This is a genomic window from Chryseobacterium shigense (assembly GCF_900156575.1).
Taxonomy (GTDB): Bacteria; Bacteroidota; Bacteroidia; order Flavobacteriales; family Weeksellaceae; genus Chryseobacterium; species Chryseobacterium shigense.
On the sequence record NZ_FTNY01000001.1, the window covers coordinates 1,153,430 to 1,210,549 of the forward strand.

61 protein-coding genes and 1 riboswitch (2 of these 62 only partly in view) are annotated in these 57,120 nt (G+C 37.4%); of the genes, 25 read left to right on the forward strand and 36 right to left on the reverse strand.

All coding sequences use genetic code 11. The annotated features are described in order from the left end of the window. Positions 1-808: the 3' portion of a sulfite exporter TauE/SafE family protein gene (locus tag BW964_RS05130; protein ID WP_076505230.1), read on the forward strand. The gene continues 23 nt to the left of window position 1, outside the view; the window shows 808 of its 831 coding nt (coding positions 24-831); its start codon lies off the left edge, out of view; its stop codon occupies positions 806-808. After that, complete coding sequence (locus BW964_RS05135) at positions 808-1,191, forward strand: DUF1634 domain-containing protein (RefSeq protein ID WP_076505232.1); 384 nt, start codon at positions 808-810, stop codon at positions 1,189-1,191. The genes BW964_RS05130 and BW964_RS05135 overlap by 1 nt, the downstream gene beginning before the upstream one ends. 2 nt (positions 1,192-1,193) lie before the next feature. Here BW964_RS05135 and gloA2 read toward each other — a convergent pair whose 3' ends face one another. Then, positions 1,194-1,571: an SMU1112c/YaeR family gloxylase I-like metalloprotein gene (gloA2, locus tag BW964_RS05140; protein ID WP_076505234.1), complete on the reverse strand. Its 378-nt coding sequence runs from the start codon at positions 1,569-1,571 to the stop codon at positions 1,194-1,196. Between the two features lie 68 nt (positions 1,572-1,639). After that, positions 1,640-2,080, reverse strand: a complete 441-nt coding sequence (locus tag BW964_RS05145) for a nuclear transport factor 2 family protein (protein WP_076505236.1) — start codon at positions 2,078-2,080, stop codon at positions 1,640-1,642. A 113-nt stretch (positions 2,081-2,193) separates the two neighbouring features. On the opposite strand from BW964_RS05145, the gene BW964_RS05150 reads away from it, so the two are divergent. Beyond that, entirely contained in the window at positions 2,194-3,294 is a 1,101-nt protein-coding gene (locus tag BW964_RS05150; protein WP_228432145.1) for an endonuclease/exonuclease/phosphatase family protein, read from the forward strand. Positions 3,295-3,480: 186 nt separating this feature from the next. On the opposite strand, the gene BW964_RS05155 is transcribed toward BW964_RS05150, so the two are convergent. Then, a complete protein-coding gene (locus tag BW964_RS05155; protein ID WP_034728930.1) occupies positions 3,481-4,767 on the reverse strand; it encodes an adenylosuccinate synthase in 1,287 nt (428 codons plus the stop codon). Between the two features lie 235 nt (positions 4,768-5,002). Here BW964_RS05155 and BW964_RS05160 point away from each other — a divergent pair, with 235 nt between their 5' ends. From BW964_RS05160 to BW964_RS05170, 3 genes are all read left to right on the forward strand, one after another. Then, a complete protein-coding gene (locus BW964_RS05160) occupies positions 5,003-5,218 on the forward strand; it encodes a type II toxin-antitoxin system ParD family antitoxin (RefSeq protein WP_317044324.1) in 216 nt (71 codons plus the stop codon). A 118-nt stretch (positions 5,219-5,336) separates the two neighbouring features. Further along, the gene (locus tag BW964_RS05165; RefSeq protein WP_076505240.1) at positions 5,337-6,272 is read left to right on the forward strand and encodes an alpha/beta fold hydrolase; all 936 of its coding nucleotides are present in this window, start codon (positions 5,337-5,339) and stop codon (positions 6,270-6,272) included. A 140-nt stretch (positions 6,273-6,412) separates the two neighbouring features. After that, positions 6,413-7,003, forward strand: a complete 591-nt coding sequence (locus BW964_RS05170) for a hypothetical protein (protein WP_076505242.1) — start codon at positions 6,413-6,415, stop codon at positions 7,001-7,003. A gap of 341 nt (positions 7,004-7,344) precedes the next feature. Here BW964_RS05170 and abc-f read toward each other — a convergent pair whose 3' ends face one another. Beyond that, positions 7,345-8,934 carry a ribosomal protection-like ABC-F family protein gene (gene abc-f / locus BW964_RS05175; RefSeq protein ID WP_076505244.1) on the reverse strand — a complete coding sequence of 530 codons (1,590 nt, stop codon included), beginning with the start codon at positions 8,932-8,934 and terminating at the stop codon, positions 7,345-7,347. 385 nt (positions 8,935-9,319) lie between these two features. Between abc-f and BW964_RS05180 the strand changes: the two genes are divergently transcribed. The 6 genes from BW964_RS05180 to BW964_RS05205 all read left to right on the forward strand — a co-directional run bounded on the left by BW964_RS05180 (position 9,320) and on the right by BW964_RS05205 (position 14,391). Next, positions 9,320-9,874 carry a phosphoribosyltransferase gene (locus BW964_RS05180; RefSeq protein ID WP_076505246.1) on the forward strand — a complete coding sequence of 185 codons (555 nt, stop codon included), beginning with the start codon at positions 9,320-9,322 and terminating at the stop codon, positions 9,872-9,874. 152 nt (positions 9,875-10,026) lie between these two features. Further along, positions 10,027-10,605, forward strand: a complete 579-nt coding sequence (locus tag BW964_RS05185; protein ID WP_076505248.1) for an adenylate kinase — start codon at positions 10,027-10,029, stop codon at positions 10,603-10,605. Between the two features lie 67 nt (positions 10,606-10,672). Beyond that, entirely contained in the window at positions 10,673-11,656 is a 984-nt protein-coding gene (obgE, locus tag BW964_RS05190) for a GTPase ObgE (protein ID WP_076505250.1), read from the forward strand. 3 nt (positions 11,657-11,659) lie between these two features. Next, complete coding sequence (locus BW964_RS05195; RefSeq protein ID WP_076505252.1) at positions 11,660-12,451, forward strand: hypothetical protein; 792 nt, start codon at positions 11,660-11,662, stop codon at positions 12,449-12,451. Between the two features lie 63 nt (positions 12,452-12,514). Beyond that, positions 12,515-13,003: a DUF6438 domain-containing protein gene (locus BW964_RS05200; protein WP_076505254.1), complete on the forward strand. Its 489-nt coding sequence runs from the start codon at positions 12,515-12,517 to the stop codon at positions 13,001-13,003. Between the two features lie 89 nt (positions 13,004-13,092). Then, positions 13,093-14,391, forward strand: a complete 1,299-nt coding sequence (locus BW964_RS05205; protein WP_076505256.1) for a DEAD/DEAH box helicase — start codon at positions 13,093-13,095, stop codon at positions 14,389-14,391. Between the two features lie 140 nt (positions 14,392-14,531). On the opposite strand, the gene BW964_RS05210 is transcribed toward BW964_RS05205, so the two are convergent. From BW964_RS05210 to BW964_RS05240, 7 genes are all read right to left on the reverse strand, one after another. Continuing rightward, on the reverse strand, positions 14,532-15,308 hold the full coding sequence (locus BW964_RS05210; protein WP_076505258.1) for a TatD family hydrolase: 777 nt from the start codon (positions 15,306-15,308) through the stop codon (positions 14,532-14,534). 4 nt (positions 15,309-15,312) lie between these two features. Continuing rightward, positions 15,313-15,840, reverse strand: coding sequence for a DUF4269 domain-containing protein (locus tag BW964_RS05215; protein WP_076505260.1), 528 nt, complete (start codon positions 15,838-15,840; stop codon positions 15,313-15,315). Beyond that, the gene (locus BW964_RS05220; protein ID WP_076505262.1) at positions 15,837-16,793 is read right to left on the reverse strand and encodes a GSCFA domain-containing protein; all 957 of its coding nucleotides are present in this window, start codon (positions 16,791-16,793) and stop codon (positions 15,837-15,839) included. Before BW964_RS05220 ends, BW964_RS05215 begins: the two co-directional genes overlap by 4 nt. An 84-nt stretch (positions 16,794-16,877) precedes the next feature. Further along, entirely contained in the window at positions 16,878-17,849 is a 972-nt protein-coding gene (locus tag BW964_RS05225; RefSeq protein ID WP_076505264.1) for a polyprenyl synthetase family protein, read from the reverse strand. 103 nt (positions 17,850-17,952) lie between these two features. Continuing rightward, the gene (locus BW964_RS05230) at positions 17,953-19,095 is read right to left on the reverse strand and encodes an inorganic phosphate transporter (RefSeq protein WP_076505267.1); all 1,143 of its coding nucleotides are present in this window, start codon (positions 19,093-19,095) and stop codon (positions 17,953-17,955) included. 14 nt (positions 19,096-19,109) lie between these two features. Beyond that, positions 19,110-19,748 carry a DUF47 domain-containing protein gene (locus tag BW964_RS05235; protein ID WP_040998750.1) on the reverse strand — a complete coding sequence of 213 codons (639 nt, stop codon included), beginning with the start codon at positions 19,746-19,748 and terminating at the stop codon, positions 19,110-19,112. A 150-nt stretch (positions 19,749-19,898) separates the two neighbouring features. Further along, positions 19,899-21,623, reverse strand: a complete 1,725-nt coding sequence (locus BW964_RS05240; RefSeq protein WP_076505269.1) for a DEAD/DEAH box helicase — start codon at positions 21,621-21,623, stop codon at positions 19,899-19,901. Between the two features lie 626 nt (positions 21,624-22,249). Between BW964_RS05240 and BW964_RS05245 the strand changes: the two genes are divergently transcribed. Beyond that, positions 22,250-22,921, forward strand: coding sequence for a DUF2461 domain-containing protein (locus BW964_RS05245; RefSeq protein ID WP_076505271.1), 672 nt, complete (start codon positions 22,250-22,252; stop codon positions 22,919-22,921). Between the two features lie 129 nt (positions 22,922-23,050). Here BW964_RS05245 and BW964_RS05250 read toward each other — a convergent pair whose 3' ends face one another. From BW964_RS05250 to BW964_RS05305, 11 genes are all read right to left on the reverse strand, one after another. Then, the gene (locus BW964_RS05250) at positions 23,051-24,109 is read right to left on the reverse strand and encodes a diphosphomevalonate decarboxylase (protein WP_076505273.1); all 1,059 of its coding nucleotides are present in this window, start codon (positions 24,107-24,109) and stop codon (positions 23,051-23,053) included. A gap of 180 nt (positions 24,110-24,289) precedes the next feature. Next, positions 24,290-26,059, reverse strand: coding sequence for an AMP-dependent synthetase/ligase (locus BW964_RS05255; protein ID WP_076505275.1), 1,770 nt, complete (start codon positions 26,057-26,059; stop codon positions 24,290-24,292). Continuing rightward, the gene (locus BW964_RS05260) at positions 26,056-27,069 is read right to left on the reverse strand and encodes an NAD-dependent epimerase/dehydratase family protein (protein WP_076505277.1); all 1,014 of its coding nucleotides are present in this window, start codon (positions 27,067-27,069) and stop codon (positions 26,056-26,058) included. Before BW964_RS05260 ends, BW964_RS05255 begins: the two co-directional genes overlap by 4 nt. Before the next feature lie 478 nt (positions 27,070-27,547). Continuing rightward, entirely contained in the window at positions 27,548-28,552 is a 1,005-nt protein-coding gene (locus tag BW964_RS05270) for an MvdD family ATP-grasp ribosomal peptide maturase (RefSeq protein ID WP_076505280.1), read from the reverse strand. Further along, on the reverse strand, positions 28,545-29,501 hold the full coding sequence (locus BW964_RS05275; RefSeq protein ID WP_076505282.1) for an MvdC/MvdD family ATP grasp protein: 957 nt from the start codon (positions 29,499-29,501) through the stop codon (positions 28,545-28,547). Before BW964_RS05275 ends, BW964_RS05270 begins: the two co-directional genes overlap by 8 nt. Positions 29,502-29,592: 91 nt before the next feature. Continuing rightward, on the reverse strand, positions 29,593-29,820 hold the full coding sequence (locus BW964_RS05280) for a microviridin/marinostatin family tricyclic proteinase inhibitor (RefSeq protein WP_076505283.1): 228 nt from the start codon (positions 29,818-29,820) through the stop codon (positions 29,593-29,595). 44 nt (positions 29,821-29,864) lie between these two features. Beyond that, complete coding sequence (locus tag BW964_RS05285; RefSeq protein ID WP_076505284.1) at positions 29,865-30,104, reverse strand: microviridin/marinostatin family tricyclic proteinase inhibitor; 240 nt, start codon at positions 30,102-30,104, stop codon at positions 29,865-29,867. Between the two features lie 40 nt (positions 30,105-30,144). Beyond that, on the reverse strand, positions 30,145-30,390 hold the full coding sequence (locus tag BW964_RS05290) for a microviridin/marinostatin family tricyclic proteinase inhibitor (RefSeq protein ID WP_076505285.1): 246 nt from the start codon (positions 30,388-30,390) through the stop codon (positions 30,145-30,147). 116 nt (positions 30,391-30,506) lie between these two features. Further along, positions 30,507-31,286 (reverse strand): alpha/beta fold hydrolase, encoded by a 780-nt coding sequence (locus BW964_RS05295; protein ID WP_076505286.1) that lies wholly within the window; start codon positions 31,284-31,286, stop codon positions 30,507-30,509. A 121-nt stretch (positions 31,287-31,407) separates the two neighbouring features. Continuing rightward, on the reverse strand, positions 31,408-32,130 hold the full coding sequence (locus tag BW964_RS05300) for a pyridoxine 5'-phosphate synthase (protein WP_076505287.1): 723 nt from the start codon (positions 32,128-32,130) through the stop codon (positions 31,408-31,410). A gap of 139 nt (positions 32,131-32,269) precedes the next feature. Beyond that, positions 32,270-33,538: a mechanosensitive ion channel family protein gene (locus BW964_RS05305; RefSeq protein ID WP_076505289.1), complete on the reverse strand. Its 1,269-nt coding sequence runs from the start codon at positions 33,536-33,538 to the stop codon at positions 32,270-32,272. A gap of 122 nt (positions 33,539-33,660) precedes the next feature. On the opposite strand from BW964_RS05305, the gene BW964_RS05310 reads away from it, so the two are divergent. Together BW964_RS05310 and BW964_RS05315 are read left to right on the forward strand one after the other, a co-directional pair. Continuing rightward, entirely contained in the window at positions 33,661-34,152 is a 492-nt protein-coding gene (locus tag BW964_RS05310; RefSeq protein WP_076505291.1) for a DUF456 domain-containing protein, read from the forward strand. Positions 34,153-34,161: 9 nt separating this feature from the next. After that, on the forward strand, positions 34,162-34,671 hold the full coding sequence (locus tag BW964_RS05315) for a hypothetical protein (RefSeq protein ID WP_076505293.1): 510 nt from the start codon (positions 34,162-34,164) through the stop codon (positions 34,669-34,671). Here the strand turns inward: BW964_RS05315 and BW964_RS05320 are convergent. The 3 genes from BW964_RS05320 to BW964_RS05330 all read right to left on the reverse strand — a co-directional run bounded on the left by BW964_RS05320 (position 34,658) and on the right by BW964_RS05330 (position 37,009). Further along, entirely contained in the window at positions 34,658-35,299 is a 642-nt protein-coding gene (locus BW964_RS05320) for a uracil-DNA glycosylase (protein WP_076505295.1), read from the reverse strand. The two genes, BW964_RS05315 and BW964_RS05320, sit on opposite strands and share 14 nt — an antisense overlap. A gap of 152 nt (positions 35,300-35,451) precedes the next feature. Further along, entirely contained in the window at positions 35,452-36,453 is a 1,002-nt protein-coding gene (locus BW964_RS05325) for an acyltransferase family protein (RefSeq protein ID WP_076505297.1), read from the reverse strand. A 46-nt stretch (positions 36,454-36,499) separates the two neighbouring features. Next, complete coding sequence (locus BW964_RS05330; RefSeq protein ID WP_076505299.1) at positions 36,500-37,009, reverse strand: GNAT family N-acetyltransferase; 510 nt, start codon at positions 37,007-37,009, stop codon at positions 36,500-36,502. Positions 37,010-37,142: 133 nt separating this feature from the next. Here BW964_RS05330 and BW964_RS05335 point away from each other — a divergent pair, with 133 nt between their 5' ends. The 3 genes from BW964_RS05335 (at position 37,143) to BW964_RS05345 (ending at position 41,292) form a co-directional block, all read left to right on the forward strand. Beyond that, the gene (locus BW964_RS05335) at positions 37,143-39,290 is read left to right on the forward strand and encodes an endonuclease MutS2 (RefSeq protein ID WP_076505301.1); all 2,148 of its coding nucleotides are present in this window, start codon (positions 37,143-37,145) and stop codon (positions 39,288-39,290) included. Between the two features lie 389 nt (positions 39,291-39,679). After that, positions 39,680-40,345 carry an ATP-binding cassette domain-containing protein gene (locus BW964_RS05340; protein ID WP_076505488.1) on the forward strand — a complete coding sequence of 222 codons (666 nt, stop codon included), beginning with the start codon at positions 39,680-39,682 and terminating at the stop codon, positions 40,343-40,345. Positions 40,346-40,494: 149 nt separating this feature from the next. Continuing rightward, positions 40,495-41,292: a hypothetical protein gene (locus tag BW964_RS05345; RefSeq protein WP_076505303.1), complete on the forward strand. Its 798-nt coding sequence runs from the start codon at positions 40,495-40,497 to the stop codon at positions 41,290-41,292. Between the two features lie 52 nt (positions 41,293-41,344). Next, positions 41,345-41,523: riboswitch (cobalamin riboswitch) on the forward strand. Here BW964_RS05345 and BW964_RS22815 read toward each other — a convergent pair. Next, complete coding sequence (locus tag BW964_RS22815; RefSeq protein ID WP_262484536.1) at positions 41,493-41,615, reverse strand: hypothetical protein; 123 nt, start codon at positions 41,613-41,615, stop codon at positions 41,493-41,495. Its footprint overlaps the riboswitch before it by 31 nt. A gap of 23 nt (positions 41,616-41,638) precedes the next feature. Here BW964_RS22815 and BW964_RS05350 point away from each other — a divergent pair, with 23 nt between their 5' ends. Next, the gene (locus BW964_RS05350) at positions 41,639-42,022 is read left to right on the forward strand and encodes an acyl-CoA thioesterase (protein ID WP_073333042.1); all 384 of its coding nucleotides are present in this window, start codon (positions 41,639-41,641) and stop codon (positions 42,020-42,022) included. 86 nt (positions 42,023-42,108) lie between these two features. On the opposite strand, the gene BW964_RS05355 is transcribed toward BW964_RS05350, so the two are convergent. Beyond that, positions 42,109-42,699 carry an HD domain-containing protein gene (locus BW964_RS05355; protein WP_076505304.1) on the reverse strand — a complete coding sequence of 197 codons (591 nt, stop codon included), beginning with the start codon at positions 42,697-42,699 and terminating at the stop codon, positions 42,109-42,111. A 12-nt stretch (positions 42,700-42,711) separates the two neighbouring features. Further along, complete coding sequence (locus BW964_RS05360) at positions 42,712-43,437, reverse strand: XAC2610-related protein (RefSeq protein WP_123912025.1); 726 nt, start codon at positions 43,435-43,437, stop codon at positions 42,712-42,714. A 69-nt stretch (positions 43,438-43,506) separates the two neighbouring features. On the opposite strand from BW964_RS05360, the gene BW964_RS05365 reads away from it, so the two are divergent. From BW964_RS05365 to BW964_RS05390, 6 genes are all read left to right on the forward strand, one after another. After that, positions 43,507-44,841 carry a cytochrome P450 gene (locus BW964_RS05365; protein ID WP_076505308.1) on the forward strand — a complete coding sequence of 445 codons (1,335 nt, stop codon included), beginning with the start codon at positions 43,507-43,509 and terminating at the stop codon, positions 44,839-44,841. 215 nt (positions 44,842-45,056) lie between these two features. Next, a complete protein-coding gene (locus BW964_RS05370; protein ID WP_073333048.1) occupies positions 45,057-45,386 on the forward strand; it encodes a PadR family transcriptional regulator in 330 nt (109 codons plus the stop codon). Between the two features lie 11 nt (positions 45,387-45,397). Then, positions 45,398-47,116 (forward strand): PspC domain-containing protein, encoded by a 1,719-nt coding sequence (locus BW964_RS05375; RefSeq protein WP_076505310.1) that lies wholly within the window; start codon positions 45,398-45,400, stop codon positions 47,114-47,116. Between the two features lie 310 nt (positions 47,117-47,426). After that, positions 47,427-48,029: a 1-acyl-sn-glycerol-3-phosphate acyltransferase gene (locus tag BW964_RS05380; protein ID WP_076505312.1), complete on the forward strand. Its 603-nt coding sequence runs from the start codon at positions 47,427-47,429 to the stop codon at positions 48,027-48,029. Positions 48,030-48,108: 79 nt separating this feature from the next. Beyond that, a complete protein-coding gene (locus BW964_RS05385) occupies positions 48,109-48,540 on the forward strand; it encodes a PaaI family thioesterase (protein ID WP_076505314.1) in 432 nt (143 codons plus the stop codon). 397 nt (positions 48,541-48,937) lie between these two features. Next, the gene (locus BW964_RS05390) at positions 48,938-49,903 is read left to right on the forward strand and encodes a chorismate-binding protein (RefSeq protein WP_076505316.1); all 966 of its coding nucleotides are present in this window, start codon (positions 48,938-48,940) and stop codon (positions 49,901-49,903) included. A 419-nt stretch (positions 49,904-50,322) separates the two neighbouring features. Here BW964_RS05390 and BW964_RS05395 read toward each other — a convergent pair whose 3' ends face one another. The 8 genes from BW964_RS05395 to BW964_RS05430 all read right to left on the reverse strand — a co-directional run. Then, the gene (locus BW964_RS05395) at positions 50,323-50,517 is read right to left on the reverse strand and encodes a hypothetical protein (protein ID WP_034728849.1); all 195 of its coding nucleotides are present in this window, start codon (positions 50,515-50,517) and stop codon (positions 50,323-50,325) included. 5 nt (positions 50,518-50,522) lie between these two features. Beyond that, positions 50,523-51,125: a MarC family protein gene (locus BW964_RS05400; RefSeq protein ID WP_034728847.1), complete on the reverse strand. Its 603-nt coding sequence runs from the start codon at positions 51,123-51,125 to the stop codon at positions 50,523-50,525. Between the two features lie 44 nt (positions 51,126-51,169). After that, the gene (locus tag BW964_RS05405; protein ID WP_076505318.1) at positions 51,170-52,909 is read right to left on the reverse strand and encodes a BatD family protein; all 1,740 of its coding nucleotides are present in this window, start codon (positions 52,907-52,909) and stop codon (positions 51,170-51,172) included. Next, positions 52,909-53,658 (reverse strand): tetratricopeptide repeat protein, encoded by a 750-nt coding sequence (locus BW964_RS05410; protein WP_076505319.1) that lies wholly within the window; start codon positions 53,656-53,658, stop codon positions 52,909-52,911. The genes BW964_RS05405 and BW964_RS05410 overlap by 1 nt, the downstream gene beginning before the upstream one ends. A 102-nt stretch (positions 53,659-53,760) precedes the next feature. After that, positions 53,761-54,768, reverse strand: coding sequence for a vWA domain-containing protein (locus BW964_RS05415; RefSeq protein WP_076505321.1), 1,008 nt, complete (start codon positions 54,766-54,768; stop codon positions 53,761-53,763). After that, the gene (locus tag BW964_RS05420; RefSeq protein ID WP_076505322.1) at positions 54,768-55,760 is read right to left on the reverse strand and encodes a VWA domain-containing protein; all 993 of its coding nucleotides are present in this window, start codon (positions 55,758-55,760) and stop codon (positions 54,768-54,770) included. The genes BW964_RS05415 and BW964_RS05420 overlap by 1 nt, the downstream gene beginning before the upstream one ends. Next, positions 55,753-56,649: a BatD family protein gene (locus tag BW964_RS05425; protein ID WP_076505324.1), complete on the reverse strand. Its 897-nt coding sequence runs from the start codon at positions 56,647-56,649 to the stop codon at positions 55,753-55,755. The genes BW964_RS05420 and BW964_RS05425 overlap by 8 nt, the downstream gene beginning before the upstream one ends. A gap of 44 nt (positions 56,650-56,693) precedes the next feature. Then, on the reverse strand, positions 56,694-57,120 hold the end of the coding sequence (locus BW964_RS05430) for a DUF58 domain-containing protein (protein WP_076505490.1). Its footprint extends 437 nt past the window's final position; the window shows 427 of its 864 coding nt (coding positions 438-864); its start codon lies beyond the right edge, outside the window — the gene reads right to left on this strand; the stop codon is at positions 56,694-56,696.

Sequence of the window (57,120 nt, forward strand, 5' to 3'; positions counted from 1 at the left end):
CCTCGGCGCGGTTTCAGCCGGTCTTCTGGGTTCACTTACAGGTTTGGGAGGAGGAGTTATCATTATTCCTTTATTGACGCTGGGTTTCGGCGTTCCTATGCATTATGCGATCGGTGCTTCTTTAATTTCTGTGATCGGGACATCTTCCGGTGCTGCGGTAGCTTTCGTCAAAGAAGGTTTTACCAATATGCGGATCGGAATGTTTCTGGAGATCGGAACTACGGCAGGGGCCATTATGGGAGCTCTGCTTTCCGGAATGCTTAATCCTAATACGATTGGAATTATCTTTGCCAGTATTCTTCTGTTGACTGTTGTTTTAAATCTTAAAGGAAAACCTGATCATCAGGAACCGGTCATCAAAGGAAGTCTTGAAGAAAAACTGAAGCTGTACGGAACTTTTCCAGACAAAGGCGTTTTAAAAAGCTACTCAGCCAGAAATACCGTTCCGGGATTTTTAATGATGATGTTTGCGGGTGCCATGTCCGGACTTTTAGGTATCGGTTCGGGTGCGCTTAAAGTATTGGCGATGGACAATATGATGAAACTCCCTTTTAAAGTTTCTACGACCACAAGTAACTTTATGATTGGTGTAACGGCAGTAGCCAGTGCGCTGATCTATTTCCAGAGAGGGGAAATCATTCCTGTCATAGTTGCTCCGGTACTAATTGGTGTGGTAGTCGGAAGTTTCATTGGATCAAAAACACTGATGGTCTCTAAAACGAAGAAGCTAAAAGTATTCTTTGCGATTGTGATCACCATTTTATCGGTGTATATGATGTATAACGGTATCAATAAAAGCTTCAGATAATGAGAAAGAATTTTACAGATGTAGATCTGAACCGTTCGGTAGGAAATCTTTTGAGATTAGGCGTTATTTTGTCTGTGGCCACCTCATTGATTGGTTTTATCAAACTTTTCGTGGAAGGCTTTGAGATGCCTAAAAAATATTCATCCCTGAATATGGGTACCTCATCTGAAAAAGTATGGGGGATGTTCTGGACTTCTTTATGCAAAGGAGAAGGAATGGCGATTATCCAGCTGGGAATCCTGTTGTTGATCTTTACTCCTTTGGTAAGGATTATTTTTGCCTTGATCGGATATTTAAAAGAAAAAGACTACGTTTATGTAGTCATTTCTTCAATAGTTCTTGTGATTATGGCGATCAGCTTTTTTACAGGGTACGCTCACTAATTTTACATTTCATAAAACTCCAGCGGAAGCTGATCCGGATCCTGGGTAAAGAAAAACTCTTTTCCTGTGTATTCATCGATCCGAATATCTTCGCAGATCAGTCCTTTTGCGATGAGTTGATTTCTTTGATCTCCGACATTTTCCACCGAGAACGCCAGATGCCTTAAACCACATGATTCAGGTCGGGAAGGTCTTTGTGGAGGATCAGGAAATGAAAACAGCTCGATCACGTAATGCTCCCCGATCGCCAGATCCAGTTTGTAAGACTTCCTTTCTTCACGGTACACTTCCCTGATGATATTCAGGCCTATCACTTCAGTATAGAATTTTTTTGATACCTCATAATCCGAGCATATGATGGCAATGTGATGGATCTTCATTATTTGATTTTAATTTTTTAAATGTATAATTTCAGTACAACCTGCCAACTGAGCAGCAGATTTCTATTTTACTTTATTTCTCTGCAGTTTTCTTTTCTCCTGGTATCGATGATGTACTGAATCTTCCAGTCATTCTGCTGTTTGACCAACTGAAAGCTGTTGGCTCCGCAATGTGAAAAATTCCCTTTAAAATAGAAAGAATAAGGGGTAAACACGCTGGCCAGACCTCCATCTGAATGAATGGCGTCAATGATGATCTTTTCGTCCAGATCATTTTTTGAAAATTTAGAAACAGAAGCGATAAACTCCTGTACGTTTTCATTTTTTACTGTTCCGTCTTTAGCAATGCTCTGTACAATAGCGTTCTCCGCAAAAGCAGATTTCATCAATTCAGGATCAGCATTTTTCATCCCAAGAAACAGGGTACGGATCGGTTTTTCGATATCCTGGTTCTGCTGTCCGAAGCAGAAGGTACAGAGCAGTAAAGCCACTGCAGTAAGTTTATTCATATTGATTGTAATTAATCTCAAACAATAAAATTAAGTAAAATATGGTCAATAATTAAAATTAACAAAGTTTAAAAAGTGAATTGCGCTGCATTATTTAAAAATAGATTAATTTTATGCGTTTATTTAAAATTATGTGGGGAATTTATTTGTTTTTGATTGGATTACTGGTACTGTTAACGATACTACCCAAAATTCAAAACGCTCATTGGGTATTCAGGGTGCCTGAATTCGGCAAAATCCAGATTACTTATGTTGTGGTACTTACCTTTATTTGGGGTCTTTTTCTTGATCATTCGCAGAATCTATGGTATGCACAGGGGCTTTTACTGCTATTATTTATTCATCATGGTATTACACTGGTAAAATATACACCGCTTTATCCGGTGAAAAAATACAAAGAGCAACATCAGTCTTCTCAAAAACTGCATTTCATTTCTGCTAATGTCTATCAGTTTAACAAAGAATATAACCGGTTTATTCAGCTTATTGAAAAATATAAACCTGAAATATTTATGACGATGGAAAGCAATGGAGACTGGGAACAGGCATTGAAAGTCCTTGAAAAAGACTATCCTTTCCAGCATAAAGTAACGCTTGAAAATACGTATGGAATGCATTTTTATTCTCAGCTTGAAATTAAAAGTGCGAAAACCCATTATTTTGTAGCTGATGATATTCCAAGTATTGAAGTGCACTTAAAGACCAAAGACGGCTTTTCATTTGTATTCTTTGGAGTACATCCGCCGCCGCCAAGTCCTACCGAAGAAGAAACGTCGAAGGAAAGAGACGGAGACTTGTTAAGTGCGGCCAAACGTCTCAAAGACATCAAAGAACCTGTGATTGTCGTAGGAGATTTTAATAATGTGGCCTGGTCAAAATCGTCTGTATTATTCAGAAAAACGAGTCATCTGATCGATCCAAGAATCGGACATTCTTTTGTATCTACCTTTCATGCGAAATACCTCCTGTTAAGATTCCCGATCGATTTAATGTTCCACAGTGAAGATATTTTCATTAAAGAGCTTAAAACCCTGGAAAATTTCGGATCAGACCATCTTCCTGTGTACTGTGAGTTTTTCATTGACCATCATAATGACGAACAGGAAGAAAAGGTAGAAGAAGCCACTGTTGAAGAAAAAGCGGAAGCAGAAGAAATGATACAGGAAGGAAAAGAAGAGGACGGAGACCGTGATGCGGTGGTAACGGAAGGATAGAATTTTAATTGCAAATAGTCAAAACGCTATGATCGCAATTTTTTTAATTAAACCTGAAAATATTTTTATTCGCAAGGGCGTTTCACTCAGCAACAACAACCAGTCTTTACTTAATACAATAGTTGATAAAACATAAAAAGCCGTTTCATTATTTTTGAAACGGCTTTTTCTATTGTTGGGTTATTCTTAGAATAATTCTTTTCTGATAATGTTCTGGCTTCTTTCAGGGCCAACAGACACTAAGTATACATTGATTCCAAGGTATTTCTCGATGAACTCAATATATTTCTGAGCATTGTCAGGAAGTTCGTCGTAGCTTCTCACTTTGGTAAGATCTTCGTTCCAACCTGGCAGATCCTGGTAGATAGGCTCGTAGTTGTATAATTTCTCCGTTGAAGAAGTGAAATAATCGATGATTTTTCCGTCTTCCGTTTTATAATGAGTAACGATCTTTAAGTTTTCGATTCCTGTAAGAACGTCTAATTTAGTAATCACAAGGTTGTTGATCCCGTTGATCATACAAGCATGCTTCAAAGAAACAAGGTCTAACCAACCTGTTCTTCTTGGTCTTCCTGTCGTAGCACCGAATTCACCTCCGATCTGTCTGATCTTTTCTCCTAATTCATTGTCTAATTCAGAAGGGAAAGGTCCGTTTCCAACTCTTGTACAGTATGCCTTAGCTACACCGATAAGGTTTTGAAGGGATGTAGGCGGAACCCCAGCTCCTGTACAAACTCCTCCTGTAGATGGAGAAGATGACGTTACGTACGGATAAGTTCCGAAGTCGATGTCCAGCATCAATGCCTGAGCTCCTTCAAAAAGAACGTTTTTACCATCTCTGATGGCTTCGTTCAATTCAACTTCTGTATCAACGATTCTGTCCTGAAGCTGTTTTCCAAGCTCTAAAAATTCGTTGTAAATTTCTTCAACGTCTAACGTTGGTTTTCCGTAATATTTTTCGAAAAGAGAGTTCTTAATTTTTAAGTTTTTCTCAATTTTGTCTCTTAATATTTCAGGATTTAAAAGGTCGATCATTCTGATCCCTACTCTTGAAATTTTATCTTCATAGCAAGGTCCGATTCCTTTTTTAGTGGTTCCGATTTGAGTTCCTCCGTGTTCTTCTTCACGGTAAGTATCCAAAAGAATGTGGTAAGGCATGATGACATGCGCTCTTCTGCTGATAAAAATGTGGTCAGTTTTCAAGCCTTTGCTTTCAATCTGGCCAACCTCTTTAATGAAAGATTTTGGGTTTACCACTACTCCGTTCGCAATGATACACTTCCCTTTGCACTGTAGAACTCCTGAAGGGAGAAGGTGCAAAACAAATTTCTCTTCACCTACATAAACCGTGTGACCTGCGTTGTCTCCTCCCTGGAAACGAACTACATAATCCGATTTAGCTGATAAAACATCCGTGATTTTTCCTTTACCTTCATCTCCATACTGAAGACCTACAACTACGTAAGTTGACATATTTTACTTTTATTTTAGATTCATGCAAAATTACTTTTTAAAAATAGGGTGGGCAAATTATGGGTCTAATATTTTTTAAAACTAATTTCAAACCTTATTTAGATTTGAATAAAAAAATGGGAAGATTTGTAATCATGAATATAGAACGTTGGATCGAGACTGTTGCATTTAAAATGAGTAAAATTCAATTTTAATCAAATATGTATTATGGGTATCTTTAATTAAAATTAGCACAATGGCAAAAAACACATCCATATTATTGGGAGGTCATTTTGATGATTTCATCAGTGAACAAATAAAATCTGGAAAATACTCGTCAGCAAGTGTGATTATAAGAAATGCATTGCGGCTATTTGAATATAAAGAATCTAGAAAAACCGAATTGATCAACGAATTAAAAAAGGAGAAAAATCTGGATTTGTTGAAAATTTTGATCGTAAAGAATTTCTAACAAATCTTCATCAAAAACATTATTCCCAATAATGAATAAATCTCCACTGATCTCTAATGAATTTGATTAATTCTGTATCTTTGATTATTCTCTGAAATAACCAAAGCTACTCCACCCCATGAGATCATCACAAAAATCATCCTATCTCTCGCCATCTCCCTCAAGCGAAGTAAAGCTCTTCCACACTCTTTTCACTCCCAATGAAGTTCCAGTAAAAGCCACTTTACTGATCATCCACGGCATGCAGGAACACAGTGGAAGATATGCTGAAATAGCAACCTATTTTGCAGATCAGGGAATAGCCGTTCTTACTTATGACCATTTGGGACACGGAAGATCGGTGAAGGATAAAAAAGACATTGGGTTTTTCCAGCTGGATCAGCCGGACGAAAAGCTGGTTTCAGATGCTGATGCAATGGGTGATCATCTTATACAAAAATACCCGGACGTTCCTCACTTTGTTCTTGGACATTCTATGGGATCATTCGTTACACGGTGTCTTCTTCAAAGAGCTAGCGGCAAATTTAAGGGAGCCATCATTACAGGAACCGGAGGTCCTTTGACGGGTATCGGTCTTATTAATGGTTATCTCTGGTTAGCCAATAAAATAGCGCCTCATTATCTTACGTATCTCAATACTCTCTTCAATACTGTTAATAACAAAAGATTTAAGAAAGACAAAGATTTCAGCGACACCAGTTGGCTGAGTCTGAATCCGGCCAATAGAAAAGCTTTTACCGAAGATGAGCTCTGTGGAATTCCTTTTACTCATAATGCTTTTTATACGCTGTTTAGTATTTACAAAAAAGCCACGGCGAGAAACTGGGCCGTTTCTATTCCCAAATCTTTCCCTATTCTTTTTGTCAGCGGACAGAATGATCCGATCGGCGATTTCAGCAAAGGGGTTATCAAAACGGCAGACTATTTAAAACAGGATGGATTTAAAGATATCAATGTCAAAATTTATCCCGAGATGCGCCACGAAATATTAAATGAAGAAATCAGGGAAGAGGTTTTCAATCACCTATTTCAGTGGATCTCAAAACACTTATAAAACCAATGTCCTTATCGTCCGTGAAATCTGTGGGGGATCTTTTGATCGCTCGCAAATGAAGCAACCTTTCCTTTGATCCATAATCAAGCCTTTTTATTATATATTTGAGCATTGATCATTATAAAAAAACACTAAAAATTATGGCTAAAAATTTAAAATTTCTCGTTGCTCTTTTTTCCCTCGTAACATTTTCTCTGCATGCTCAGAATAAAACTATCGACTATTTAAGTATTCCCGGACCTATTAAACTGGATAACAAAACCTATAATCTGGTTTGGAGCTCTCATCCCAGTGAAAATTATTACAAGCAGGAATACTTAAGCCCCGGTGAAAAGATTGAAAAATACAATACATTAACGCTTATCGAGTTTGTAAAGGGAGATTTCGATCTTAAAGATGTAGTTGATCAGAAAGTAAGTGAAATTGAAAAAATGAAGCAATCGAATCCGGTTGTCAATTATGAAACATACGAAAATAATGGAGAATATATTGTAGACTTTCTCATGAGTGAAAACTCGAAAGATGGAAAAGAAATATTAATTGCAGAAAGAAATATATACCGTTATAAGCTGGTTACTGTCAATGAAAGCAAAGGGGTCTTACTTTTCGCCGTCAGTGAAAGAGGCTATAAAGAAAATATGGCTCAATTTTTCAACAATTTAAAAAATAACTCTACCCATTTAATAGAAGTTGTCGGAAATTATAAACTACCCGATGTTCAGTTAAAATAACACATAAAATCTTTGTGAACAACCGAGAAACCATCCTCCATTTGAACCTTATAGGTTTTAGAAACTATAAGGTTTATATCTGCATCCAATAAAAATACAATATACTATGTCATCTGCAAAATCTGCGGGAGATTCTTAACTAATTTATCCTTTATATAATCCTTCAAAATTCAAATTTCTATTGTGTGACTGTCATTGCGAACCGTAGGTAGGGCAATCTAATCGTTAAAATTAAGAGAGATTGCTTCGTCTCTACGCTCCTCGCAATGACAAAATATAACACAAACATCAGCGAAATCCGTGAAATCTGCGGGAGCATAAAAAATTCCAACAGAACATTTTTAACCCAAAACAATCTCCCTCCCTATTCCGATCTCTTCAAGGAAGGTCTCATCATGAGAAATCACCAGCAGGGTTCCCTGATAATTTCTGATAGATTCCGTGAGAATTTCTACGTTCTGCAAGTCTAAATTGTTTGTTGGTTCATCCAGAATGATCATATCCGGGGCTTTATTACTGATTGAAAGTCCGCATAAAAGCAGTCTCAAACGTTCTCCTCCACTTAATATCCCACATTTTTTTTCCCAGGTTTCCTTTCTGAATAAAAACCGGGATAGTAAAGTTTTCACTTCAGATTCCGGCATTGCACTGTCATTAAACTGTTGTACAAAATCGTAAACGGTCATGTCCTGACCAATCAAAGAATATTCCTGATCGACATAAATGGCATTACATTCTGATTTTGAAATGGTTCCTACAGAGGGCTTCAGATTTCCCAATAAAAGATTGATTAAAGTGGTCTTTCCGGAACCGTTGGAACCTTTAATCAAAATCCTGTCCCCACTTCTGATGTCAAGATTGAGGTCTTCTTTCCACAATAATTTTTCATTATATTTAAAATTAACTTCCTCTGCAGCAATCAGAAGCTTTCCGGAATGCAGATCAGAATCATTAAAAATTACTTTCATCTGATCGGAATTTTTCAATGATGAACGCAAATTCCTCAAGTCCCCTGATAGATCATTGATCTTTTCAGCATGAATATCTTTTAATCTGGATGTGTTTTTTTCGGCATTATTGCGGAGAGTATTCATCATAATTCTTGCAACACCCGACTTTTCCTGCTTTTGTTTTCCTCTCGCATCCAGTTTTTGCTTTCTTTCCAGCGTTTCGCGTTCTTTCTCCTTTGCTTTTTTCAGAGCCCGCTCTTTAGAATGGATGTCATTGTTTAATGCTTCCTGTTCTATTTCTTTTTGTTCAGCATACAAATCATAATTTCCACCATAAGTAGAAATCCCCTGATTGCTTAATTCAAATATCATGTCAACAAGGTTCAGTAAAATCCGGTCGTGACTGACCATAACGACAGTTGAATGGGTTTGCTTAATAAATTCATACAGAAGTTTTCTACCTTCCAGATCAAGATGGTTGGTAGGTTCGTCTAACAAAATAATATCGGGCTGATTGATCTGGATTCCAGCCAGAAAAACTTTAGTTTTTTGTCCACCGCTTAAACTTTCAAGTTTCTGATTTAAGTTTAAATTGTCCAGTTTCCAGTATTGCAGTGCACTCTGGCATCGTTCCTCAATATCCCAGTCGTCATTTAAAGTTTCAAAATATTCTTCATCTACGTCACCATTGATGATTTTTTGAAGAGCATTCAGTTTTTTATCGATCTTAAGACATTCTGATACAGTCCTGTGGTCAAAATTCCCAAACATCTGCGGAACATAATACAGATCACCTTTGACGGTTATATTTCCTTCAGATGGCTGAATTTCCCCGGCAGCAAGCTTCAGAAGTGTAGATTTCCCGACACCATTACTACCGGCTACTGCCGATTTTGTATGAGGTTGAATGGCTAAATGGGTGGAATTAAACAGGAGGTCTCCTCCCGGAAACCCGTAGGATATACTTTGTAGTAGAATCATAATTTCTTTCTTGGTAATAATTAAACATCAGTAACTCACGGGTTACTGTTGGGTACAATCGAAAAAGAAATTAAATCCTACATGCTTGTATCATTGGGTTTTGGAAATACAAAGATAGGAAATTTCCCCATAGTACATTTTCCTGATAAAAAACATACGTTTTTTTTCATTACTTCCGAAGCCATTGAAATCTACCGAACTAAATGGCCTTGTGCGCAAAGGTTTTAAATTGTAGATTTAATAGGATAATGGAGCAGAATCAGCGATTTTTATTGTATGTTATTTTCACTCCATCTTATTTAAATGAGTCATTATGAAATCCGCAATAAAAGTAGAAAAGATTTTGATCAAAAAAACGTAACTTTGTCGACTACTAAAATTTTTTATGGAAAGCATTAAAGTTCACGACAAAACTTTCGTTCCTTATCTGAAGGAAGCCGAGATTCAGCAAATTGTAAAAGAAACAGCTTTAAAGATTTATGAAGATTACAAGGATGAAGTTCCTGTTTTCATCGGGGTTCTGAACGGAGTGATCATGTTCTTCTCAGATCTTTTAAAATACTACCCGGGCGAATGCGAAATTGCTTTCATCCAGATGAGCTCTTATGCAGGAACTGAGTCTACAGGAATCGTTTACCAGAAAATGGAACTGACGAAAGATGTGAAAGACCGTCATATCATTCTTGTGGAAGACATCGTAGATACTGGAAATACCGTTGAAAGCCTATTCAAATATTTCACAGAAACCCAGCGTCCGAAATCTGTAAAACTGGCGTCATTCTTATTAAAGCCTGATGTGTACAAAAAAGATTTCAAACTGGATTATATCGGAAAAGAGATTCCAAATAAATTTGTCCTTGGTTACGGACTTGATTATGATGAGTTGGGAAGAAACCTTGCGAATCTGTATCAACTGGAAGAAGGACAGATCAACCATTAAACGCTGTTGGCTACTAGCTGATAGCTTTTAGCCTAAAAAAGTAAAATAAAGAAATTAATTTAATAACTTAAAAACGCTAGAGGCTAAAAGCAGATTAGACCAATGGTAAAAGCCAAAAGCTAGCTGCCCATCGCCAGAAGCCCTTTAAAATTATGATAAACATTGTTCTGTTCGGCCCTCCAGGAAGTGGAAAAGGAACACAAGCTCAAAACCTGATCGAAAAATTTAATTTAAAACAGATTTCAACAGGTGACCTTTTCAGATACAACATGAAAAACGACACCGAGCTTGGAAAACTGGCTAAGTCTTACATCGATAAGGGAGAATTGGTTCCGGATCAGGTAACGACGGATATGCTGATCGACGAGCTTAGAAAGCCAACCGATACCAACGGATTTATCTTTGATGGCTACCCGAGAACGACTGCTCAGACGGAAGCTTTGGAAACAATCGTAGATGAGGAGCTGAACGACAAAATTGATATCTGCCTATCCTTAGTGGTTGAAGATAAAACTTTAGTGGAAAGACTTCTGAAAAGAGGCGAAACCAGCGGAAGATCTGATGACAGCAATGTAGAGATCATTGAAAACAGAATTAAAGAATATTATACTAAAACAGCAGAAGTAGCTGAACTTTACAAACAACAGGGAAAATATGTTGAAGTAAACGGCGTAGGAGAAATTGATGAAATTTCCCAAAAACTTTTCGCTGAAGTCGAAAAAATTAAATAATCGGGAGATGGAGTACGGGATTGGAAAAATTCGAATCCCGTGATCCGCAACCCGCAACACAAACTATATGTCTAACTTTGTAGATTACGTAAAGATCCATTGTAAAAGCGGACACGGAGGTGCAGGTTCTGCCCACCTTCGCCGTGAAAAATATATTCCTAAAGGTGGTCCGGATGGAGGCGACGGAGGTCGCGGCGGACACGTCATCATGAGAGGAAATGCTCAGGAATGGACTTTACTTCCACTTCGATACACCCGTCACATAAAGGCGGAACGGGGTGAAAACGGGGCGAAAAGCCAGCTGACCGGTGCTGACGGTGCTGATATTTATATCGATGTTCCTATCGGGACAATCGCTAAAAATGAAGAAGGAGAAATTATCGGCGAAATTCTTGAAGACAAGCAGGAAATCACTTTGATGCTTGGAGGAAAAGGAGGAAAAGGAAATGAGCACTTCAAATCTTCTACCAATCAGACTCCAAGATATGCGCAACCAGGAATGGATGGCGAGGAAGGCTTCGTTGTTTTCGAGCTTAAAATTTTGGCTGATGTAGGTTTGGTTGGTTTTCCAAATGCCGGAAAATCTACCCTTCTTGCCTCTGTATCTGCTGCAAAACCTAAGATCGCCAATTATGCATTTACAACACTGACGCCCAACCTTGGGATTGTGGATTACAGAAATTACAAATCATTTGTAATGGCTGATATCCCGGGAATCATTGAAGGTGCTGCTGAAGGAAAAGGTCTGGGACACAGATTCTTAAGACATATTGAAAGAAACTCTATCCTTTTATTCTTAATCCCGGCTGATTCTGAAAGTCATTTTCAGGAGTTTAAAATTCTGGAAAATGAATTAACGGAATACAATCCTGAACTTCTGGATAAAGATTTCATCGTTTCTATTTCAAAAGCTGACCTTTTGGATGATGAACTGAAAAAAGAAATCTCTGCGGAATTTCCGGAAAACAAAAAGCCGTTATTTTTCTCCGGTGTGACTGGAGAAGGCCTAGTAGAACTGAAAGATGCAATCTGGAAAAAACTACACGGATAAAAGATGATACACTCATTAAAGAAAATAACAGCACCCGCTGTTATTTTTGTTTCATTTCTTCTGCCTGCCTCAGCTTATGCTCAGGACAGCGATTCATTCGTGGAAACATCTAAGTCAGATGAACCTGCGCCTCTAAATGATAAGGCGTTTTTTAAGTATGAATTTAATAAAAGGTTAAAGTATACGCTTACCTACGATAAGATTGCAGATCAGGGGGAAAGCAATGAGGTGAGTGAGGACATTCAGTATTTCGTAAGTGATGCTGATTTATCCGTTCTGTCTTTTAACAACAGCAGGAATGGTTTTATTTATAATTTAAATAAGGAGACCAATCCTGTACTTCCTGTTTTGATCAAGGATGAAAGTAAAGATATTAAACCTGGAAATTTCGATTATTTTAAAGGAGATATCCCGCTGGAATCTGAAATTGCAGATATTAAAAAAAGGAAAAAAATAAAAACAGAGCATATTTTAGAACTGGTTGAAAAGAGAGCAGAAAACGATCTCATTCATTATAAGTACAACCTTATTCTGAATCAAAAAGTAAAAAAGAATCTGGGAGTTATTGAACTTGACATTACCAACAGTAACCAGGATTTCAATAACAACATTCTGTATGATATGGAACCTTTGTTTTTTAAAAATAAAATAGTGTTCAATAAAGGGGAGATCAAAAGCTATTCTTACTACAGCACTTCTAAAAAAAGGACAAAGTATTATGAATCAAAAGATAATGAGTCTGTGCTTTTAAGACTATCATTTACTAAAGGCTGCTGTGTTTCATCTCTGGAGTAAACTACCATGCCGGAACCGCCGGTATTGGAATAATTATTGAAAGAAACAAGGAAACCACCCGCTATGAAGTATATACTAAGTTTTTGTGCATTGATATTTTTATTCTCGTGCACCACACAAAAAACCGACTCAAAATACACCAGAATCCAATATCAGGCAGGTGCCTGCTTTGGATCTTGTCCCATTTTCACCATAACGATCAATCCGGACAGAACTGCGATACTTGAAGCAGAGCATTTTAATTTCTCCAAAGAGTTTTCGAAAGGAGAGTTTTCAAATCCCCGGGAAGGAACTTTTAATGGAGTGATCAAAGAAGCAGACTACAACAAACTGATTTCACTTCTGAATGATCTTGACGTGAAAAGCCTGAAAGACCATTACGGGACAAAAAACATCACAGATCTCTCCACTTCCTATCTCAAAATCAATTTTACAGACGGATCTTCCAAAAATATAGAAGATTATGGTAAAAGAGGAAGTGAAAAACTGAGAAAAGTCTATATGTTCATTGAAGACCTGAGACATAACCAACAGTGGGCAAAAGTAAAATGATCCGCTTAAAAATATTTAGACTACCTTTGTACCATATAATTCCTTCACCTTGAGGGAATTTTATTTTAAATTAAAAAAAATTAGTTCATTTGAATTTTACAGACCTAAACTTAATAGAACCTATTGCAAAAGCAATTCAGGAACAGGGTTATACAAACCCTACGCCCATTCAGGAGAGATCGATCCCTGAAATCTTAAAAGGTAGCGACTTTTTAGGATGTGCACAGACAGGAACAGGAAAGACAGCGGCGTTTGCTATTCCTATTCTGCAGAATTTATCAAAAAGCAAGACCAAAAATAATCATATAAAAGCCCTGATCTTAACGCCGACAAGAGAACTTGCCATCCAGATCGAGGAAAATATTAACGCATACGGAAAATACCTTCCGCTAAAACAACTCGTTATTTTCGGAGGAGTAAAGCAGGGAAATCAGGAAGCTGCTCTGAGAAGAGGCATCGATATCCTGGTAGCAACGCCCGGGAGACTTCTTGATTTTATCGCACAAGGTATTATCAGCCTTAAGAACATTGAAATCTTTGTTCTTGATGAAGCAGACAGAATGCTGGATATGGGTTTTGTTCATGATGTAAAAAGAGTGATTAAACTTCTTCCGCAAAGAAGACAGACTTTATTCTTTTCAGCAACAATGCCTTCTGAGATCCAGAAACTGGCTGATTCTATCTTGAATAATCCTGTGAAGGTAGAAGTTACTCCGGTTTCTTCTACTGCTGAAACCATTAAGCAGTCGGTTTATTTTGTAGATAAAGAAAATAAGCTGGATCTTCTTTCTCATATTCTGGAGAATGATATTTCAGATTCTGTACTGGTATTTTCACGAACAAAACACGGGGCAGACAAAATAGCAAGAAAGTTGCAGAAAGATAATATCTCAGCAGAGGCAATTCACGGGAACAAATCTCAAAATGCGAGACAGAATGCCCTGAATAATTTTAAGAGCGGAAAAACAAGGATTCTGGTCGCTACAGACATCGCTGCAAGAGGTATCGATATCGATGAGCTGAAGTATGTGATCAATTTCGAACTTTCCGACGTTTCTGAAACCTATGTTCACAGAATCGGAAGAACGGGAAGAGCAGGAGCTGAAGGATCTTCAATTTCTTTTGTAGACAGTCTGGATCTTTTAAACTTAAGAAATACAGAAAAACTGATCGGTAAAAAAATTCCGGTGATTAAAGAGCATCCTTTCCATACAGATAATCTGGTAGCGCAAAAAAGAGACTCTAATAATAAGCCTTCTTCCGGAGGTGGAGACCGAAGACCTCCGAGATCTCCAAAGCCTCAGAATAACAACAATAAGCCAGCAGCCGGCAGTACCCCTACAGGGTTCAAGAAGCCTAAGAATAAGAATTTCACAAGAAAAAAATAATAACAAAGCCCTTTCGATTGAAAGGGCTTTTTTTATGTCATATCCTATTACTTAATCAACTTTATTATTGAATTGTACAAAGTAGCAGTGATCTGATTTCTATCTTCTTGAATTAAATATTACCTAGTATTTTTTAACTCTTATTTATTTTTACCTTCTCCAAACAGCTTAGATGCATTTTCGGTAGTGATTCTATCAATTTCCGAAAAGTCTTTTCCATAAATGTTCACCAGCTTTCCGGCGACAAGATCCAGATATGAACTTTCATTTCTTTTCCCTCTATGCGGAACCGGAGCCAGATATGGAGAATCGGTTTCCAGCACGATTTTATCCAAAGGAATTTCATTCAAAAACTGATCAATTTTGCCGTTTTTAAAAGTCACGACTCCTCCTATTCCCAATATAAAATTAAGGTCTATCGCATGCTTCGCTTGTTCAAGGTTTCCTGAAAAGCAATGGAAAATACCGCGCAGTTTGGGATGCTTTTTTCTTTCTAATACCTCGAATGTTTCATCAAAGCTTTCTCTTGTATGGATAACGATAGGAAGGTCCATTTCTATTGCCCATTCGATCTGCTGTTCAAAGGCTTTCACTTGGATATCCAGTGTCGTCTTATCCCAGTAAAGATCAATTCCGATCTCCCCTATCGCTGGAAAATGTCTCTCATCCAGATAGTTCTTAACGATTTTGAGTTCTTTTTCCCAGGATTCATATTTTACATAACACGGATGAAGTCCCATCATGGAAATGATCTGTCCGGGATATTCCGTTTCCAGTTGAAGCATTTTACCATGGGATTCCGAATCAATGGCAGGAAGATAAAACTTTGTGATTCCTTTATCTAGGGCCCTTTGAATAGCCTCTTTTCTATCTTCATCGAATTCTTCTGCGTATAAATGGGTATGTGTATCAATCATTTTCTTAAAATTTTAACAGATCTTCATAAGGGTTTTCCAATTCCATCAGCAGTCCAAAGGCCGGTTCAGTCTTAATTCCCTGTTTTTTTAATTCTATTATTTTATGTCTAAATTCTTCTCCTCTTTCCTGTAATATTCTATGCTCTGCCAACATGTGACGGTACGCATTCTGTTGAAGTGGTGGTTTATTCTGTCCGAAAATTTCTATCTGAAATTCTTCCAGCATAAAATTCAGAACAATGCTTTTTTCGTCATGAACAATAATGCTTTCAATCGTTACCTCAACATCTACAGGAATTAACTGACCAGACCTAATATCATCCAGAAACTTTTCTTCAAACCGAAGATCTACTTCGCAAATAATGTCAAGATCACTGCTTTCAATGTCGATCCCGATAGGAATCGTTCCTGCCAAAACAGGAGAATAGGTTTTTAATTTCTCAAAAATTTGATATTTTTCAAGAACTTCGTAAGCTCTTTTCTGTCTTTCATTTCCTGATTTCAGATAATTGAGGTTCGTAAAATCAATCATTTGAAAAAAATTTTGTGCCTCACTTTTCCTCTCTGAAGTTCAATTCTTTCGTTCAGTTTTTCTCTAAACTCTATATATTTCGGATCTTTTTCATCTTCCGTCCGATGTTCCAGCGCTTTATTGATCTTGAAATTCTCTTTGATGAAGCTTTTAGTCTCATCAGAAAAATAAGATTCCCCAAACTTATCAAAGATGTAATTGACAGCCTGTGAAGTGGGATGAATCATATCTTCTTTATAAAAACGATAGTCACGAAGATCATCCATCAGTATTTCATAAACAGGCAGATAGTGGCAGTTTTCAAGCTGCGAAATCGCTTCATGAACAGCAACAATTAGTTTAGACTTACTCAGTTGATTTTCGATCATCCCGTCTTTGGTATGGCGTACCGGAGAAACGGTAAACAGAATCTGGACGTCCTCCGGGCAAATATCTTTCAGGTTTAAAACCGTATTATACATTGAATCTGTAAGCTCTTGATGCGAAAGCAGCCTTTTTTCAAAAAATTTCTGTGGGATCTTGTGGCAGTTCGCAGCCAGCTTTTTCTTCGGAATAAATTCGTAAATAAACGAAGTTCCGTAGGTAATGATCACCCAGCCTGCATCCTGCAGAAAATTGTTTCCTTCTTCTATCCCTTTATTGATTTTATCCAGGGTCTGATGGATGTATCGGGTATCAAAGCTGCTGTGGTGATCCAAGGAGATGAATTCTTCATTAAAAGTGATCAGCTCCTCCTCTGTATAAAACTCTGAATCATGAAGCCTTTTAACGGCATTGCTGATCGAAAAAGGATTAAAGATAGTTCCAAACGGATTATTAACCGTCTGAAGCTGCCCCTGACCTAACAAATCTGTCATTTCCGAAGCAAAACACGACCCTATTGAAAATATTTTATCTTCAACATCAATCTTTTTTTCCGACTTCGGAATATCAACTTCGGTTCTGAATTTCATTGTTTATTAGGTAGAAGATAATGAGTAAAAGGTAGTCGTCAATCTATGAAATCTACAACCTCCTACCTCTTACCTGCCATCTTATTAGCTCTCTCTTCTCAACAGATAATTTGCCAGTTCAGCAAAAGGTTTTTTCTTGTCTTCAGGGATATTGATTTTTGCCAGATAACTCTGCCCGATCTCATTGTGTTTTTCGATCAGACGCAATGCTTTCTCATCTACTTTGGTTCTTCTGAAGATCTTTTCAACACCGTATACTTTATCAATATTATCCGTCTTTTTACCATACCAGTGATCCAGTTCTTTTCTTTCTTCTTCCGTTGCATGTTCTCTGGCTAAAAGATAAAGAATCGTTTTTTTATTTTCATAGATATCTCCGGCATGTTTTTTACCAAACTGAGCCTGGTCTCCGAATACATCCAGATAATCGTCCATAATCTGGAAAGCGATACCAATGTGCTTTCCGAAGTTGAAAATAGCTTTGGCATCTTTAAAATTAGCTTTGGCAATAAGTGCTCCTATTTCAAAAGAAGAGGCACTCAGAACTCCGGTTTTATAAGTAATCATTCTGATGTAGTCATCATATGTTACATCTTCCTGAGTCTCAAAATTGATGTCATACTGCTGCCCTTCACATAGAAGAAGTCCGGTATGGGTAAAGATTCTGATACAGGCTTTGAAGATTTCAGGTTCAAGGTCTTCAAAAAACTTATAAGCTTTCAGCATCAGCCCGTCTCCGGAGAGGATTCCAACGTTGATCCCATGCAGGGTATGAATGGTAGGTTTATTTCTTCTCAGAGGTGCCTCGTCCATAATATCATCATGGATCAGGGTAAAATTATGGAAAAATTCAATTGCCAATGCCGGCTTTATTGCCTGTCTCAAATCTCCTCCAAACAGGTCGCAGGCCATCAATACCATAATAGGACGAAGACGTTTTCCGCCGTGGGAAATGATGTAGTTCATCGGATCATAGAGTTCCGCAGGCTTATCTTTAAAGGTGTACTTCGTGATCGCTTCAGCAACGATCTGCTGGTATCTGTCTAAAAATTCCATAAAATCTTATAATTTGAACAAAAATACAATTTTTCGAGGCTTTATAAAACAAAAAACTTTGCCCTGACGGACAAAGTTTGTATTATATATTTCAACTTTTAAATTAAGTTAAAAACGTTACAGCAAGATAAGTAATCGCAGCAACAATTGCCGAAATAGGAATCGTTAGTACCCAAGCCCAAAGAAGGCTTACGGTAATTCCCCATCTCACGGCAGAAATTCTTTTCGTTAATCCTACCCCGATGATAGAACCGGTGATGGTATGCGTTGTAGATACCGGAATACTTAACTGATCTGTAATAAAAAGCGTAATTGCTCCTGCAGTTTCAGCACTTACTCCTTCCAATGGAGTCACTTTTGTAATTTTCGTACCCATTGTTTTGATAATCTTCCAACCTCCACTCATTGTTCCTAAACCAATCGCAAGGAAAGATACTAAAGGAACCCAAAGATAATGCTGGGCAAAATAATCAAAACGACCTGCAGAAGGGATATTCAGATAAACAGGGTCATGAAGCATCTCTACGTGATAGTAGATTAAAGCTGCCCCGATAATCCCCATTACTTTCTGAGCATCATTCAGACCGTGCCCTACACTGAAAAGTGCTGAGGAAACAAGCTGCAATCTCTTGAAAGACTGATCTGCTTTGTAAGGGTTTGATTTTTTATAAAGGTGAACAATAATTAATGTAATGATGATGGAGATCACCATCCCTATTATCGGTGCCATAAAAATGAACAAGAAAATAGGAATTACTTTATCAAACTTCACAACACTCTGAGTGGTCAGTTGAAGAAAAGCCTGTTTTAATGTAGCAAATAACCCTAAATCCGGTTGTGCAGCTACCACATCATGATAATCCAGCATAAAAGCATGCATAAGTGCTGCTCCTAAAAATCCTCCGATCAGTGTATGAGAAGATGAAGAAGGGATACCAAACCACCATGTCAAAAGGTTCCACGCGATTGCTGCTAAAAGCCCTGAAAATATCACTTCCAGAGTGATGAAATTTTCATTAACTGTTTTAGCGATGGTATTTCCAATTCTGAATTCACCAATAACATAAGCTGCTAAAAAGAATGCTGCAAAATTCCAAAGGGCGGCCCAAAGTACAGCTTGGAAAGGCGTTAAAACTTTTGTGGAAACAATCGTCGCAATGGAGTTGGCGGCATCATGAAAACCATTGATATAATCGAAAATTAAAGCCAAAGCAATAATAACCGTAAGTAAAATCGGAAATTCCATTTTTGTTATTTTGTTTAGGCGTATTTAATCATGATGTTCTCAATCGTGTTGGCAACATCTTCTGCTTTGTCAGTTACTATTTCAAGATAATTAAGAACGGATGAAACTTTGATGATGTTAATGGCATCATTGGTTTCAAATAAATCTACCATTGAGTTGGAAAGCAGGTCATCTGCGATATTCTCAATAGAGTTTACTTTGATACAAGCTTCTTTTACCTGATCCATATTCTTAAACCCTTTAAGGTTTTTCATCGCATTCTGGATCTCAAGACAAGCTTTGTGGATCAGAAGAGAGAAATCCGAATAAGCCTTCATTTCAGGAGATTTATACAGGAAGATATATTTTGTAGAAGCGTAGATGTAATCGGCGATATCATCAAGGCCTGTTGCCAGGGTGTGAATATCCTCACGATCAAAAGGTGTAATGAAGTTTTTTCCAAGTTCAACGAAGATCTCATGTGTAAGCTCATCATTTTTATGCTCATAGTCACTCATCCTTTTTAACATCGTATCATCGTTAAGATCGAAATCTTTGATCCCGTTGTTAAAGTCTTCAGACATTGCAACTAAGTTTTCAGTTACTTTTTCAAAAAGTACAAAGAAAATTTTATCCTTCGGTTGAAAAGCGTGGAAAATATTACCAATTCCCATTTTTATGTATTTATAATTTGAGTGCAAATTTCCTAAAAAAGGATTTGCCCTGAAACTATATAACATTAAGTTTTGTTAACATTCGATTAACGCCTGATAATCAAATAAAAAAACCGGCTAAAAGCCGGTTTTATATACTACTGAGATGCGTTAGTTAGCTACTTCAGCTCTCATTTCTTTTCCTTTAAATTTCATTGAAGGAATATTGCTCATTACATTCTCTGAGAAAGATTTTTCTACTTCAAAGAAAGAGAATTTTTCTAAGATTTCAATATCACCGATTTCAGCTCTTTTTTTGCTTTTTCCGGCGGTAGCTTTATTGATGATTTCTAAAACATCAAGCTTTTTCAATTGATCTTTTTTCCCAAGGTTGAAGAAGAATCTTACCATGTTCTCGTCCTTTCTTCTAGGTTTTCCGCTACGCTCTCTGCCATCTCGGCTGTCTCTGCTTGCTCTAGTATCACGGTCCCCACGGTCACGATCTCTTCCTCTATCGCGGTCTCTTCCTCTGTCTCTGTCTCTTCTTGAATAATCATCATCTCTGCTGTTGAACTTCTGATCAACAAGATCATGCTTATCTTTGTAGTACAAAGCAAGGTCTTTTAACTGGAACTGCAATAACTTGTGTACCAATTCCTCTTTTGTAAATGCACTTAGATCAGGAATTAAGCTATCATTGAATTCAAAGATATCTTCTTCGTGTTCCGTAAATAATTTTTCAAAAACACCTTCCACCTGAGCTTTGATAATATCTTCGCCTGTTGGAATGAATTTTTCTACAATATCAATTTTCGTTGTAGATTTAATTTGCTTTAATTTTCTGCTTTCTTCAGGCTTAATTAAAGAAATTGAAATCCCGTCTTTTCCAGCTCTACCGGTTCTTCCACTTCTGTGAACGAATACTTCCGGATCATCAGGTAAAGAATAATGGATAACGTGCGTCAGAGAGTTTACATCCAGACCTCTTGCTGCCACATCTGTCGCTACAAGGATATCAATGTTTTTCAGTCTGAATTTCTTCATGACGGTATCTCTTTGGGCCTGAGAAAGATCTCCGTGCAGTGCATCAGCGGCATACCCGTTCTGCATCAGGAAATCTGCAACCTCCTGAGTTTCCATTCTTGTTCTACAGAACAAAATAGAATACTGGTTCGGATTGGCATCAATTAATCTCTTAAGAGCTTCTTTTTTTTGACGGTATCCTACAACGTAATATTCGTGCTTAATGTTCTTTTTAACCTCGTTAATAGAACCCACAGAAATACGGTGCGGATTGGTAAGATAGTTTTTAGAAATTCTTTCCACCTCTTTATTCATCGTTGCCGAGAATAAGAAAGTTTGCTTTGTATCCGGTGTTTCTCTTAGAATCGTTTCCAACTCATCTTTGAAACCCATTGAAAGCATTTCATCAGCTTCGTCTAAAACCAGCCAATGAATAGCAGAAAAATCAAGTGCTTTTCTGTTGATAAGGTCGATTACTCTTCCGGGAGTCCCCACAATAATTTGCGGTTTGTCCTTCAAAGAACGAATCTGATCCATAATACTACTACCACCATAAACCGCTGTGGTTTTGATGTCTCTCATGTACTTGGAGTAATTTTTTATGTCTTTAGAAATCTGAAGACATAATTCCCGTGTCGGACAAAGGACCAAAAATTGGATTTTGCGACTCGTTTCGTCAATCATATCCAAAATCGGAAGCGAAAACGCTGCTGTTTTGCCTGTCCCTGTCTGCGCAAGTGCGATCAAATCGCGAATATCTGAAAGAATGAAAGGGATAGTCTGTTTTTGGATTTCTGTCGGGCTTTCGTAACCCAGTTCGCCAACTGCCTTAAGGATATCAGGACTTAAATTGGACTCCGTAAATAAATTCATTAAATATTTTAAAATTTTTGCAAAGATACAACAAATATTTGATTTGTTTTTGAATAAAGTTTTAAATATGTAAACTTTAATTCAGAATCCTTTAATATATTTTTAATTTTTAAAAAATTAAATCCAAAAAAACAGGTCTTATGTTAAAAACATGTTAAACATTGTTTTTTTTTATTAAATTGGATTGATTTTTTCTGTATTATTTATGAATTTTCAAAAATAACACCATGAAACGCAAATTTTATTTTAGATCTTCGTTTCATGATTATTGGAATATTTCCAGTATTCATGGCTGCATTTCAAGATTTGCCAACCTTTCAACAGTGTTCGATTTACGGCTCACTTGAAGTCTTTTCAAATTTACAATTATTTTTTTCAAACTGTACGATACCTGTCTGTTTTTTGATGGATTCCCTCTTTTTTCAGTCTCTGTTTTAAAATCTAACCTTAAAATTTACACCTCATTGGATCCAATTTGCATACTACATTTCCCCATTTTCACCTGTTGAAATTTCCCGGTTCATAAAGCATACAAAGAGTGTTTTCATCACTTAATTTTGGTCATCAGAAGTTTATTTTTTAACTTGGTTCAATAAAAACACCTCTTCCATTAAATTTCCAAAAGTATGAGTACCATTAAGCCAGAAACCTTTACATTTTTAAAAAATCTTACCCAGAATAACAACCGAGAATGGTTTACTGAAAACAAAAAACTTTATACAGAATCACAGGAAAACGTCATCACTTTTCTCGATGAACTGATCAAAGAGATAGCTGAATTTGATGAAGAAATGGGGAAAATTGATGGTAAGAAATCTTTATTCAGAATATACCGTGATACGAGATTTTCAAAAGACAAAATACCTTATAAAACCAATTTTGGAGCTTCTTTAGGAATGGGCAAAGGAAGTAAGAAAGGAGGTTATTACCTTCACATAGAGCCTGGAAAATCATTTCTGGCCGGCGGTGTTTACATGCCGGAATCTTCCGTTTTGAGAGAAGTAAGAAAAGAAATTTCGCTGTATGGTGAGGATTTCCTGAAGATCATTCATCAGAAAGAGTTTAAAAAACATTTCCCTGAACTGGATCAGGACGATAAGCTCAAGAAAGTTCCTCAGGGATTTGAAAAGGAAGATCCAATGGGAGACTATTTAAAGCTGAAAAGCTTCATCGTGGTCTATCCTCTGAAAGACGAAGAAGTTCTGGATAAAAATGCCGTAAAAAGCATGACAAAGGTCTACAGACTGATGAAACCTTTGAATGATTTCCTCAACACTCCCCTCACTTTGAATTTGTAACAATAGCAACAACCCTATCGGAATAAAAAAATTCTGCGTCATCTGCGAAATCAGTGAAAAAAAATCTCTCACCGATTTTGCAGATGACGCAGCTATGGATTGATAGCGAAAAACTATCTTATTTTTATTTTAAAACTGCATCACATCCTTCACTACTCCGTTATTCTGAGTGTATTGAAGTAATTCTTTTTCAATAAATATTTTGATCTTTTCTTCTGAAGCATCCTTTGGAAATAAGACATGAACATTTGCCCCTGCATCCAGTGTGAAAAATAAAGGAAGTCCTGTTTGTCTTCTGAATTCCCAGATTGTATTGATCACCTCCATGGTTCCGGTTTTCATCAGAATAAAGGCTGGATCACTCATCATCATCATGGCATGAAGGGTGAGCGCTTCATGTTCAACTAATTTAATAAAGTGCTCCATATGGCCGCCTTTGAGAATTTCCTTCATCGGAACAAAATTTTCTCTTGCTTCCTGAAATCTTCTTTCAGCGTAAGGATTGGTATTCATCAGGCCGTGTCCTACGGTGGAAGAAACACTTTTCTGACCTTCATGGATTAATAAAACCCAGTCGTTGAAGTTTTTGAACACCTCATGAATCTCAGAATCAGGATATTTTACGGCAAATAAGTCCGAACTTCCTTCTACCTCATCGGAAACTCCCCATACAACCAATCCGTTGTACAAACTTCTGCAAGCGCTGCCACTTCCCAATCTAGCTAAAAATGATGCTTTTCTTAAAGATTCTTCTTCCGAAACCTTTTCTGAAAATAATTCATCCAGTTTCATCAGACATTTGGCTATTGCTCCAAATCCCGAAGCGGAACTTGCAATCCCGGAACTGTGCGGAAAGGTATTTTCTGTTCTGATGATGTACTTTCCTTTCAATATCCATGGAAGATATTGCTCGATATTTTTAAAATATTTCTCTATTTTTTCTGCAAACTTCACCTCTTCATTTCCTGCAAGGAAGGTCTGTACAGAAAAAGATTCGTCAGCCAAAAACTCCATAGAAGTATTGGTCTTACAGTGATTCAGAGTATAACTGATACTCGGATTGGCAGGAATCTGGTTTTCATATTTACCCCAATATTTGATCAGGGCAATATTGGACGGACAGCTTTCTGAAACGGTCTCCGTATGAATGTTGAAATTTTGTTTTCCTAGAAATTCTTGTGTTGTCATAGTCTGATTTAAAATGGTAAAACGCTTTTATTTACCCACAATAGGCACAAAAGAATCTTAACACTTAAGTTATTGATAAAGTTAATAAAACTGTCGATTCGAGGCTACTTAGGTTTTCAAAAATCTTTGATTTTTTATTTGAAAAGCCGTGGGTATCTTTGTGGTTCAGATGGTTTTATTTTAATACATTTTTTCTATAATATCTGCATATTTTTTAAGAACCACATTTCTTTTAACCTTCAATGTAGGGGTTATTTCTCCGGTATTAATGTCAAATTCAGCTGGCATCAGGGTGAACTTTTTCACTTTCTCATAGTCTGCCAGATGTTCCTGTAATTCTTTAATTTTTTCTTTATACAAATTGATGATCTTATCATCTTTTACAATTTCCTCCCACTTGGTGAAAGGAATATTATTTTTCTTTATATAATCCTGTAAAAATTCAAAATTAGGGACAATAAGAGCCGATACAAACTGCCTGCCTTCTGCTACCAGCATGATCTGCTGGATGAAATTATTATTGGTCAGAAGGTTCTCTATTTGTTGTGGTGCTATGTATTTCCCGTTGGAGGTCTTCATCAGATCTTTAATCCTGTCTGTGATGATCAGGTTTCCTTTATCGTCAAATTTTCCGGCATCCCCGGTTTTGAACCATCCGTCTTCCGTGAAAACTTTCTGAGTTTCTTCAGGCTTATTGTAATAGCCTTTCATAATGCCATTTCCTCTGGCCTGGATCTCATCGCTTTCACCGATGCGGATTTCTACACCTGGTAAAGGTTTTCCGCTGGTTGCATGTTCAAAATGAGTCAGCGGGAAAAGGGTCAGGGTAGCTGTTGTTTCAGTCAGTCCATAGCCTACGGTCACATGAATGCCTACAGAGTCGAAGAACCTGGTGACTTCTGGTGACAATGATGCTCCCCCGCAAGGTAAGAACCAGAGTCTCCCGCCCATTTTCTCTTTAATTTTGCTGAAAACCAGCATATCGGCAACAGATTCTTTCAGTTTTAGCCCAAAAGGAATCGGCTTTTCGTTCCTTCTCAATTCTGCAGTTTGCCATCCTGTTGCCAGTGCCCAGTCGAAGATTTTTTTCTTCACAGATGAACCTTCTTCTGCTTTTTCTAAAACTCCGGCATATACTTTTTGGAAAAATCGGGGTACCGCACACATCATGGTAGGTTTTACTTCTTCCAGAGCTTTGGCAATATTTTTCGGGTCTTCCAGAAAATATACCCTGGCTCCTCCATAAAGGCAAAGCAAGCTCCAGCTTCTTTCGAAAACGTGGGTCAGAGGTAGGAATGCCAGTGAAAGTTCTTCTTCAAAGTTTGTAAACTTAAGAAACTCAAAGTGGGAATCGAATGCTTTAATAAAATTTCCATGGGTAAGCATCACCCCTTTCGGAGTTCCGGTAGTTCCGGAGGTATAGATCAACGTTGCGGTGTCATCATTTTCTTTGGCACTGATCTCCAGTTTTGAAGAAGACTTTGCAATAAAATCTTCAAGATAAAAACTGTTGAATTCTTTTTTGATCCAGATTGATTTTTTGGAAACAATGATCATTTCCAATGGGCTTTCTTCTTTATTCAAAAGTTCAAGAGATGCGTCATATTGTTCCTGACTTCCAACCAGAACAGCTTTTGCAGATGAATCACTGAAGATATATTCTGCCTGCTCCGCGTTGTTTGTAGAGTAAATAGGAACGGTGATAGCGCCAATGGCCATTGAAGCCAGATCAAAGATCATCCATTCAGAAGAGTTATCCGAATAAATGGCTACTTTATCATTTTCCTGAATTCCTGCATCTTTCAGTGCATTGGCTGTTTTAAAAACGATCTCGCTCAATTTCTTCCAGCTCAGTTCTTTCCAGGCCTCCTCTTTCTTTTTAAAACCTATCGCTGACTTCAACGGATGCTTTTCTACATTTTTTAGGATAATTGCTGCTGCAAGATTCATGAATTCAGCTTTTTGTCGTTAATATAATTGTTAAGATGAAAATCAACACTTTCCTTCACAGGAATAAACTGATAATCAAGCTCTTTTTTTATTTTTTGGTTGGAAATGGTGTTGAGTGATGATATTGATTCAATATTGGACTTTGTAATAATTCTTAACTTCGGAATCAGCCACCCGAAAAGGATATTGGCAAGTCTTCCCAAACCTAGCTGAGATTTTGTAAGAATTTTTGCTTCTTTAAGCCCCAGCTTCGACCTGATCTGCTGTCCAAGCTCTGCATATTTTTTATTTTCAGAAATAAGAATAAACCGTTCTCCGAAAACATTTTTTTCCATGAGTTCAATAGAAATTTTAGCAGCATCTCTTACATCTACATAGCTTGTCCCTCCGGAGAATGTAAAGCCATTTTTCTCAAAAGTTGGAAAAATATCTCCACTACTCTGCCCCCAATTTCCACTTCCGATGATCATTCCCGGGTTAACAATAACGGTGTTCAGTCCTTCGGCAGAAGCTCTCCAAACCTCCATTTCAGCAAGGTGCTTGGAAATGGCATAGGCAGAGTGTTCTTCTTTCGGGTTAAATTCAGAACTTTCATCAAGCTCACCTTTTTCATTAAAAAGATCCAGAACGGCGATCGTGCTGACGTGCAGAAATTTTTTCACTCCTGAACCTTCACAGGCAAACAGCAGGTTTTCCGTACCCTTTACGTTGGTATGGTACATCTCTTTTTCATCATGAGGATGGAAACTTACTTTTGCGGCACAGTGATAGACCTCATCTACACCTATTAATGCATTCTGTAAAGCATCCTGATCATCAAAATCCACATCTATCCATTCGATCTTATTAAAAAAATCATCAGGATGTTCTGTATAGACACTGTAAGAATGCCTCACATCGTTTAAATTGCTACCCGGTCTTTTGGCAGCACGTATGTTTTTCCCCTTTTTAAGAAGTTCCAAAACGATTACCCTTCCCAGAATTCCGGTCGCACCCGTTACAAAAATCATTAATTATTTACTTGGTTTCCTACTAAAATATAACAATATTTTCTATCCGGCAATTCTTCATTTTTCTGTAGAGATTTCATAAAAAACTGCTTATGCAAATTTGCGATTTTTAAAGCAGAATTCCACTTAATTTAACCAATATTATCATTATTTCAATCTTTCAATGTCATCCTTTTTAAGTTAATAGAATACCGAATGAATTGTTTCAACCAGAAAAGAGACTAAAGCTTCTCCCTTTAATTATTTAAGTTTAAAAACTTTAAAAAAAGAAGAGCAAATGCATTCATTGAAAATTAAAGATTTTCATGACGACAGAAATTTGCCGTATCAAAATTCCCCTTCTTTGGAGGGGTGGCGAAAATTCAGAGAATTTTTGACGGGGTGGTCCAATACTCAAGTCCATATTTTCACTCCCGGAAACAAAAAAGCCCTTCAGATAGACAAAAGGGCTTTCAGTATTTAAGTGGTCCTGCTATTGTTAAGCCATCACCATATTGTTTCTTCTCGGAGCTTTGTCGCAAAGAACGTCTGCGATACTCTTTGAAATAAGATTTTCTTCAGTCAGGTTATCCAGCCAGAAAAATTCTCCTGCTGCATTGATTTCAATGAAATAATATTCGTCTTCAGGGGAAACGATGATGTCTATCGCACCATAATCTACATTATACACATCTAAAAGTTCCAGAAGTTTTGCTTCGATATCTGCCGGCAGCTCTGTTCTTACCCATTTGGTCAAAAGGTTGACGCCGTCTTTTCTCCAGTCCACTTTAGCATCTTCAGACTGTTGGGAATCGATCTCAAAAGCATAAACGTCCTGTCCTACGATGGTCACACGAAGCTCTTTTTTCTTTTCAATCTTTTTCTGGAACTGCATCGGGCAATACACCAGGGAATCCAGTTCTTCAAGTTTATCCTCCCCTACTACATTGGTAAACACTACGCTTTCTACACCGTCTTCATAGATCGCAAAACCGGTCTGCATTTTCGCTACAACATTCTGATGTTTAAGGATGAATTTTCTCGCTTCTTCAGGGTTATTGGTCAGGCAGGTTTCAGGAATTTTAAGTCCTAACTTAACCGCTACTTTTAACTGTTCCTCCTTACTGTCCAGTCTTCTGTAAATTCCCGGTTTTCCAAGAGCATAAGCGTCTACAGATTCTATAAATCCAAAAAGTGTGTTGCGGATTTCTCCCATCGCGGCACCATAGAATTTTTTGTCCATTTCTTCTTTCACTCCGTTTCCGATATTGTAAGCTCTTCGGTACCAAATGGCAGCGATATCGTCCAAGCGGTACTGTGCATCTTTGGTTTCCAGGATGCTTATCCATTCGCCATCCTGAAAAATGGTCGACAGTTTATTTTGTATAGGATATAGGTCTACATCGAATCGGATGACCTCACATCCGTTTTTTTCTATATATTCCGTTACTTTCTCGATAGAAAAATTATCTGCAGTATGCGTAATAATTAGTATTTTATTCATGGATATTCATTCTTTTTATAAGGTTATCGGCAATTCTTTCTGCAATAGGAAAACCCAGTTCGTTCTGCAGCATTCCCCATTCTCCCTGAGGATTGACCTCCAGAAAATAATAGGCTCCATCTTTTCCTCTGATCATGTCAATGGCTCCGATATAAAGTCCCATTTCTTTCATCATGGAAGCAAGACCAGTTCTGACGTCTTCCGGAAGATCATAGCTTGACCAGGAATAATCTCCCTTTCCTACTCTCCAGTCTGCCTCCTCACTGTTGTTGATCTTTCCCGTAAAAAATTCTCCGGCTATATAAACAATCCTCAATTCATATTGTTTATCAATATAAGGCTGGAAGATCATGGGACAGTACGTGATGTCTGAAATATGCTCCAAAGTGTCCTCTTCAATGATCATTGTTGAGATAATATTTTCTCCGTTCATGGTCTTTGCAGTCAGGCTATGAAGTTTGGCAACTGCTTTTCCAGCACAGCATTCATGAAAAAAGGCAATGATTTTCTCTTCATCGTTTGAAAAAATGGTTTGCGGAACCGTCAGTTTGTTTTCTTTGGCTACTTTTAGCTGAAGCATTTTACTTCCATCAATCTTTCTTTCATTTTCAAAAGGGTTGATCCATGGAACATTTTCTAATACAGTAATCAGGTTATAGCGAAGGTTGGCATATCCGCTCAGGAATACTTTTCTGTACTCTTCATCCAGTTCGTCAGGAGTACTTATTGCCCAGGCTTTTCTGTGCCATACTCCTTTGATATCTTTGGAATGAACTGTATTTCCGAATTCGTCTGTCAGTTCAAATGAGTCTGGATTCACACTGATCTTCTGGAAGTGGTTCATACGGTCAGAATTCAGTCTGAAATAAGGAATATTTTTAGAAGTCAGATATTCAAAAAAAATATCAATATTGTAAAAATCCTTTGAATGGGTGATGCAGAGAATCATTGGCCGGTTTTTATTAAAAAAGGAAACTTAGTGGTAAGTTTCCTTTGATTGTGATTGTATTAATACGATTAATATTTATTTTTTTAATGTATTAGTCCAGTGGAACAGTTGGAGAATCATCATCTCCGTCAGATGGATATTTCATCGTAACCATAAGATCATCCTGAGGCGAAGTTACGTTATCTACTACAGGTTTTGTGATTACATCTCTTTCAGGAATCGTAATGACACCTCCTCCTTTTACAGTTTCAGGATCTTTAAGTTGCTTTTCCAAGAATGACGCAAAAAACGGCTTCTTTTTTGAATTGTTGTCTTTCATAATAATTGAGTTTGGGTTAAAGTATGATCTTAATTTTGTTCGATTTATACAACAGAATCATCGCCATCTGAAGGATACTTCATCGTCACCAAAAGATCTTTGTTTGGCGATGTTACATGATCAAAAATCTGTGCTGTAACATTATCTACCGAAGGGGCAGTAATGATGTCGTTGTCTGTGTTGGTAATGATTCCTGCTCCTCCCTGAACAGTTTCAGGATCTTTAATCTGCTTTTCTAAAAATGAAGCAAAAAAAGGTTTCTTTTTTGAATTTTCTTCTTTCATAGTTATTGAGTTGGGTTAATAATTTATATCGCACTATTGCTTACAAAATCTCTAATTCTCCTGACTCATCACTGTCAGATGGATACTTCAAAGTTACTACCTGATCTCTTACCGGAAGGGTTGCATTATCCACAAGTGGTGATGTGGTGACGATATCTCTTGCCGGAAGGGTAACGATATCTGTAATAGGGGTAGTGACAGCCCCGCCCTGAATGGTTTCCGGATCCTTAATTTGTTTCTCTAAAAATGAAGCAAAGAAAGGTTTTTTTGAGTTTTTCTTTTCCATAAGTTAATATATTTAGTTTTTAGATAAAACTAAAGTACAAAAAATATCAACACGTAGGGAAATACAAATTCATTTTAAGAAAATTTTAACTAAATCACTACAAATACGGAATTAAATTAACCCAAACTAAGAAAATCCTTAACAACATTAGCAAAATCTACCGGATTTTCGGCTTGCACCCAATGTCCTGCATTTTTTACGGTAACAATTTTCGCTTTTGGAAACTGCTGTTTAATCCCATATTCATCTTGTGGAAGGATGTAATTGGATTTTTCACCGGCAATAAATAAAGAATCCCCTTCAAAAACGCCAAATTTTACGGCATTGGAAACAAATTCATGATACTTTTCAGACAAAGTTTTAAGATTGAATCTCCAGTTCAGTTTTTTATCATCATCCCAGTATAAGTTCTTGGCTAAAAACTGAATGGTCGATTTCTCAGGAATATACTGACTCAAAACAGTTTCTACATCACCTCTTGAACTTACTGTATTGAAATCTACCGTTTCAAGGGCTTTAATAATTCCCTGGTGATGCGGAGGATAGGCCTTTGGTGAAATGTCTACCACAATCAGTTTTTCTACTCTTTCGGGATATTTCAAAGCGAACTGCATGACTGCTTTTCCACCTAAAGAATGCCCCAGAATATGAGCTTTTTGAATACCATAATGATCCATATAACGAACAATATCGTCCGCCAGATCATCATGGCTCATACTTTCCGAATGAAAGCTTCTCCCATGATTTCTAAGATCGATCAGATGCACGGGAAGATATTCACCTAAGTCTTTTCCAAAACCTCCCCAGTTGTCCAGCATTCCAAACAGTCCGTGAAAGACAAGAAGTGGCGTAGCCGTAAGGTTTTCGCCGAATATTTTTGAGTTTAAGATGTCCATTGTTTTTTAATTAGAAGTTAGAAATTAGAGTTGAAAACCAGCAAATGAAGATTCAAAGAGAGCTTACATCCTTATTGAATATGACTTTCTCTCTTCGGTCTCATGCTTTGCTTTTCTCTACTTATCCCCAAACCGCCAGTCTCTTCAGATAAGCCTGTACCGTATTTTCAAGTCCCATATACAGTGCTTCAGAAATTAAAGCGTGCCCTATGGATACTTCAAGAAGGTTTGGAATATTGTCGGCAAAATATTTTAAGTTTTCAAGGCTCAGATCGTGGCCTGCATTGATTCCTAATCCAAATTCTGTAGCAGCGACTGCTGTATCATAATAAGGTTTGATGGCCTGCTCTTTATTGTTCAAATAATTTTTCGCGTATGCTTCCGTATACAGTTCGATTCTGTCGGCTCCCGTTTTTGCTGCATGCTCTACCAATTCAGGTAAAGGATCCAGAAAAATAGAGGTACGGATTCCTGCATTTTTAAATTCAGCAATAATTTCCGTCAGAAAGTCGAAATGTTTTATCGTATCCCAGCCAGCGTTGGAGGTAATGGCATCATCTGCATCCGGAACCAGCGTAACCTGTTCCGGTTTTACTTCCAAAACCATATCAATAAAAGATCGGTGCGGATTTCCTTCAATATTGAATTCTGTAGTAACCAAAGGTTTCAGATCGTAAACATCTTTTCTGGTGATGTGCCTCTCATCAGGTCTGGGATGAATGGTAATTCCCTGTCCCCCAAATTCCTGAATTTTTATGGCTGCTTCGGTTACACTTGGCGTTTCGCCTCCTCTTGCATTTCTTATGGTCGCAATTTTATTAATGTTTACGCTTAATTTTGTCATTTTTATTAAGATGTTAGATAGCAGAAGTTGGGTTTTCACTCCATTTCCCTATCCTATTATTATTTGTTCAACGTATTTTTTTATTAAAAAACCAGATTCTATTAGTTTTAAATTCTTTATAATTTCTGCTTTCTATAGACTATACTTTAACGCTTATCTGCATTACCTGAAGGTCAAATTCTTTTGAAGCCACCAGCAAATGGTCAAAAATATCCGCTTGAATCTGCTCAAAATGCTCCCATTTGGAATCATTAGCAAAGCAATATACCTCAAGGGGAAGTCCTTGCGGCGTAATATCAAGCTGGCGGACCATTCTGGTTCCGTTTTCATCAATATCCGGATCGTTTTCTATATATTTCTGGGCATAATATCTGAAAACACCGATATTGGTAAGCTGCCTGCCATTGATGGTTTTATCGTTATGTTCCAGACTCAAGTTTTCCTGTCTGATCTCCCTTGTCTTTTCTTCCAGATAATCTGAAATAAGGTTGATATCTTTTAAACGTTCAACATCTTCTTCGTTTAAAAATTTAAAGGAATTGATATTGAAATAAACTGATTTCTTGATTCTTCTTGTATTGGATTCCGACATGACCTGGAGGTTTTTGATCTCCGTAGTAAGAAGGTCATAGGTAGGAATGGTTGAAACGGTTTTATCAAAATTGGTGATCTTGGTGGTCAGAAGGCTGATATCTGTAATATTTCCTTCAATGCTGTATTTGGGAATGCTTACCCAATCCCCTACTTTGAGGTTCTTTGAGGTCGCAACATGGATCCCCGTAACAAAACCTAAAATCGTATCCCTGAAAACGAGTACCAATACTGCAGTAATCGCCCCCAAACTCCCAACAATGGTGGTTCCCTTGATCCCAAATATGACACACAACCCTACGACAGAAAAAATGAATATTCCTAAGATCTTTACAGTTTCTGAAATAGCATTCAGCGCCATAATTTTATAAAAATCCTGTTTTATGGTGAAATAGCTCCTGAAACCTGTCAGTGAACGGTAAAGCATTCCGGCAAGAATCAATACCAATCCTAAATTGATGGATCTGTTGATAAAAATATTCGTTTTAGGGAGTGCTGTGGCGGGAAATATCGACGGATGGATGGCACCTACCACCAAGAGTGCTGAAAAATGAGCAACAGAATTGCTGATTTTAGACTGGTAAATGGATCGGATGATAGGATATTTTTCATCATTCCGAAAAAATCTGAATACAAAATTGATGACAAATTTAAAAATAAAATCTACCACTAAAAATACGGCACACAGCAAGGCCAGTTTGATAATAATATGAACAATCCAATCCATTCCGCCCGGTGTTACCTGACTGATATAGATGTACAACTGCTCACTTATTTCCTGTAAAAAGTTTTTAGTGTCTTGTATTTCGTCTTTCATTACAGCAAATTTATAAAATTAAGAATGATGATGTTACTATTCACAATCAATTTTCATCCCAAATGCGTAAAAGGTCTTTGGAAATCTTCTTTTTTCCTATCTTGCATTGATAATTTTAAAGAATGGATACAACCTTAATCAATATTCTCTGTCTTATTTTACTGTTCCTTGGCATGCTGGGAACTTTTCTTCCTGTCCTTCCGGGACTTTTACTGAGCATCTGCGGTCTTTTGATCTATAAATTCGGAACGGATGCTGATCTGCCCATGATTTATATCTGGGCTTTCGGAATTCTTACGGTTATTTCTATAGTGCTGAGTTACGTCATTCCGGCAAAAACCAATAGAAAATATGGTGGAACCCGCTGGGGAAGTATCGGATCGATTATCGGAACTATTGTAGGAATTTTCATTCCTATTCCTTTGGGCTTTCTGGTAGGAATGTTTGCCGGGGTATTTATCGGTGAGCTTCTTCATGACAGCAAGGATATGAACAAGGCTCTGCAATCTACTAAAGGGGCATTTATCGGCTTCATTTACGGAACCGGTTTTAGTCTTGTCGTAGGTGTGGCAATGTTTTTGGTAGTAGTTTTAGATATGCTTAATATTATTTAAAAAAAAGATATGTTCCACAAAGCCATCATATTCAGCCTGGGAATGCTGACACTAGCGGGATGCGATGCCCAAAAGAAGACGAAAACACCGGAACCAACTTCCGGAACAACCTCTCCTATGAATGAAACTAAAAACGCTGCACAACAAGGAGGCATTATCTATCTGAATCAGGGTGATAATAAATTCCTGAAAGAATATGAAATGAATGTCACCTTCAAAGGTATTTCTGAGGACAGCCGTTGTCCCGAGGGCGCCAACTGTATCTGGGCCGGGGTTGCCGTAGCACAGATTGAAGTGATGGGAACCTATTCCCGACCGATGATTTTAAGTCTCGCTACTACTGAAAATGCAGGAAGAAATTTCCATCAGTCGCAAGAATTTAATGGATATACGATCTCATTGGAAGAAGTCTCTCCGTTTCCAAAAGCGGATGGCGGCGCCAAAGCTTTGGAAGGAAAATATAAAGTCGGGATTACGATCAAAAAAACGGAAGGATCCGGAGATCCTACCAGGAAATAGGTTTCTTGCCTTTTGAAACAAGATATTCGTTGATTTTTGAAAACGGCTTGCTTCCATAAAAACCTCTGTAGACAGAAAAGGGTGACGGATGCGCCGATTTTAAAATAAAATGTTTAGCCGGATCGATGAGTTCGGCTTTTTTTTGGGCAAAAGCTCCCCAAAGGACGAAAACCACATTTTCTTTTTTATCTGAAATTTCTTTGATGATAAAATCTGTGAATTTTTCCCATCCCAGGTCTTTATGAGAATTCGGTGAATGAGCTCGGACGGTTAAAGTCGCATTCAATAATAAAACGCCTTGCTTGCCCCAGTCATCCAACTCTTTTGAAGTTCTTTCAATTCCCAGATCATCTTTCAGTTCAGTGAAAATATTTTTCAGAGAAGGAGGTGCTGTTACCTGTTCCGAAACAGAAAAGCACAAACCATTGGCCTGATAGTCATTATGATAAGGATCCTGCCCGATGATCACCACCTCAACCTCTTCGAAAGGGGTGATTTCCAAGGCTCTGAATATTTGATTTTTAGGAGGAAATACTTTGGTTGCAGCATATTCCTGTTTCACTTTTTCCCAAAGGGTTGTAAAATAGGTTGTGCTTTTTATTGGGGCTAAAATGTCTGTCCAGGTCATGAGCTTGATGTAATAATTTGAAAATAGGTGTTAATATAATGATCTAATTTATCTTCCAAAGGAAACTGTAGTACAAAAATATTCTTTAATTCCTGGATGACCAAATCTGATGATGTGATGATTACAGGGCTTAATGACTGAATGGAAATAAGCTATGTTTTAAATATTTTCACTTTTTTTTCAATCAAAAGGTAAGAAAAGTAGGACAGCACTATTGAAAACCCGATTAAAAGAAAATTATTAATATGATAGGAATCTACAATGACAATGTTCTGTTTCTTTACTATATAATGAATGATATACAGTGAGTAAGAAATATTACCAAGAAAATAGACCACTTTTGTTTCTAAAAACTTTTTGACAAGGCTTTCTTTTTCTGAATACAGATGTTTTATAATCATTGCAGATAGTAGAGGAATAAAGAATATCCCCCTTCCAGTGTAAAGCAAGGCTAAAAATAAAATAACAGCTCCATACACATAAAAATTACTTTTCTTCATCTTTATTTCCGGTAAAAATGCAATCCCGATTCCTATACAATAAGAAGAAACTGTTCGCACTAAAGAATTTACCCCAAAAACGATATCAAGGTATTGTGAAGATCTGTTTATGGTTAGTGGTGAATGATCAAAGTACATATCCGGCAGATGAGAAATGACACCTCTGAGAAATAATCCAGATACGATGAGCATCCAGCTGTTTATTTTATACCGAAGTACAGCCCAGAGTATAAATGGAAACATCACATAACATATCCATTCCGTACTTAAAGACCAATACACTTCATTGAATGAATAATTGGGATTGAAAAAACACTGTAGAAGTCCTGCATTAATTAAAAACCCGGGCCAGGAAGGATCTTTTGCAATAAAAAGGATGATAAAAACAATAGAGAAAAAATACACAGGATAGATTCTGTTGATTCTTTTTTTATAAAATGTCCTTACATTAAAAAAAGTCAGGTGCTGAAATTTTCCGGAATAGGATACCGCAAGAAGAAAAGCACTGAGTACAAAAAAAATATCTACAGCCACATACCCTTTGCCAATCACAGACTGAATCCAAAAACTTTTAAAATAAGTGAAATGGAAAAATGTCACCCAAAGTGCTACAATACCTCTAAGTCCGGTTAACGATTTTATTTCATTTCTCATGTTATAAAAAAACAATATTGCCTTTCCGGCGATCAATGGTTAAAAGTTAATTTCCTTTATATAAACTAAAAACAATATTGTCCGGAAAACCTTCATCTATTCTTCCTTGCTGCAAAACAAAATTGTGTTTCAGCAGCAACTTTTGGGAAGCCTCATTCATTGTATTGGTGAACGCTAAAATTTCCTGTAAATTTAATTCATTCAATCCAAAATTTAAAACAGCAGCTACAGCTTCCGACATAATTCCTTTTCTATGGTAATCCGGCAATAGCTCATAGCCCATTTCTGTAGTTTTCCTGTCTTCAGAAAATTTCCAGAGACAGATGGTTCCGATAAGATTGGATTGACCTTTATAAGAGATTCCGAAGAAAATAATTTCCTTACTTTGAGTCCTTCTTTTGATGCTTAAAATAAATTCCAGCGCGTCATAATTGGATTTTGGAGACACTCTTGTCACAAACTTGTTGATCTCCGGATTGCTGCGGATCTTCAGAATATCATCAACGTGACTTTCATTAATTTCATTTAAAACTAATCTTTCGGTTTCTAATTTCATTTTTCAAATGTACTAAAATCAGACGGTCAAAAATCATCTCATCTCCCGGTTAATAGATGCTGTCAACTATTCAAATTAGCTCATTTTCAAATTGTCCGTCACGAGATTCACATTTTCTCACTAAATTTGCAAGGTGTATATAAATAAAGAAGATTTAAACGAATTAGAGTTTCCGCAATTGCTCGCGGAGATCTCTCCATTTGCGTATTCTCCGAAAACGAGAGAAAAAATTCTTCAACTTCGTCCCATGGACATTGACGAGGCGGAACTTTCCCTGAAAAAAACGTCGGAATATCTTTCGAGTTTTGAGAGTTCAAATGCAATTCCGTTCGATGAGTATGAAGATATTGAAATTGAGCTGAAGGTAATGCTGATCGAGAATTACCGTTTGGAAAACAACGCTTTCATTAAAATAAAAACCTTAACTGAACAGATAGGAAAACTTCAGAAGTTTTTCGCCACCATGCCAGATACTTTCCCTACTTTAATAGGTGATGTTTCTGTGCTGGAGTTTAAAAAAGAGATCATTGACAAGGTCGATAAGGTCTTTAACCGTTTTGGGGAAGTAAAAAGTGATGCCTCTCCTATTTTAAAAGAACTGAGGGCTGAAATCCAGCTTGCTAAAAAAGCAATCCAGGAAAATTTCAACCGTGCGCTGTTCAATTACGGACAGAGCGACTTTCTGGATGATATCCGGGAAACTATTATTGAAGACCAGAGAGTTCTAGCAGTAAAATCAGGGTTTAAGAAACGAGTTGCAGGAAGGGTTTTAGGAATTTCAAAAACGGGTTCCATTACCTATATGCAGCCGGATAGTGTGGTAAAACATTACTTCAAGCTAAAGGAAAGTGAAGAGGAAGAGAAGAAAGAGATCGATAAGATCCTGAGAAAACTTACGGCTGAACTGGCAGAATTCCAGCCTCAGCTATGGAAATATCAGGTGTATATTTTTGATCTTGATCTGACGAGAGCAAAAGCGAAATTTGCTGAACTGGTGAATGGAATACTTCCGAAAATCAACCGTCACAGAACACTGAAGCTGAAAGATGCATTTCATCCCCTGTTATGGCTTAGAAATAAAGTAGAAAACAAGACGATTTTTCCACAGACGCTATCATTGACGGATCATAACAGAATTATCTGTATTTCGGGACCGAATGCGGGAGGAAAGTCCATCACTCTGAAAACGGTCGGACTGCTTCAGCTGATGATCCAAAGCGGAATTCTGGTCCCTGTGCATCCAAGATCTGAAATGTTCTTTTTTGAAAAGATCATGACGGATATCGGAGATAACCAGTCGATTGAGAACCATTTGTCCACTTATTCTTCAAGACTTAAGAAAATGTCAGGAATCATCCGTGAGGCAGATGCAAATACCTTACTTCTTATTGATGAATTCGGGACAGGATCTGATCCTGAGCTCGGTGGCGCACTGGCGGAAAGTTTCATGGAATATTTCTATGACAAAAAAAGTTTTGCGATCATTACAACTCACTATACGAATATCAAGCTTGTCATTGAAGAGCTTCCGAATGCTGAAAATGCAGCCATGCTTTTCGATGAAGAAACACTTGAACCCATGTATAAACTGGAGGTAGGACAGGCAGGAAGTTCGTTCACATTTGAAGTAGCGGAGAAAAACAGAATTCCGAGATTTATCATTCATGCTGCAAAAAAGAAAGTAGAGCACGATATTGTTAATCTTGATAAAACGATTGTAAAGCTTCAGCAGGAAAAATTTGAAGTTGAAAAACTGAAAACCGATCTGGCTGAAAGAAAGGAATCTGTGGAAGACAAACGTGACAATCTCCAGAAACTTAATGAGCAGCTGCAACAGAAACTGTTCAATTTCCAAAAATTATATGAGGAGGAACATCGTAAACTTCAGTTTGGGAATAAAATTGAAACGTTCATCGACAGCTATGTAAAAGGTAAATCGAGAAAAGATGTTGTGAAAGATTTTGTGAAAATTCTTGAACAGGAAAAATTCAGGAAAATTGGGGCAGATAAAGATGAAACCAAACGTCTTCAGGTGGTTAAACGAAAAATCACGCAGCAACTCAAAAAAGATGATGTGATTGAAAAAATCGCTGAAACCAATGAAAAACTGGAAGAGAAACGCAAAACCGACCGTGCCGTGTGGATGAAAGAGGGGCAGCGTGTCCGGATTCCCGGAAGTACCAGCGTAGGAACGATTGAAAAAATTTCCAAGAATAAAGTGATCGTGAACTATGGAACTTTTAAGACAACGATTAATGCGGATGAACTTGAAAGAATTTAATAATATAACTTTTAAACATAAAAATAGCGCTGAATGTTCAGCGCTATTTTATTTTAACGACTAAACATTGTCTGTTGAAGCATACAGATCAAATTTTCTTGTTATTTTTGGATCATGGATAAAAGCTTTCGTGTCCTTTGGATTTTTTATAGAAAATTACTAATCCCTGCTGTTTCATTTTCGCTATTATTATGCTTCTTTACTCAATGGAGTGTTGAAAATTTTGGATTATGCTTTTTCCTTATCTTTCCTTTGCTCCATTTTTTCATTTATGATATACGGCTTAAAAGCGAATATTTTTTTTACGCCAATTTTGGATTTTCAAAATGGTTTTTGTGGGGATTCACAGGATCATTAAGTTTAATGATCAAATTTATGACACGATTCTTATGAGCAAGCTTCACATCGACAGTATCACCAAATCTTTTGGCGGAAGAAAAATTCTGCAGGACATCTACCTGAGCTGTGAGACCGGTAAGATTGCAGGTATTCTGGGTCCTTCGGGTGGTGGTAAATCTACCTTGCTGGAAATTATTTTTGGAACAGTAAAAGGAGATACGCAGTTTATTAAGTTGGATGAAACTGTTCTTAAAAGCTTATACGACAGAAAAAATAAAATTGCGTATCTACCTCAGTGCTCTTCATTTCTTCCAAAAGAATGTAAAATAAGAAAGCTTATTCCTTTATTCTGTACCCGGGAAAATACGGAAAAACTTTACGGCTTAAAAATGATACAACCGTTTTTGGATGAAACCGTAAGAAACCTTTCTGGCGGTGAAAAAAAAATCATTGAAACCTTGATTATTACTTATTCAGATGTGAAATTTGTTTTGCTGGACGAACCTTTCAGTGGTGTTTCTCCGAAAGCTGTTGACGAATTGGAAAAGATCATTACAAGCCAGGCCCGGTATAAAGGTATCATCATCTCTGATCATCATTACAAGACTTTATTACATATGGCTGATGATCTTTATCTGCTTTCGGACACTTATTTAAGGAAAGTGGAAGGCGTTAAAGAACTACAGCAATTCAATTACCTTCCTAAAAATCAATAATTGCATGAATATCATCAGCAGTAGGCGATTAATGAAGAATTTCATGTGCATTTCGGAGGATATTGATCAATTTAAGCAAATAGAACAATATTTTAATGATCAAAAAAACATTTAATTTATATATTTGAGGGATCAAAAAATTTCATAGAATGATTTCCGTAAACAGAGCATTGTACTTATCCGCTTTCAGTCTTTTTTCCTTAGCATTTGTGAAAGGACAGAATAAAGTTCCTTTTGGTGTTGTAAAAGCTGAAGAAGGCTACGCCAATGTACGTGTCCACAAGGATGACTACAGAAAAATCGTAGACAAGATCAGGATGCGTAAAGGGGATGTATTTGTTTATGTAAAACCTGCCCCGGGAGAAACGGAATGGATATGGATCAAATATCCCGAAAAGCAGGATGAGGAAAAACCTTTTGTGAGATATGAAAATCTTGAAAAGGAAGGAATGGTGAATAAGGGCCGTATCGCTTTTATCGACCAGCTTCCACAGTTTACGCCGTCTAAATCCAAAAACGGAAAATCACTCATCTTTACGGACAACAGCAATCCTAAAATACCTGCTTCCCAGAGAACCAAAGTAGTGATTGATGTTTATCCTTCCAATGCCGGTTACAGAAAACAGGAAAAAGATACAGATGGAAAGATCCTTACGATTGATAAGGTAAAACCGTGGGGAATCAAGGATGCACTTCCGGAAGGCATGACTGAGATCAAATCGATCCGTGTGCAGCAGCCTGGACGAGGTTCTGTTTTTGTAAGAGAGGCCATTAAAAACATGTTCCAGCCTACTATGGATTTCAATAACGTAGGAGTAACTGCTCTGGACAATGATCACCTCTATCTTTATATGATCAACGGCTCGGGTGAAAACCGATACATCACGCTTTGGGCCATCAAGGAAGGAAGAGTGATGAGCCAGATTATTTACAATAGTCCGGAATAATTGCCGTTTTTCTCTCTAATATTCTTATTTTTGCCCTGAAAAAGTATAACGCTTATTCATCACAGAAACTGGTTCTGCTTAACGCAGATGAAAAGGGAACCGTGTGAAAATCACGGACTGTCGCGCAACTGTAAGTAACTGAAGTCTTTATCAAGGATCCACTGTGCAGCGCACGGGAAGGAGATAAATGATGTTACAAGTCAGGAGACCTGCCTATTTCTTAAACAAGAAACTTTCGCGATTTGAAGTTTATTGATCTGATGGACTGCTTCAGGAATTCCTATGATTCCTGTCATGGCTCTGTTATTTTGATAGTCTTTCATTTCGCATTAATTAATAATGAAATATGACGACAGAAGAAAGAATTGCAGCATCCGAAACAAGAATTTTTAAAGCGGTTTTCCCAAACACCACCAACCATTACGATACTCTTTTCGGAGGTACTGCTATGCAGCTGATGGATGAAGTAGCCTTTATCACGGCAACCCGTTTCGCAAGAAAACGAGTGGTAACCGTAAGCAGCGATAAAATCGATTTTAAAAAACCAATTCCTGCAGGAACGATTGTAGAACTGATCGGGAAAGTTTCCTATGTCGGGAAAACGAGTATGAAGGTGAATGTAGAGATCTATACAGAGCAAATGTACTCTTATGAAAGAGAAAGAGCGATCGTTGGAGATTTTACTTTTGTGGCGATTGACGAAGAAAAAAAGCCTATCAGAATACTATAATTGATAAGTTTTCGGGCGGCCAAAGGCCGCCCGAAACTAATATAAAAACAGTAAGTTAAAAACTACTGTATTCATTGACTGTACCATTATCTCACGACTTTGTCAGTATCCAAGCTTCTGCTCAGCAAGGTTTGAAAAGCCTCCCCCATTTCATCCGATGCTCTGGTAATGGCATTTTCAAGCATATTTCTGATCTGCTTTTCGGTAACGCCGGCTTCTGTCCAGCTTTTTCCTGAAGTGTGAGCGTTTAAAATAAACGGCATAATCCTGTCGATGGAGCACGCAAAAATAGCATCCGGAGTTTTTTCTTCTTCAAATTCAAGCCACAGCTCAAAAAAATCGGTGCGTAAAGGTTCATCAAGAATCCCGAAGATCTTCTGGGCTGAAATTTTCTCTCTCTCAAACTTCCCGACCATTGCTTTTTCATCAAAAAGGAAAGTATCTCCCGCTTCTATCTCCACCAGATCATGGATGGAAAGCATTCTTATGACTCTTAAAAGATCAATATCCGCCCTGTTTTTAGCATAAGGATAAAGAATCTGGGCCAGAATAATGATCTGCCAGGAATGCTCGGCTGTATTTTCTCTTCTGGAATCGTCCGCATTATAATTTCTTCTCTGTACATTTTTCAGGGCATCTACGGCCAGGATAAAATCGATCTCCTTCTGTATTTTCATTTTCTTTTTTTATTATTTAGATGATTTTTTAACCACCCATTTATTATTGATCTTCTCTCTTATTGTTATTTTTGGGGGTTCTTCACTTACATCTCCAATTTTTTCATATACTAAATCGATCCCTTTATTAGGAATCACCTGATATTCATAAGTATAATGAAGTGAAGCTCCTGATCTTGCATAAGTAATTAGTCGTTTACGTTCGTAATCTACTTCAAACATTCCCTGATAATTGCTTGCAATGTTGGTGAGTTCTTTACTTGGTACGAATTGGTTTTGAGTTGAATTAAAGACATAGACATCATAGGAAGCACTACTATAATTCCCTAAATTACCATTTCTGAGTGCAATATCTTCTGTCCCGTCAAAATTGAAATCTCCAAAGACAACGGGGCTTTCATAGACCATTTCCGGAGTAAGGGATATTACGTTTACTTTTGAAGGTTTAAAGCTTTCTTTAAATGATAAAACCAGGTTATCTGAAACCAGTGTTTGTATTTTTTCACCATTTTTATTGAACAAAACGACATTGGCTTTATGTCCGCACTGGTCGGTCAGGCATTCTTCAACATCAATGTCGGTATTGTATTTTTTAGATGCGCCTTCAATGGCAAAACGGTATTGTCCGAAGCATAGAGGTCCAAGCAGCAGCAGCGCTGATAAAGACTTATAAAATAGAGCTGTATTGATCATGGGTGATTGGGTATTATTGGGGTTGTTCAAACAAATTCTATGCAAAAATAAGGGTTTTGGCCGAAAGCTATTTCATATAACAGATTAGTTGTATTTTTATTAAAAATATATAACATGGCTCCAGAATTCAATTACCCAACGGAAATTAAAGGAACAAGAAAGCTGTATTCTGTACTGAAAGGGTTGAAAAATCCTTTAGACGTTATTAGCAGAAACCATGAAATTGCAGGAGATAACTATTGCATCAAATCAAGTTTGACTCATAAAAACTTTATTTTTTCTCAGGACAAAGAATTCACAGAATATATTTTAAAGCAAAATCATAAAAACTATGATAAATCCGAGATACAGTCCATCACTTTAGGAAAATATCTGGGAAATGGTTTGCTCACAAACAATGGAAAAGACTGGCTAAAGCAAAGAAGACTGATCCAACCGGGTTTCAGTAAAGCGAAAATCAGTAACCTTGTTTCCATTATGGAAGAAGAAATTGATAAGGCTTTTCAGTCATTTAAACCTGAACAAGATCTGGATCTGTATCATTTCTTTCACAAACTCGCTTTTAATATTGTGGCCAAAACTCTTTTCAGTTCTGATATTGATGAAAATCGGGTTCAGGAACTGGGTACAATTATTACGGAAGTTCAGGAAGTTTTCACGAAAGAAGTCCGTATGCCTTTCTATTCTCAAATTCTGAAATTTTTGGGCGTGCTCGACAAGACTCTTAAAAAGAGCGAAAGAGCAAAGGCTATTATTCAAGGAGTTTTAGATAAGCGAAGAAATTCAACGGAAGAGAAAAATGATTTGCTGGACATGCTTATCCAGACAAGATATGAAGACACACAACTTCCGATGTCTGATGAACAACTGGTGGATGAAATGCTGATCCTCTTCATTGCAGGCCATGAAACAACAGCCAATGCTTTAACTTTCATCTTTTTCGAAATCAGTCAGAACCCTGAAACGGAGGAAAAATTAAGAAAAGAAATCACAGACGAACATGAAATGGTATTTGCTTCTGAGAACTTAATGAAAAAATCTTTTACTTCAAATGTCATCAAAGAAGCGATGCGACTCCATTCTCCAGCCTGGGCTATAGATCGTCAGGCTTTGGAAAATGATAGTTTCAAAGAATATTCCTGGCCGAAAGACACCTTGATTATACTGTATATCAGCGGCCTTCACCGAAATCCGGAATACTGGAAAGATCCAAACTCTTTTATTCCGGAGCGTTTTGACGATGAAAATGCAAAGAATTTTGCTTACTACCCTTTTGGTTCAGGTCCCAGACTCTGTATTGGTGAACACTTTGCCATGATGGAAATGGCTCTTATCGTCCGTAAATTCTACAAACATTTCACTTTTATATCTTATCAGAAAGAATTAGAGAAAAAAGCTCTAGTTACGTTAAGGACTACAAGTTTAAAAGGAAAATTATCAACAATTTGACCATGTTTTTATTTAATGTGTATTTCCTGAAATTGATCCATAAAAATAATTAATCTGATTTTCAATCAGTTACATAATTAATTTATATTTTTTCACTACTTTGTATTGCATATTACCATTTTAATTACATATCTTTGTAATGTAAAATAAGAAGAGGCTCATCTAGCTAGGAGTATTCTTCTTACCATATAACTAATTAACAAAACCTATTAAAGATGAATACTGAAAATACCAAAGCGCAAATGCGCAAAGGGATTCTGGAATTCTGTATTTTAAGTCTCATCAACCACCGCGAAATGTATGTTTCCGACCTGATTGATGAACTTAAAAAAGGAAAACTGGATGTAGTGGAAGGCACCCTCTATCCTCTTCTTACAAGACTGAAAAATGGAGAATTTCTTTCCTACAGATGGGAAGAGTCTACAGGAGGACCACCAAGAAAATATTATCAGATCACAGAAAAAGGAAAACTTTTCCTGACTGAACTACAAAATACCTGGGCAGAGCTGACAGCGTCAGTCAATCAAATCACTCAAAAAATATAAAAAACAAAGCTATGAACAAGACACTCTCAATAGGACTCGCAGGTTTTTCTTTCACGATAGAAGAACACGCATATATAAAGCTCAGCGATTACCTGAATGCACTGAGAAGCTCATTGGATGCTTCAGAGGAGGAGGAGGTAATGCATGATATAGAAATAAGAATGGTTGAAATCTTCAGAGATTCTTTAGGAAAACGTGAAGTAATCAACGATACAGACGTAGAAAAAGTAATTGCACAGATTGGATCTCCTGAAAAGATCGAAGAGCAGGAAGAAGCTTACTTTTCTGAGAAAAATACAAGAAAAACAGCTCAGTCAGGCGCAGAATATACAGATAAGAAACAGCTGTTCCGTGATCCTGAAAGACAAAAAGTAGCAGGAGTATGTGCAGGACTTGCCCACTATGTAGGAATGGATATTACGGCAATGAGAGCCATCTGGTTGGGGATATTTATTCTGGGTATTTTCACCGCAGCTATTTCTTCTTCACTGATCGGTCTTCTTTATGTCATTCTCTGGATTGTACTTCCAAGAGCGGAAACCGCTGCTGATTTTCTGAAAATGAAGGGAAAGCCTATGAACTTCGACAATCTTAAAAATGAGTCTAATAAATTGGTTCAGTTTGCCAACGAATCTACTCAGAGAGTCGGAGAAATGTACAACGAATCCAAGCCTTACATTGACAATGCGGGCAGCGGAGTTTGGAACATCATCAAATATTTTGTAGGATCTATCTTTGTATTAATGGCAGTAGGAAGCATCATCGGTATATTTGTCATCTTCGGATTATTCGGTATGGATGCAGATTTTCCAGGGGCTAATGAAATGAGATTCTACATGGATGATAACGGTCTGGATAAAGTTCTGGTAGCCATTATGATCATCGGATGTCTGATTCCTACGATTCTGTTCAGTTTGTTGAGTATCCGTATATTCTCCCCAAAAACAAAGCTTAGAAATATCGGATGGGTGATCGGTGCATTATTTCTTATATTGATTGGCCTGGGAACCTATTTCGGAGTGAGCATGGCGAAGAAAAACCTGATCTATAAAGGCAGCAAGGAAGACACAGAAAATATTGCGATCAACACTACATCAGATACGCTTTATGTAGATTTGAAACAAGTCAATATTCCTCAGAATTTCACAGCCTATGATGACGATATTTATTCTGACAAGAAAACGGTTTATAAAGAAGATTATATCTCTGTAGAGGTAACAAGAAAGCCGGAAGTGAAAACACCTTATCTGATCATTAAAAAAGAAGGAAACGGCTATAACGTTCCGGTTCAGATCAACGTACCTGTAGAAATCGTAGGTAATAAGGTAATGCTTCCCAACTACATCAAGTATCCTTACGAACACCGATTCAGACATTACAGAGTGGATTATGAGCTGGTAGTTCCTCAGAATGCAGTGGTGATTCCATTGAAAAAAGACAGAATGGACTTTGACGGAGACCTGAACGGAGACGGAATCAATGATGACGATCAGGATCAGGACGAAAACGGAAAGATCAGAATTGAAAAAAATAAGATCTCAGTCAATGGTTCTACCATAGAATACAACTCTGATGATAAAGACAGCATTATCATCAACGGGAAAAAAGTTCCGAATTCCCAGGCAGACAAAGTAATGGATTCTATGAAGTCTACGATCAAAAAAATGAATAAAAACGTAGACATCAAAATCAAGGACGGAAAAGACGAAATTTCCATACAAACTAAATAATTAACTTCAGAGAGTGCAGGAGGTGTGAATGGAAGGCAATCGTTTGAAATTCACACTCTTCTTCTCTCAGAAAACAAAAAAAATATGATTATTTAGTTCGCTATGTTAAAAAAATGTTATACATTCGTATAGTTAAAAAAATTAACCAAATCAATAAAAAAATACCTTAACCATGGTACAAGTTGCATTAGAAATTGTAATGAAAATCGTAGATTTAATCAGCGGTTTGTTTTAAGAGCGATAATATTTCAATATATTTGTAAAGTATAACCTGTTTGGTTATACTTTTTTGTTTTTAATCTAAAGATATATGAGAAAACTGATAGGTAAATTAATGTTAAAGCTGTTGGGCTGGAAAGTTGTTTTACAGGGCGATGCAAAAAGCTTAGACCGATGTATCCTTGTGGTAGCACCCCACACCCACAACATGGAATATCTATTGGGAAATCTTGCCTACTGGTCTCTGGGGAAACCACTTAAAATCATCATCAAAGATGCCCACACCAAAGCGTGGTACGGAAGTGTTGTAAGAGGATTGGGCGGAATCGGGATCGACAGAACACAGAAAAATGATCTGGTAAGTTTTGTAGCCAAACAGTTTGCAAAAGAAGATTTCAGTCTCGTAATCACCCCCGAAGGAACAAGAAGCTGGGTTCCGAAATGGAGAAAAGGATTTTATCATATGGCATTAGCCGCAAAAGTGCCTATTGTTCTTGCTGCCGGTGATTTTAAAAGAAATATCGTTTATCTTGGCTACACCATTCCGTATGAGAGAATTGCTTCTGCTTCTTTTTCAGAGATTATGGAGGAAATCCAGGAGTATTATATTAAAAATGACATCGGACCTAAAATTCCTGCCAACTGGAACCCGAATATTATGGGAACAGGCAGTGAGGAAGAAGTTAGAAGTTAGAAGTTAGAAGTTAGTGAAAATACTATGATTCAATGACTTACTATTTATCATTCATCAATTATCATTTATCAATTATAAAATGAAAGGTCAGACTAAAGAAGAACTCCTTACGTTTTTAAACAACTGGGGAAACGATGTCACATTAGCTAAAACACTTGAAATACAATTCATCGACATCGATGTTGACAATGAAACGTTAACTGCGACTATGCCTGTTCAGCCAAAGGTACACCAGCCTTTTGGAATTCTGCATGGAGGAGCAAGCTGTGTACTGGCCGAAACGCTGGGATCAAGCCTATCCAATATTTTTATAGACGGCAGTAAATATTACGGTGTAGGAACAAATATCAATTCCAACCACCTTAAAAGTAAAAAAGACGGAATTGTAACCGCTACAGCCCGTTTTATCAGAAAAGGAAAGACCATGCATGTTTCAGAAATTGAAATCAGGGATGAAAAAGGTACGCTCATCAATCATACTACGATGACGAACAACATTCTTCTGAGATAGTTTTAAAACATCAGCCCAAAATAAAAAGACTCAAAAAAAATTGAGTCTTTTTTTATATACTTGCTGCAACCTTTTTCTTTTTTATCATCTTATAAGAAAACAGCAACCATGAAAACCCTTTTTTTACCATAGTTACTTTTATTATTGGCCCTCTCATGCCGTGATAATGATCCTGAACTTCTTGAAAAGCAATCAGCATCTTATGATGTTTACCCTGGTGGCATAAACTTTTATCTCCGGAGTATCAGGAATACAAATTGAGCAATATTTCGCTAAAAAACACTGCTTTTAATTTTGACATTTTTAAGACTAATAATACCTTTGCCGAAAGGAAAATCAACCTGGGAATTTCCTATACTATTTCCGGGTGGTGATTTTCTAAATCTATCCAAAGCTCATGATTTATTTCAAACTTCCTTTCGACGATACAGTCTATTCAACAGATCAAAAACAAAATGGAGAATCCATCAGTTTTCACTCTTTTGATCTGTTAAGGCAGATCGGTTTTGAAGGAAACATCATTGAAGCTTCGGAACCATTTGAACAAAAAGAAATGACCAGTGAAATACTTTTGAAAGATGAAAGTCATTTCAAGGCAGAGACCAAAGAGGAATATACCAATACTCTTCATGACGTCATTGAGGTCATCAAAAACCATGACCTTCCTAAACTGGTGTACTCAAGAAGAAAGATCTTCAGGGATTTTAGCGGTATTGATTATAAAGAAAGCTTTAAAAAGCTTTGTATTGCGTATCCCAACGCATTCAGATACATCTTTAATGATGGAGAGAATGCCTGGATGGGGGCTTTTTCGGAGACCCTCGGGAAATTCAATAAAAAGACCCATGAATTTGAAACCATGAGCCTTGCCGGAACACTTCCTGTATCTGAGGAATGGACAGAAAAGGAAATTGAAGAACAAAAACCCGTGACCTCTTACATCAAAGACCTGCTTGAAAATTATTCTGAGGACCTACAGATGTCGGAAACCTACGATCATATATCAGGAAACATCAAACACCTCAGAACAGACTTCAAAGCCCGTATACAGCCTGAGGATCTCGACAATCTCATCCATGACCTCCATCCTACTCCGGCAGTCTGCGGAATTCCAAAGGACTTCTGCAAAAAGAGCATTCAGCAATTTGAGAAATTCCCCCGGGAATTCTATGCCGGCTTTATTAAAGTGGAAACAGATGAATGGGTGATGTACTTTGTGAATCTAAGATGTGCCCGACTTTATAAAGATTCAGTACACGTTTTTGTAGGCGGCGGAATAACGGCGCAAAGCGATGCGGAAAAAGAATGGCGTGAAACAGAGCTGAAATCGGAGGCTGTTTTAAAGAATCTTGTGGTTTCTTAGGGTGAAATGCAGCACCCACCTAGGGCTTCTCCTTATATTTTCGAATTTACCCTTAGTTTCACACGTGATACACTGATGGAGGCACGGAGGCACTCAAAGGGATCAGCTGCAAAACTTGAGGAAGAGATGATTTTTTGTTTACGCAAAGTGCTATGAAAAGTGCTTTTGAGCTGGAGCAGGCAAAGAGTTCAACTTCGTCTCTGATAAAGCTTCCGGATAGAGCCTGCTTAATTGAATCAATGAAATTGATTCCGCCTTTGCTTCCCTTTATTATAGTGTAATCAATTTCTTTCCGTTAAAAAAAACGTATCCGCTCACGAAGTTTTGAAATTGATACACTCGAAGCCACCAGTAGTAAAAACAAAAAACCTCCTTCTGACGAAAGAGGTTTTACTATATAGAATAATGTGATTCTGAAATTACTTCTTCACTCCAATTCTGCTCCAGGTATCCAGGACAAAAAGCAAAATCAAACCGAGAACTGCTGAAGCGATTGAAAATACAAACTTCAGGTTATCTTCTGATAAAAGATCCGTCTGCCAGTCTAATGCATAAAGATTGATGGCAATGAAAACGATAAACACAACTAGAAATACTTTATAAAACTTCTGCATGATTCTTAAAAATTAATATAGTTCTGCACCAATTGGGCAAAGTTAGCGGTGAATAATTTTATTGAAATAGCTAAAAGGATGATTCCGAAAACCTTCTGAAGAATAGACAAGGTAGCCTCTCCCATTCTGTTTTCCAGCCATTTTGCTGATTTCAGCACCAAATATACGAAAATTGTATTGAGAACGATTCCTAAAATAATATTAATGTCATGAAATTCAGCTCTGAGGGACAGTGTAGTGGTCAGCGTACCGGCTCCTGCTACCAGCGGAAATGCAATAGGAACAATGGATGCGGCCTTTGCTTCGGTAGTTTTGTTGATTTCGATTCCAAGAATCATTTCAAGTGCTATGATAAAAATCACAAAAGCTCCGGCAATGGCAAATGAATTCACATCTACTCCAATAAGCTTAAGGATTTTATTTCCTACGAATAGAAAAACGATCATGATCACTCCGGCAGTTATCGATGCCTTTCCGGCCTCAATCTGTCCAAATTTCTGCTGAAGGCTCACCACAATGGGAACAGAACCGATAATATCGATCACGGCAAAAAGAACCATAAAGCAGGTAACGATCTCTTTAATAGAGAAATCATTAAATATTTCCATCTCTTTGTAATTAATAATTTCGCAAAAATATGAAAAAAAAGTGATTATTTGCTAATTCGTGAATACAAATTAACAACTGCTTTTAAAAGTTCCTCCATTCCTTCCGCTGATTTCAATGGTGAGTATTTCTCCATTTGAATCCGTTGTGATAAATTTCTGTATTCCTCAGCAACAGAAGATCCTTTATCACTTTCCAGAAGTGTTCTGAAATCATCTGAAGCGCTTTGCAAATACTGTTTTCTTACTTCCAGATCCATTTCCTCCAAAGTATCAAAGAACTTTTCGTAATCTCCGTTATCTTTAAGATTTTCAAGATAGCTGAAATAATCGTTGATGTCTGTTTTTAATGTTTCACGAATTTCTTTTTCTGTTTCAGCCACAGACCCAAGCGGTTTCGGAGATGTTGTTTCTCTAACTAACGCTCGTTTTTTTTGCCAAGTTTTAAATAACAGATAGATAACAAACAACCCTACAAGAATAGCAATATTGGTTAAAAGAATATTCCAGTGAAACTTACTTTTTTCCTTTACCTTAAATGTTGTGGTCTTCAGAACAGGCGTGTTGACCGTTTCTAAAAGGGTATTCGTATATTCGTTTACTTTTTCAACCGTAGTACGGGATTCCAGAATTTGATCATGTGAAAAGGCATTAACGGCAAGGGTTTTCTGTCCCAGGTCTACATATTCACGACTAGCCGGATCAAAAAAGGCAAACTGCTCGGTTTGGATTGAAATAGGCCCTGCTTTTTTAGGGATCACTACATAGTTTGCAAAAATTTCACCTTTCATTCCTGTAGTTCCCGGAGCCACTTTAGAAGTGATTTTTGGACTAAAAACTTCATAATCCGGAGATGAAATAATCTTTGGCAGATACATATCCGGAAGGTTTCCTTCTCCTGATACTTTCACTATTACATGAATGGGTTTTTCAACCTCTATTTTATCTTTTGATGCATTATAGACATTCACACTGAAATTCCCGACTGCATTTTTAAAATACTCAGGGGATCCCTCAGGAAGTTTTTTTACATTCAGTTTTACTCTGTTGGATACAATTTTATTTTTGTTGGAATACGAACTTACCGATGCGGACACAGACGGAACATCAACATATCCTGCTTCATTAGGAAAGACCATGAATACAGCTACAATCTGGGAAGCCATATTTCCTGCTCCTGAAGGATCAATCTCCGATTTCGTGAAGCTTATAGGATGAACGTTAATATTATCCTGATGGGGAAGACGGACATCTTTTACCTTTCTGAAGTTGTCCATGTTTTTAGAATAAACCCTTAATACAGCAACCGTAGGCTGATCCTGATAGACCTCGCGATCTTCTATCTCCATGTTCAGATACATCTCGCTGGAAATATTCGTGGCAAGAGATCTCTTTTCAATGATATCTTTTATATTGACGTCAAAAGGCTCTGTCTTGTAGATTTTATTATTAACTGTTACCAGTACGGAACCTATTTTGATTTTCCCTTTTTTCTTGGGTTCAAGAGCAATTCTGGATACTTTCTGAGTAACAAGGGTATTGGTTGCCGGATCAATCAGTGTATTGGTTACCGATCCGCTTCCGATAATAGTAAATTTTGAAAGATCGGGAAGCTGAAAACGGGTCTGCGGCTCTAGATCCACCCCATTCAGTTCAAGAACAATCGTAAGATTTACTATATCCTTTCCATTGTACTCTGCTTTATCAGATTCCATAAACAGGTTAACCTGTCCGTAAGAAATTACGGAGGCAAGAATGAATAATATGTAAATTAATTTCTGCTGCATCACCAATCTTTTTCGTTGCTCTGGGGCACCGAATAAGAATTCTTGTTTAAGATTTTTCTGGCGGTTTCTTTTTCTTTTTCGCTTACTTTATCTAAGATGGCATTTTCAAGGTTCTTAGGCATTTTTCCTTCATCATTCTGGTCCTGCTTTGGAGTATCTCCTTTTTCACTCTTCCCTTCTTCCTGCTGCCCACTGCCCTGATCATTCTTCTGATCTTTTTTGTCGCCTTTCTGATCATCATTTTTATTCTGATCATCACCGCCACCGCCTTTTCCTGAGTTTTTCTGCTCGTTTTTTTGCTGCTGCTCTTTTTCCTTTTCTTTCAGCTTGGCAATTTCATAATTCTTTCGGGTCGCTTCATTGTAAGGATTCTGCTTCAGAGCCTGCTTATAATAATCAGCCGCTTTTTCAGGCTGGTTCATCTGCATATAGGTATTTCCAAGGTTATGAAGAGCGGCTGTTTTATCAGGCAAGGTCTGAGAAAGCTTTTGTGCTTTGTCAAACTCTGCTTTAGCCTCTTCATATTTCTTGCTTTTATACAATGCGTTTCCAAGGTTATAATGCGCTGTAAAATCTTTATCATTGGTTTTTACAGCCTCCATATATTTAGAGGACGCTCCGTCATAGTCTTTACCATTGAATTTCTGATTACCTTCATACACTAAAGTTCTATAGTTTTCCTGCCCAAAAACTACGCTTGAGAATGAGAAAGCAATAAGAAACGATAAAAAAATGATTTTAGTATTCATTAACTGCAAAATTATTCGTTTATATGTTAATAAACAGACTTCTATTTGTTAAAGTTCGGTTAAAGTATTTATTTAAAATCTTGATAGACAAAGTATCCGACATTATACATTGAAATCTTTTTTCGGGTTCAATATATAAATTAAAAAAAAGAAGAAAATAGAGACGATCAAAAAATACTGATAATAATGATTGGCATTCTGGGACCTTACCAACGTCTGTGCAGACGAAGATTTTTTGCTCATGGCATCAATGATCTTATCAGGTGCTTCATTAACATTATTTCCTTCGACATAATCTCCCCCTGTGGACTCTGCCATCTTTTTAAGAGCTTCCGTTTGTCTCTTGGAGATTACTGTTCCGCCATCCATATCTGTTTTGTAGCCCATCAGCTGTCCGAAAACATATTCAGGTACCGGTGCCCCTTCATCTGTTCCTATTCCTACCGATGTTATGGAAATCCCTTCTTTATTGGCTAGTCTGATGGCTGCATTGTCATTTCCTTCATTGTCTTCCCCATCACTCAGCAGAATCACCTTTCTTGAGCCTTTACTTACATTTTTAAATTTATCCGCCGCCGCCTGCATTCCTTTCAGAAAATCTGTACCCTGGATCTTCATGGAATTGGTTTCTATAGCACTGATGTAGGTTTCCGCAGTACCGTAATCTGTGGTAAGCGGCATAATAGAAACTGCTTCTCCGGCAAAGATCACGATTCCTATTTTATCATTCTTCATCTTCTGCATGGTATTCATCATCAGATTCTTCGCTTCTGCAAGACGGCTCGGATCAATATCCTCCGCATTCATAGAATTGGAGACATCGAGCATAAAGATAACATTATTAAGCCTTTGATTGGTTTTCACCTCTTCCGAACCATTCAGCAGATCAATAATAGAAAATATCAGAAACAGCGTTCCCAAAAGATATAAAGCAGGAAAGAACCTGGTAAATCCTGATCTTTTTTCAAATAAACTCTCATGAAAACGGCTCTCAGCAAAAATCTCCCTTTTCTTCTTTTTCCATTTCAAAAAACGGATCATAAAGGAAGCCAGCAGCGGCAAAAGCAGCAGCAAAAGTAAATACCAGTAATTTCCTAAAGACCAATTCATCAGCTTAAAAATTTATATAACACCCATCGCAGCAACGCATCAAAGAACAGCATTCCTAATGCGATCCAAAGGAAGATTTTAAAATATTCGTCATAATTGTACAGCTTGGAAACTTTCACATCTGATTTTTCCAATTGGTTGATATCATCATAAACCTCCTCCAGACTGCTGTTGGAAGTCGCTCTGAAATACCTGCCGCCCGTCGTTTGTGCTACTTCTTTCAATGTATTTTCATCGATGGTCACTTCTGTTTCCGTGAAAATCAGATCTCCGAAAATATCCTGAGACGTAGGCATCAGCGCAAAGCCGTTTGTTCCGATACCAATCGCGTATACTTTTATATTATTATTCTTAGCCAGTTCTGCAGCCAGCTGTGGAGGTATTGCATTCTGAATATTGCTGACCCCGTCTGTCATCAGGATCACCACTTTGCTTTTAGCTTTGCTTTTGATCAGATGATTGACCGCTACAGAAAGTCCTTCTCCTATGGCTGTTCCCGGTTCAAGACCCGAAGAATTTAGATTTTTAATTTCGTCAATAACGACCTGATGATCTGAAGTCACCGGCACTTTGGTAAATGCTTCTGCTGCATAAGCCACCACGCCTATCCTGTCATTCGGACGTTTCTGTACAAACTTCACCGCAATATCCTTTAATGCCGTAATACGATCCGGATTCAGGTCTTTCGCAAGCATACTCAGGGAAACATCTATAGAAAGCATAATATCTACGCCTTTGGTATCATCTCTGTCCTGAGAAATCGTAAATGTTCTCGGTCTGGCCATCGCAATGATAAGCGCAGAAAGAATGATATATTTTGAGAGTTTAAGCAAAACAAGCACCGCACGGATTCCTCCGCTTTCTTCCATATTCTGGACCGTCGGAACTTTGATTCCCTTCTTTTTCTTTCTGCCGGCATCTTTAATCAATAAAGGAATGAACAGCAAAAAGAGCAGCAGAAACCACGGACTGTAAAATTCAAAATTAAGCATCCTTTCTTAAGTTTTCAAATTCTAAATCTTTTGATGATCTCTTCACAAAATCGCGGATATCTGCAAAATCTTTTTCCATAGTTGCCTGATCAGGGAAGGTTTTGGCAAACTTCACCAGATCTCCTCTTAAAAATACATCTTCCACTATTTTTTCGTTTTCCTGGGAAATCGTGTTATTCTTTTTCATGACGTCAATAAGATCGTCGGTAAGAAGAACATCCGCAGGAAGACGATATTGTGTGGTAATAAAGGTTCTTGATATTTCTATTAACTCCACATAGAAAGAACGGAAATTTCCGCCTTCAATGTATTTTTTCTTTTTCAGGGAATCCAGTTCTTTTAAAGTCTGGTTCGTAGCAACTACGGGTGAGCTTTTCGATTTTCTGCCCCATTTGATGAACATAATGACTGCAATAATCAAAGCGATAACGGCAAGCGCGGCCAGAATATAAAATTTATAAAGCTCCCAGTAATCTTTTGTTTCAAGCTTTACCTCTTTATTGTTCATGATATCATTGATCTGATCGGCCTTTTGGGCAGTATTGATCACATCAATTTCATAGGGAATGGTTTTTAAGATTTTTCCTCCTACACTAAACTCCAGTTCAGGAATAGTGAATTTTCCCTCATCATAGACCGAAAACTCAATTTTTCTTTCATAGAAATTCTGATTTTGTCCTATGCTGTCCTTGATCTCCTCGAAATGAAATGGCAGCAATTCATTTTTAGGAGCAGCAACAACCTGAAGGTCATGAACATTGTCAATTCTAATCATTAAACGATTCACTTCGCCTAAAGCCAAGGTCTTCTTTTCAAGATTGGAAGACAGTATCTGTGAAAAAACACTTCCACAAATAAAAAAAGACAGTATGAATAATATTTTTTTCAATTTCTAATAATAGTAGTTAAGGCCAAAGCCTTTGTTATTTTGGTTTACTTCTTCTGGAAATAATTATACAGTAATTTCGAATAATCAGCACCGGTGTTGACATTCAAAAAACTGGCCGAACTGGTAGCAAAATCTTCTTCCAGAGCACGGACTTTCTGTTTCTGGGCTTCCGCGAAGGTATATCTCCATCTCGCACTGGAAGTATTGGCCCATATTTCTTTTCCCGTTTCAGCATCATGCAAAAGTACATAGCCTACATCAGGAATTTCATTATCTTTTTCGTCATAGATTCTTATACCCAGCAGCTGATGTTTCTTTGAAGCTACCCGAAGCATTTTAGAATCGTAGGTATCTTCAAAATCAGAAAACAGAAAAACCAGAGATTTTCTTTTGAAAATCCCCATCATATATTCCATGGCTTTATCAATCCTGGACACTGCAGGTACATAATCTGCCGTCAGAATATTGCTG

What these genes read in the sequence shown, in the direction of transcription:
- BW964_RS05365 (WP_076505308.1), top strand. Translation starts at nt 43,507, where the DNA reads ATGGCTCCAGAATTCAATTACCCAACGGAAATTAAAGGAACAAGAAAG.
- BW964_RS05415 (WP_076505321.1), bottom strand. Translation starts at nt 54,768, where the DNA reads ATGAATTGGTCTTTAGGAAATTACTGGTATTTACTTTTGCTGCTGCTT.
- BW964_RS05385 (WP_076505314.1), top strand. Translation starts at nt 48,109, where the DNA reads ATGAAAGGTCAGACTAAAGAAGAACTCCTTACGTTTTTAAACAACTGG.
- BW964_RS05345 (WP_076505303.1), top strand. Translation starts at nt 40,495, where the DNA reads ATGATTTCCGTAAACAGAGCATTGTACTTATCCGCTTTCAGTCTTTTT.
- BW964_RS05225 (WP_076505264.1), bottom strand. Translation starts at nt 17,849, where the DNA reads ATGGAATTTTTAGACAGATACCAGCAGATCGTTGCTGAAGCGATCACG.
- gloA2 (WP_076505234.1), bottom strand. Translation starts at nt 1,571, where the DNA reads ATGAAGATCCATCACATTGCCATCATATGCTCGGATTATGAGGTATCA.
- BW964_RS05340 (WP_076505488.1), top strand. Translation starts at nt 39,680, where the DNA reads ATGAGCAAGCTTCACATCGACAGTATCACCAAATCTTTTGGCGGAAGA.
- BW964_RS05220 (WP_076505262.1), bottom strand. Translation starts at nt 16,793, where the DNA reads ATGAAATTCAGAACCGAAGTTGATATTCCGAAGTCGGAAAAAAAGATT.
- BW964_RS05150 (WP_228432145.1), top strand. Translation starts at nt 2,194, where the DNA reads ATGCGTTTATTTAAAATTATGTGGGGAATTTATTTGTTTTTGATTGGA.
- BW964_RS05230 (WP_076505267.1), bottom strand. Translation starts at nt 19,095, where the DNA reads ATGGAATTTCCGATTTTACTTACGGTTATTATTGCTTTGGCTTTAATT.
- BW964_RS05375 (WP_076505310.1), top strand. Translation starts at nt 45,398, where the DNA reads ATGAACAAGACACTCTCAATAGGACTCGCAGGTTTTTCTTTCACGATA.
- BW964_RS05250 (WP_076505273.1), bottom strand. Translation starts at nt 24,109, where the DNA reads ATGACAACACAAGAATTTCTAGGAAAACAAAATTTCAACATTCATACG.
- BW964_RS05315 (WP_076505293.1), top strand. Translation starts at nt 34,162, where the DNA reads ATGTTCCACAAAGCCATCATATTCAGCCTGGGAATGCTGACACTAGCG.
- BW964_RS05170 (WP_076505242.1), top strand. Translation starts at nt 6,413, where the DNA reads ATGGCTAAAAATTTAAAATTTCTCGTTGCTCTTTTTTCCCTCGTAACA.
- BW964_RS05160 (WP_317044324.1), top strand. Translation starts at nt 5,003, where the DNA reads ATGGCAAAAAACACATCCATATTATTGGGAGGTCATTTTGATGATTTC.
- BW964_RS05240 (WP_076505269.1), bottom strand. Translation starts at nt 21,623, where the DNA reads ATGAATTTATTTACGGAGTCCAATTTAAGTCCTGATATCCTTAAGGCA.
- BW964_RS05270 (WP_076505280.1), bottom strand. Translation starts at nt 28,552, where the DNA reads ATGAATAAAATACTAATTATTACGCATACTGCAGATAATTTTTCTATC.
- BW964_RS05370 (WP_073333048.1), top strand. Translation starts at nt 45,057, where the DNA reads ATGAATACTGAAAATACCAAAGCGCAAATGCGCAAAGGGATTCTGGAA.
- BW964_RS05295 (WP_076505286.1), bottom strand. Translation starts at nt 31,286, where the DNA reads ATGGACATCTTAAACTCAAAAATATTCGGCGAAAACCTTACGGCTACG.
- BW964_RS05325 (WP_076505297.1), bottom strand. Translation starts at nt 36,453, where the DNA reads ATGAGAAATGAAATAAAATCGTTAACCGGACTTAGAGGTATTGTAGCA.
- BW964_RS05135 (WP_076505232.1), top strand. Translation starts at nt 808, where the DNA reads ATGAGAAAGAATTTTACAGATGTAGATCTGAACCGTTCGGTAGGAAAT.
- BW964_RS05200 (WP_076505254.1), top strand. Translation starts at nt 12,515, where the DNA reads ATGAAGTATATACTAAGTTTTTGTGCATTGATATTTTTATTCTCGTGC.
- BW964_RS05330 (WP_076505299.1), bottom strand. Translation starts at nt 37,009, where the DNA reads ATGAAATTAGAAACCGAAAGATTAGTTTTAAATGAAATTAATGAAAGT.
- BW964_RS05285 (WP_076505284.1), bottom strand. Translation starts at nt 30,104, where the DNA reads ATGAAAGAAGAAAATTCAAAAAAGAAACCTTTTTTTGCTTCATTTTTA.
- BW964_RS05185 (WP_076505248.1), top strand. Translation starts at nt 10,027, where the DNA reads ATGATAAACATTGTTCTGTTCGGCCCTCCAGGAAGTGGAAAAGGAACA.
- BW964_RS05405 (WP_076505318.1), bottom strand. Translation starts at nt 52,909, where the DNA reads ATGCAGCAGAAATTAATTTACATATTATTCATTCTTGCCTCCGTAATT.
- BW964_RS05280 (WP_076505283.1), bottom strand. Translation starts at nt 29,820, where the DNA reads ATGAAAGACAACAATTCAAAAAAGAAGCCGTTTTTTGCGTCATTCTTG.
- BW964_RS05255 (WP_076505275.1), bottom strand. Translation starts at nt 26,059, where the DNA reads ATGAATCTTGCAGCAGCAATTATCCTAAAAAATGTAGAAAAGCATCCG.
- BW964_RS05320 (WP_076505295.1), bottom strand. Translation starts at nt 35,299, where the DNA reads ATGACCTGGACAGACATTTTAGCCCCAATAAAAAGCACAACCTATTTT.
- BW964_RS05300 (WP_076505287.1), bottom strand. Translation starts at nt 32,130, where the DNA reads ATGACAAAATTAAGCGTAAACATTAATAAAATTGCGACCATAAGAAAT.
- BW964_RS05350 (WP_073333042.1), top strand. Translation starts at nt 41,639, where the DNA reads ATGACGACAGAAGAAAGAATTGCAGCATCCGAAACAAGAATTTTTAAA.
- BW964_RS05305 (WP_076505289.1), bottom strand. Translation starts at nt 33,538, where the DNA reads ATGAAAGACGAAATACAAGACACTAAAAACTTTTTACAGGAAATAAGT.
- BW964_RS05275 (WP_076505282.1), bottom strand. Translation starts at nt 29,501, where the DNA reads ATGATTCTCTGCATCACCCATTCAAAGGATTTTTACAATATTGATATT.
- obgE (WP_076505250.1), top strand. Translation starts at nt 10,673, where the DNA reads ATGTCTAACTTTGTAGATTACGTAAAGATCCATTGTAAAAGCGGACAC.
- BW964_RS05155 (WP_034728930.1), bottom strand. Translation starts at nt 4,767, where the DNA reads ATGTCAACTTACGTAGTTGTAGGTCTTCAGTATGGAGATGAAGGTAAA.
- BW964_RS05195 (WP_076505252.1), top strand. Translation starts at nt 11,660, where the DNA reads ATGATACACTCATTAAAGAAAATAACAGCACCCGCTGTTATTTTTGTT.
- abc-f (WP_076505244.1), bottom strand. Translation starts at nt 8,934, where the DNA reads ATGATTCTACTACAAAGTATATCCTACGGGTTTCCGGGAGGAGACCTC.
- BW964_RS05210 (WP_076505258.1), bottom strand. Translation starts at nt 15,308, where the DNA reads ATGATTGATACACATACCCATTTATACGCAGAAGAATTCGATGAAGAT.
- BW964_RS05400 (WP_034728847.1), bottom strand. Translation starts at nt 51,125, where the DNA reads ATGGAAATATTTAATGATTTCTCTATTAAAGAGATCGTTACCTGCTTT.
- BW964_RS05235 (WP_040998750.1), bottom strand. Translation starts at nt 19,748, where the DNA reads ATGGGAATTGGTAATATTTTCCACGCTTTTCAACCGAAGGATAAAATT.
- BW964_RS05390 (WP_076505316.1), top strand. Translation starts at nt 48,938, where the DNA reads ATGATTTATTTCAAACTTCCTTTCGACGATACAGTCTATTCAACAGAT.
- BW964_RS05245 (WP_076505271.1), top strand. Translation starts at nt 22,250, where the DNA reads ATGAGTACCATTAAGCCAGAAACCTTTACATTTTTAAAAAATCTTACC.
- BW964_RS05165 (WP_076505240.1), top strand. Translation starts at nt 5,337, where the DNA reads ATGAGATCATCACAAAAATCATCCTATCTCTCGCCATCTCCCTCAAGC.
- BW964_RS05355 (WP_076505304.1), bottom strand. Translation starts at nt 42,699, where the DNA reads ATGAAAATACAGAAGGAGATCGATTTTATCCTGGCCGTAGATGCCCTG.
- BW964_RS05380 (WP_076505312.1), top strand. Translation starts at nt 47,427, where the DNA reads ATGAGAAAACTGATAGGTAAATTAATGTTAAAGCTGTTGGGCTGGAAA.
- BW964_RS22815 (WP_262484536.1), bottom strand. Translation starts at nt 41,615, where the DNA reads ATGAAAGACTATCAAAATAACAGAGCCATGACAGGAATCATAGGAATT.
- BW964_RS05180 (WP_076505246.1), top strand. Translation starts at nt 9,320, where the DNA reads ATGGAAAGCATTAAAGTTCACGACAAAACTTTCGTTCCTTATCTGAAG.
- BW964_RS05215 (WP_076505260.1), bottom strand. Translation starts at nt 15,840, where the DNA reads ATGATTGATTTTACGAACCTCAATTATCTGAAATCAGGAAATGAAAGA.
- BW964_RS05290 (WP_076505285.1), bottom strand. Translation starts at nt 30,390, where the DNA reads ATGGAAAAGAAAAACTCAAAAAAACCTTTCTTTGCTTCATTTTTAGAG.
- BW964_RS05410 (WP_076505319.1), bottom strand. Translation starts at nt 53,658, where the DNA reads ATGAATACTAAAATCATTTTTTTATCGTTTCTTATTGCTTTCTCATTC.
- BW964_RS05145 (WP_076505236.1), bottom strand. Translation starts at nt 2,080, where the DNA reads ATGAATAAACTTACTGCAGTGGCTTTACTGCTCTGTACCTTCTGCTTC.
- BW964_RS05420 (WP_076505322.1), bottom strand. Translation starts at nt 55,760, where the DNA reads ATGCTTAATTTTGAATTTTACAGTCCGTGGTTTCTGCTGCTCTTTTTG.
- BW964_RS05395 (WP_034728849.1), bottom strand. Translation starts at nt 50,517, where the DNA reads ATGCAGAAGTTTTATAAAGTATTTCTAGTTGTGTTTATCGTTTTCATT.
- BW964_RS05260 (WP_076505277.1), bottom strand. Translation starts at nt 27,069, where the DNA reads ATGATTTTTGTAACGGGTGCGACCGGAATTCTGGGAAGGGTAATCGTT.
- BW964_RS05310 (WP_076505291.1), top strand. Translation starts at nt 33,661, where the DNA reads ATGGATACAACCTTAATCAATATTCTCTGTCTTATTTTACTGTTCCTT.